Source organism: Pseudoflavonifractor phocaeensis, from assembly GCF_016901735.1.
In the GTDB taxonomy this organism is placed as follows: Bacteria; Bacillota; Clostridia; order Oscillospirales; family Oscillospiraceae; genus Pseudoflavonifractor_A.
In genome coordinates this window covers 1-43,230 of sequence record NZ_JACLZC010000021.1, presented here as the reverse complement: position 1 = coordinate 43,230, position 43,230 = coordinate 1, and the positions used below count along the sequence as shown (strand labels likewise).

Here is a 43,230-nt window from a genome sequence, read left to right as displayed (position 1 = left end):
CCCACCCATCCAGCGTCCTCTTTGACGACGGCCTCAATACCGAGCTCTCTTACAGCCCCGAGACCCTGTCCACCATCCTCACCGAGGCCGGCTGGACCCAGCTGGACGGCAAGTGGAACAAGGGCCACAGCAACCTGTCCCTGACGCTCATCGTCAGCCAGGAGAACTCCTATAAGCTGGCGGTGGCCGACGCCATCGCCGCCACCCTGAACGCCGCCGGCGTCACCGTGACGGTGGAGCGGCTGACCTGGGAGGCCTATACCGCCGCCCTGGCCGCCGGAGACTACGACCTCTATCTGGGCGAGGTGCGCCTCACCGCCGATTTTGACCTGACCGTCCTCATCGGACCGGCGGGAGCCCTCAATTACAGCCGCTGGACAGACGCCGAAACCGCCGGTCTCCTGGCGGCCTTCCGCGCCGCCCAGGGGGACGACCGGAAGGCCGCCGCCAACGCCCTCTACCTCCGTCTGGGCGAGGAAATGCCCTTTACCCCCCTGTGCTTCAAAAACTGGTCGATCCTCAGCCAGTGGGGACAGACGGCGGGGGCCACACCCACCCAACAGAATATCTTTTATCACTTCGCCGCCTGGTCGGCGGCCCAGTAAGCCATGTGTGTTTGATTTTTCCAGAGAGAAAGGGGTACCGGAAATGGGAACTGTATTTCGTACTTACGCGGAAAAGAAGCCGGGCTATGACGTGGAGGCCCGCCGTCTGCTGGCCGAGCTGCAAAATGAGCTGGGGCTCACCGGTCTGACGGGGGTACGGGTCCTCCACCGCTACGATGTGGAGGGCATCGACCAGGCCACCTACGGCGCGGTGCGCGCCACGGTGTTCAGCGAGCCCCAGGTGGACGCGGCGTACGACGAGACCTTCCCCCAGCCCGCGGAGGACTGCGCCATCCTGGCGGTGGAGGCTCTGCCCGGCCAGTATGACCAGCGGGCCGACTCCGCCGCCCAGTGCATCCAGATGCTCACCGGCGGCGAGCGTCCGGTGGTGCGGTGCGCCACCCTCTACCTGTTCGCCGGCCAGATGGACGACGCCGGCCTGGCCAAGGCCCGCAATTACCTCATCAACCCCGTGGAGAGCCGGGAGGCCTCCCTGGATAAGCCGGACACCCTCCTTCAGCAGTACCCCGAGCCCAACCCGGTGCCGGTGCTGGAGGGCTTCCGCACCCTGGATCAGGCGGGCCTTTCCGCTCTGCTGGAGCAGTACGGCCTGGCCATGGATCTGGCGGACCTTACCTTTCTCCAGGGCTACTTCCGGGACGAGGAGGGCCGGGACCCCACCCTCACCGAGGTGCGGGTGGTGGACACCTACTGGTCCGATCACTGCCGCCACACCACCTTCTCCACCCATCTGGACGGGGTGGACATCGCCGACGGGCCGGTGAAGGACGCCTATGCGCGCTATCTGGCCGCCCGGGTGGAGGTGTACGGCCAGGAGAAGGCGGCCAAACGCCCCCAGACTCTGATGGACATTGCCACCATCGGCACCAAGACCCTGAAAAAGCGGGGCCTCCTCCCCGAACTGGACGAGAGCGAGGAGATCAACGCCTGCTCCATCCACGTCCCCGCCAGGGTGAACGGCAAGGAGCAGGACTGGCTCCTGATGTTCAAAAACGAGACCCACAACCACCCCACCGAAATCGAGCCCTTCGGCGGCGCGGCCACCTGCATCGGCGGCTGCATCCGCGACCCCCTCTCCGGCCGGGTCTATGTCCACCAGGCCATGCGCCTCACCGGCGGCGGCGACCCCCGCACCCCCTTTGACCAGACCATCCCCGGCAAGCTGCCCCAGCGCAAGATTGCCCAGACCGCCGCGGCGGGCTACTCCTCCTACGGCAACCAGATCGGCCTGGCCACCGGCCATGTGGCCGAGGTCTACCACCCCGGCTACGTAGCCAAGCGCATGGAGTGCGGCGCGGTGGTGGGCGCGGCCCCCGCCGACCATGTCCGCCGCGAGGTCCCCGCCCCCGGCGACGTGGTCATCCTGCTGGGGGGACGCACCGGCCGGGACGGCATCGGCGGCGCCACCGGCTCCTCCAAGAGCCACAACATGAAGTCCCTGACCACCATGGCCTCCGAGGTCCAGAAGGGCAACGCCCCCGAGGAGCGCAAGATCCAGCGTCTCTTCCGCCGGGGCGACGTGACCCGCCTCATCAAGCGGTGCAACGACTTCGGCGCGGGCGGCGTCAGCGTTGCCATCGGCGAGCTGGCCGACGGCCTGTCCATCGACCTGGACGCGGTGCGCAAGAAATACGACGGCCTGGACGGCACCGAGCTCGCCATTTCCGAGAGCCAGGAGCGCATGGCCGTGGTGGTTTCCCCTCAGGACGCGGATACCTTCATCGCCGCCGCCCAGAGCGAGAACCTGGAGGCTTATCAGGTGGCGGTGGTCACCGAAAGCCCCCGGATGGTCATGACCTGGCGAGGGCAGAAGGTGGCCGACCTGTCCCGGGCCTTCCTCAACACCAACGGCGCGGTAAAACACGCCAACGTCTCCGTCCCCCAGAACGACCGCACCGCCCTGGGCAGCGCCGCCGCCCACAGCCTGCGGGAGATGGCGTCCAGCCTGAAATCCGCCTCCCGCCGGGGCCTGACCGAGCGGTTTGACGGCTCCATCGGCGCGGGCAGCGTGCTCATGCCCTTCGGCGGCAAATATCAGCGCACCCCCGCCCAGGCCATGTCCGCCCTCTTCCCCGTGGAGCCGGGCCAGGAGACTGACCAGGCCAGCCTGATGGCCTGGGGCTTTGACCCCGACCGGATGAGCGCCGACCCCTACACCGGCGCGAAGGAGAGCGTCATCACCTCGGTGGCCAAGATCGTGGCCGCCGGCGCGGACTACAAAAAAGCCTATCTCACCCTCCAGGAGTTCTTTGAAAAGCTGCGGGACGAGCCGGAGCGGTGGGGCAAGCCCTTCGCCGCCCTGCTGGGAGCGCTGGACGCCCAGCTGGCGCTGAACGCCGCCGCCATCGGCGGGAAAGACTCCATGTCCGGCTCCTTTATGGACCTGGACGTGCCCCCCACCCTCATCTCCTTCGCCATCGCCCCTGTAAAGGCGGACAAGGTCCTCTCCCCCGAGTTTAAGGAGGCCGGTCACGGGGTCTATCTCTTCGGCTCCGGCGATGTGGAGGCCTGCAAGTCCTCCTGGGAGCAGTTCCACGCCCTGTGTGAGGCCGGTAAGATCAAGGCGGCCTGGGCGGTGGAGAACGGCCTGGCCGAGGCGGTAATGAAGATGTCCTTCGGCAACGGCGTGGGCTTTGCGGCGGAAACCGACGCCCACACCTGGTATATCCCCATGCCCGGCGTCATCGTGGCTGAGCTCACCGAGGACTGCGATTGCGGCGTCCGCATCGGCCATACCACCGATGACGGCAAGATCACCCTGGGCGGCGAGTCGGCGGACGTGGCCGAGCTGCTGGCCCTCAACGAGGGCGTCCTGGCCGAGGTCTACCCCGCCCGCACCGCCGACGCCGGCCCGGTGGCCCCCATCTCCTGTCACCAGCGGGCCCCCATCGTGGCCAAGAACAGAATTGCCCGGCCCCGGGTGGTCATCCCCGTGTTCCCCGGCACCAACTGTGAGTACGACTCGGTGCGGGCCTGCCTGCGGGCCGGCATGGACGCCGAGACGGTGGTTATCCGCAATCTGACCGCCGACGATCTCCTGCAATCCACCGTGGATCTGGAGGGGGCCATCCGCAAGGCCCAGATCGTCTTCCTGCCCGGCGGCTTCTCCGGCGGCGACGAGCCGGAGGGCTCGGCCAAGTTCATCGCCTCCTTCCTGCGCAATGCCCGCCTCACCGACGCCATCCACGACCTGCTGAAAAACCGGGACGGCCTGATGCTGGGCATCTGCAACGGCTTCCAGGCGCTGGTCAAGCTGGGTCTGGTGCCTTACGGGGAGATCCGGCCCATGGACGACACCTGCGCCACCCTGACCTTCAACAACATCGGCCGCCACCAGAGCCGCTACGTCACCACCCGGGTGGCCTCGGTCCGCTCCCCCTGGATGCTCAAGAGCCAGGTGGGCGACCTCCACGCCATTCCCATCTCCCACGGCGAGGGCAAGTTCGTGGCCCCCGACGCTCTGCTGGATGCGCTGTGCGCCAACGGCCAGGTGGCCACCCAGTACGTGGACGGGAGCGGCGCGCCCTCCATGGACATCGACGTCAACCCCAACGGCTCTTTCCGGGCCATTGAGGGCATCTTCTCCCCCGACGGCCGGGTCTTTGGCAAGATGGGCCACTCCGAGCGCCGGGGCGACTATGTGGGCCTGAACATCCCGGGGGACAAGTACCAGCCCCTCTGGGAGAGCGGCGCGGCCTACTTCGCCTGAGGCCCCCCACGTTTACACATTATTCATAGAGTTTTCAAAATCTGTCCAATTATAAAGAAGAGCGCCGTGGTATGCTAAGAGCACAGACAGGAAGCGGACTGACAACTGCCGCGGATTGTTTCATATACAAGTGTTTTTTCATTCTTCCTCTCTTCTTTCCCTCACAAATGGTAAAGCGCCCGCCGAACCGGCGGGCGCTTTGCTGCGTATGGGGCAACGAAAAGGGGCGCTTACTTAACGGCCACGGCCTCCACCTCGAAGGCGCCGCCCTTGGGCAGGGCAGCCACGGCCACGCAGGAGCGGGCGGGGGCCTCGCCCTGGAAGTATTGGGCATAGATGGCGTTGATGGCGGCGAAGTCGTTGATATCGGTGAGGAACACGGTGGTCTTGGTCACGTCGGCGTAGTCCATGCCGGCGGTCTTGAGGATGGCGCCCAGGTTTTCCAGGGCCTGCTTGGCCTGGGCCTCCACGCCCTCGGCGAGAACGCCGGTGGCCGGGTCCAGACCCAGCTGACCGGAGATATACAGGGTGTTGCCCGCCAGCTTGGCATGGCAGTAGGGGCCCACGGCGGCGGGCGCGTTGGCGGCGGTGATGGTCTTGTTCATGATAAAAACTCCCTCCTGAAATGAGCTGTGGGCAAAGCGCCCCTTGCTATCTCCCATTATAATAAAAACCAAAAAATTTGCAAGGGAAAGCTGAAAAATTTTTGGGCCACAAAAATCCCTTGACGCCGGGAGAGCGGGGGGATATAATGCCACCAGGGAATGAAGCGCTCCCTTGTCTCCTCCGGAGACAGAACCGCCGTATCGGCTGATGGCTTCTGCAATTTGGTTGCAGGGGCATCAGCTTTTTTTGTTGCCCCGGAAAGGAACGAGGACATATGCTGACAAGTTTGGGACTGGTGCTGCTGCTGGGCATGGCGCTGGGGGCGCTGGCCAAAAAATTGGGGCTGCCCCCGCTGGTGGGGATGCTGATCGCCGGCATGATTTTGGGTCCCTACGCCCTGAACCTGCTCTCCCCGTCGCTGCTGGGGATCTCGGCCGATCTGCGGCAGCTGGCCCTCATCATCATCCTGACCCGGGCGGGTCTGTCGCTGGACGTGGCGGCCCTCAAGCGGGTGGGCCGTCCGGCGGTACTGATGTGCTTTGTGCCGGCCTGCTTTGAGATCACCGGTATGGTGCTGCTGGCCCCCCGGCTGCTGGGGGTGCCGGTGCTGGACGCGGCCATTATGGGCGCGGTGGTGGGGGCGGTGTCCCCGGCGGTCATCGTGCCCCGGATGATCCGCCTGTCCGAGGAGGGCTATGGGGTGGAAAAGGGCATCCCCCAGCTGATTTTGGCCGGCGCGTCGGTGGACGACGTGTTTGTCATCGTTCTCTTTACCGCCTTCACCGGCCTGGCCTCCGGGACAGGGACCGGGCTCTCCCCCGCCACCCTCCTCTCGGTGCCGGCCTCCATTGTGACGGGCGTCGCGGCGGGCCTCCTTCTGGGCTGGCTGCTGGCCCTTTTCTTCCGCAAGGTCCACATGCGGGACTCCATTAAAGTGGTGATCCTGCTGTCCCTGGCCTTTCTGCTGGTGGCGGCGGAGGACGCCCTGGAGGGCCTGTTCCCCTTCTCCGGCCTGCTGGCCGTCATGGCCGCCGACGTGGGACTTCAGCGGTGGCGGGGCGTGGTGGCCCAGCGCCTGAGCCTGAAATTCTCCAAGCTGTGGGTGGCCGCCGAGGTGTCCCTCTTTGTGCTGGTGGGCGCGGCGGTGGATCTGCGCTACGCCCTGTCCGCCGGCGTGCTGGCCATTGTGGCGGTGTTGGGCTGCCTGTGCTTCCGGGCGGTGGGCGTGCTGGTCTGCGTAGCCGGCTCCGGGTTCAACTGGAAAGAGAAGCTCTTTTGCGTGGTGGCCTATCTGCCCAAGGCCACGGTGCAGGCGGCCATCGGCGGCGTACCCCTGGCCATGGGCCTGGGCTGTGGACAGATCGTCCTCACCGTGGCGGTCATCGCCATTCTCATCACCGCCCCACTGGGCGCCCTGGCCATTGACCGGACCTATCCTGTTTTGGAAAAGTCGGAAAAGAAAGTCCTCTGAACATATCAAACTGGCCCCGGAACGATTTTGAACCGTTCCGGGGCCGTCGTCTTGTCGTTTTTTCGTTTTGGCTACTTGCCCACGCAGAACCGGGCGAAAATGCGGTCGGTCACGTCCTCCCGCACGGTACGGCCGGTGAGCTCCCCCAGGGCGGCCATGGCGGCCTCCACGTCCACCAGCACCGCGTCGGGGGTCATACCCGCCGCCAGGCTGCCCGACGCCGCCCTCAGCGCGCCGAGCGCCCGGCCCGCCGCCTCCGCCTGCCGGGCGTTGGTCAGCATCTGACCGGCCTCCTCCGCCGCGCCGCCGGGAAAGGCCTCGGCTACCGCCTCCTCCAGGGCCCGCAGTCCGTCGCCGGTCTTGCTGCTCACCGCCACCACCGGACAGGGACACTCCGTCCACGCCGGGCCGGGACCCAGATCGGTCTTGGTGCGCAGCAGGATCACCCGCTCCGCCCGGTCCAGCGCCAGGGCCAGCAGGTCCCGGTCCTCCGTGGTGGGCGGACAGGTCCCGTCCCACAGCACCAGGGCCAGGGCCGCCCCTTCCAGGGCTTTGCGGCTCCGCTCCACGCCGATGCGCTCCACCGCGTCGGCCGTCTCCCGGATGCCCGCCGTGTCGATGAGCCGGAGGAGCCGTCCGCCCACGGTGCATTTTTCCTCCACCGTGTCCCGGGTGGTGCCGGGAATGTCGGTGACGATGGCCCGTTCATAGCCCAGAAGGGCGTTGAGGAGGGAGGATTTGCCGGCGTTGGGCCGTCCCACAATGGCGCAGGGAATGCCCCCCACCAGGAACTTCCCCCGCCGGTAGGTGTCCAGCAGGGCGGACAGATCCGCCGCCCCCCTGTCCAGGGCGTCGGCCAGTTCCCGCTGGGTGAAGGGGTCCAGGTCCTCGTCGGGGTAGTCCAGCACGGCGTGGAAGTGGGCGCTCACGTCCACCAGGGCGTCATAGACCGCCGCCACCCGCCGGCTCAGGGCCCCGGAGAGCTGCCCGCCGGCACAGCGGACGGCCTGGGCGCTGTCGGCGTCGATGAGGTCGGCCACCGCCTCGGCCTGCAAGAGGTCCAGGCGGCCGTTGAGGAAGGCCCGGCGGGTAAACTCCCCCGGCTCCGCCGGGCGGACGCCCTGGGCATAGAGGGCCTCCAGGGCCAGGGCCAGCACTGCCGGGGAGCCGTGGCACTGGAGCTCGGCGGTATCCTCGCCGGTGTAGCTCCGCGGCCCCCGGGAGACGGTAGCCAAGATCTGGTCCACCGGCCGGCCCTCGCCGTCCAGCAGGGTCCCGTAGACCAGCTGCCGGTCCGCCGCCGTTTCCAGGGGTTTTCCGCTGGCCGCCCGAAAGACCGCCGCCGCCGCCGGAATGGCGTTCGGTCCCGAAAGTCGGACAATGCCCACCGCGCACCGGGCGCTGCCGGTGGCGATGGCCGCTATCGTATCCATATCCTTCCTCCTTTCGCCATATTTCGTGATTTTACCTGTACTTTTTTCCTTGACTTCCATTATGTCTACCGGCAGTGCATAAAGCCTCCACCGTCTTTCTCCACCAATGTGGACAACTCTGTGGAAAATGTGGAAAACTTCGTGCAACTTGTGGAAAGTACGGTGTCTCTCTTCCACCTATCCTGCATATTCCAATGGATATTGGATGTCAACGAACGAATGTTCTCTTACCGCGCGCCCCCGCCGAACTCCAGCAATTTCAGCTGTTTGTTCCGGTCCTCCGTCCAATGAATGGCCCATTGGGAGCCAAAGAGCAGCAGCTGATTGCCTTTATAATCTTCCACCAGCTTGGTGTCGGTGCCCAGGTTCAGGTCCTCCTCCTTCACCGGCTCCTCGATGCCGTCGGTCCGCTCGATCCACCGCAGGTATTCATAGGGCAGGCCCTCCATATAGAGGTCCACGTTGTACTCGTTTTTGAGCCGGTACTCCAGCACGTCGAATTGCAGGGTGCCCACCACCCCCACGATGACCTCCTCCATGCCGGAATAGGGGGTCTTGAAGATCTGGATGGCGCCCTCCTGGGCGATCTGCTCCATGCCCTTCAAAAACTGCTTGCGCTTCATGGTGTCCAGAGAGCGCACCCGGCGGAAGTGCTCGGGGGCAAAGGTGGGAATGGGGTCGAATTTGAATTTCTTCCCCGGGGCGCAGAGGGTGTCGCCGATGGAGAAGATGCCCGGGTCAAAGACGCCGATGATGTCGCCGGCGTAGGCCTCCTCGATGATCTCCCGCTCGGCGGCCATGAGCTGCTGGGGCCGGGAGAGGCGGAGCTTCTTGCCCCCCTGGACGTGATAGACCTCCTTGTCGGCGTCGAACCGGCCGGAGCAAACCCGCATAAAGGCGATGCGGTCCCGGTGGGCCTTGTTCATGTTGGCCTGGATCTTAAAGACAAAGGCAGAAAAATCCTCGTCCATGGAGTCGATGACCTCCTCCCCCGCCTTCCGGGGCAGGGGGGCGGTGGTCATTTTGAGAAAATGCTCCAAAAAGGGCTCCACGCCGAAGTTGGTCAGGGCGGAACCGAAGAATACGGGGGACAGCTTGCCGTGGCGCACCCGGTCCAGGTCGAACTCGGCGGAGGCGCCGTCCAGCAGCTCGATCTCGTCGGTGAGCTTCTGGTGGAGCACAGCGCCGATGAGGCCGTCCAGATTGGGGTCGCCCAGCGCCACCTCGGTGGCGGTGGCGGCCTTCGCGCCGCCGTTGGAGGTGAAATGGATGATCTTCTGGGACTCGCGGTCATAAACGCCCTTAAAATCTTTGCCGCAGCCGATGGGCCAGTTCACCGGATAGGTCTCGATGCCCAGTTCGGTCTCCAGCTCCTCCAGCAGCTCGAAGGAGTCCCGGGCTTCCCGGTCCATCTTGTTGATGAAGGTAAAAATGGGAATGTCCCGCATGGCGCAGACCTTAAAGAGCTTGCGGGTCTGGGCCTCCACGCCCTTGGCGGCGTCGATGACCATGACGGCGCTGTCGGCGGCCATGAGGGTGCGGTAGGTGTCCTCGGAAAAGTCCTGGTGGCCGGGGGTGTCCAGGATGTTGATGCAGTACCCCTCGTACTGGAACTGCATGACCGAGGAGGTCACCGAAATACCGCGCTGCTTTTCGATCTCCATCCAGTCGGAGGTGGCGGCGCGGGTGTTCTTTTTCCCCTTGACCTGGCCTGCCTGGGCGATGGCGCCTCCGTAGAGCAGGAACTTTTCGGTCAGGGTGGTTTTACCGGCGTCGGGATGGGAAATGATGGCAAAGGTGCGCCGGCGGTTGATTTCCGATTCATATTTGGACAAGAGCATAGCCTCCTTGTTGAGATAAAAGATAAGAGATAAAAGATAGAAAACGCAGGTGCGAAATTTGTTTAGGGGCGGCCTTTATGGCCGCCCGCTTTTACGGCGGGCTGAGGCGGCCCACCACCGCCGGAATGTCGGCAAAGGCATCCACATGGGGCACCGGGTGGTCGATACGGCCGAAGCCGTAGGCCGCGTGGAGAAAGGGCACGCCGGCGGCGGCGGCGGCGTCATAGTCCCCCTGGGTATCCCCCACATAGAGTGGCTTTTGCAGGCCGTTGCGGTGGGCCACCAGGGCGATATTCTCCGCCTTGGCCTTGCCGGTGCGGCCGGGGCACTCAAAGTCGGTAAAATACCGGCCCAGACCGTGGGCGGCAAAAAAGGACTGGATATACCCGTCCACGCAGTTGCTGACGATGAACAGCTTATGGGTCCGGGCCAGTTGGTCCAGGGTCTCCTCCACATGGGGGTACAAAATACCGCCCCGGCCCGCCAGACAGGCCAGCTGATGGCCCACGCAGACCCTGATCCCCTCCTGGAGCCGCTCCTCCCTCAGCTCGGGCAGCAGACGCCGGGCCAGCGGCTCGATGAGCAGTCCCATGCAGTCCTCCACCTGGGAGAGGGTCAGCGTGGGCGCAAGGCCCAGCTCCTGCCGTCCCAGATTCCAGCCCTCCTGAATCCGCGCCGTGGCGTTCCACAGCGTGCCGTCCAGATCAAACAAAATTCCGTCTGCCCCAATCATGGCCCATTTCGACTCCTTTTCCGCTCAATTACAGTTTTCTTATCATATCATACCCACGTTACGCCGCGCAAGCCGGGCCGGGAAAAAAGCACGCCCCCTCGCAGGAACGTGCTTCCCCTTTAGCTCTCGGTGTGCTCTCTGGCCTCGTCCAGGTAGCTGTACAGGGTATACTTGGAGATGCCGAAGTATTTGCAGATCTTGTCGCCGCTCTTGGTGATCAGAAAGGCGCCGGTCCGGTTGAGAAAATCAATGGCCTTTACCTTATCCTCCTTGTTCATCAGCGCCACCGGCTTGCCCACGGTGCGTACGCTCTGCTCGATGAGCTCGTCCAGCAGATCGGACACGTTGCGGGAGATGGGCTCCGCCTCCTGCTGGGGCTGCCCGGTGGAGGTGAACTGCCGCAGCTGGGTCTCCATGGCCAGCATGAGGGTGATGTCGTAGTTGATGCTGAAAATACCGATGGCCTCGCCGTCGTCATTGCGGACATAGAGGGTGCTGGATTTGAGGATTTTCCCGTCCTTGGTGCGGGTCAGATAGGCCAGCTGATCTTCCAGATGGGTACGGTTGTTTTGCAGAGCCTCCAGCACGATATGGGATGGACCATCCCCCACCTTTCGGCCGGTCACATGTCCGTTTTCAATGGCCACAATGGAGCTGTCCGGGTCATTGGACACCAAATCGTGGACCACCACCTCACAGTTCGGCCCAAACTGCCGGGCGATTCCCTTGGCCAGCTGTAAGAGGAATTCTATCGTGGAAGCATTTGGCATAAGGCTCTCCTTTCTTTCTCGTCCGTTTTTGCCTATTATTTTATCATATTGCGGAACAATTACAATGATTTTTGCCGGTTCTTAAAAATTTTCTGGTAGGCTAAAAAAGGGTTGATTTTTCTGAAAAAGTGTGTTAGACTTTGGATAAGAAATGAGCTTTGTCTGTGCAAACCGCACAAAAATTTGGATATGGCATCCTGGCTGCAACGGAGTGCTCTCGCGCACGGGCTGAATGAACATCACAATGTCCTTCGGCCGACCTGTTCCTGGCCGCCGAAGGGGAGGCGCGCTGTCGCGCTCCCCTTTTTTTGTTTTCAAGCCACTTGTTAACTTGTTAAAAGGAGGAACCCCCTATGCTGCTGGTTGGAAACGGAAAAGTCATCACCCGAGACCCCAAACACCCCTATTTTCCCGACGGCGCCGTGGCCATTGACGGCGAGATCGTCAAGGAAGTGGGCCCGCTGGCCGAGCTGAAGGCCAAGTATCCCGACGCGGAATTCGTGGACGCCAAGGGCGGCGTTATCATGCCCGGTCTCATCAACGTCCACACCCACATCTACTCCGGCCTGGCCCGGGGCCTGTCCATCAACGGCTTCAATCCCACCAACTTCTTCGAGGTGCTGGACGGCCAGTGGTGGTACATCGACCGCCACCTCACCCTGGACGGCACCCGCGCCTGCGCCTACGCCACCGTGCTGGACTGCATCCGGGACGGCGTCACCACCATCTTTGACCACCACGCCTCCTTCTGCGAGATCCCCGGCTCCCTCTTCGCCATCAAGGACGTGTGCCAGGAGCTGGGCATCCGCGCCAACCTCTGCTATGAGGTCTCCGAGCGGGACGGCATGGAAAAATGCCGCCAGTCCATCCAGGAAAACGCCGACTTTGCCAAGTGGGCCAAGGAGGCCGACGACGACATGATCAAGGCCATGTTCGGCGGCCACGCCCTCTTCACCATCTCAGACAAGACCTTTGAGGAGATGGTCAAGGCCAACGACGGCATGACCGGCTTCCACATCCACGTGGCCGAGGGTATGAACGACGTATATGACTCCCTGCGCAACTACGGCTGCCGCCCGGTGAACCGCCTGCTCTACAACGGCATTTTGGGCGAAAAGACCATGCTGGGCCACTGCATCCACGTCTCCCCCGCCGAGCTGGACATCATCAAGGAAACCAACACCATGGTGTGCCACAACCCCGAGTCCAACATGGGCAACGCCGTGGGCTGCTCTCCCGTGCTCCAGATGTGCGCCAAGGGCATCCTCATCGGCCTGGGCACCGACGCCTACACCCACGACATGCTGGAGAGCCTGAAGGTCCTGCTGCCCATGCAGCGCCACAACGTGGCCCAGCCCAACGTGGGCTGGTGCGAGGCCACCGGCATGCTCTTTGAGAACAACGCCAAGATCTGCGCCCGCTACTTCAAAAAGCCCCTGGGCATCCTGGCGGAGGGCGCCGCCGCCGACGTGATCGTCATGGACTATAAGCCCTTCACCCCCTTCTCCGACGCCAACATCGACGGCCACATGCTCTTCGGCATGATGGGCAAGAACTGCCGCACCACCATCATCAACGGCAAGGTGCTCTACAAGGACCGGGAGTTCGTGGGCATTGACGAGGACGCCATCAACGCCTGGTGTATGGAGCAGTCCAAAAAGCTCTGGGGCGAGCTCAACCACTGCACCTACTGATGTGATTTATTTTTGATGTTATTTTAGGTTGGAAATACGGAAAAAACAGGAGGTAAACACGATGAGCGACATTATGCGTCCCATTCCCTTCGGACAGCTGATGAACTGGGTCCTCACCGAGCAGGAGACTCAGGGCACGATCTTCGGCGTGTCCAAGCTGAAGCGCTACACCAGCGGTCAGGCCCGCCCCATCTTCGGTGAGAAGATCGAGTCTCCCTTCGGTCCCGCCGCCGGCCCCCACACCCAGCTGGCCCAGAACCTGATCGCCGCCTATGCCGGCGGTTCCCGGTTCTTTGAGGTCAAGACCGTCCAGATCATGGACGGCGAGGATCTGTCCAAGTGCGTCAACAAGCCCTGCATCACCGCCGCCGACGAGTGCTACAACTGCGAGTGGTCCACCGAGCTGTACGTGCCCCAGGCCTTCGCCGAATATGTGAAGGCGTGGTTTGCCTGCAAGCTGATGGCCAAGGAGTACGGCCTGGGCGATCCCGACGGCTTCGTGTTCAACATGAGCGTGGGCTATGACCTGGCGGGCATCCAGAGCGAGAAGATCGACAAATACCTCAACGAGATGCGGGACGCCTCCCAGACCGCCGTCTGGCAGGAGTGCATGGACTGGACCCTGGCCAACCTGGGCCGTTTCCGCAACGTGGACGAGGCCTACGTCAAAGCCATCACCCCCCAGGTAAGCAACTCGGTCACCATCTCCACCCTCCACGGCTGCCCCCCCGACGAGATCGAGCGCATCGCCAACCATCTCATCGTCAACAAGGGTTTTAATACCTTCATCAAGTGCAACCCCACCCTCCTGGGCTACGAGTTTGCCCGCAAGACCCTGGACGCCCTGGGCTTTGACTACATCCAGTTTGACGACCATCACTTCAAGGAGGACCTGCAGTTTGCCGACGCGGTGCCCATGTTCCGCCGCCTCATCGCCCTGTGCGCCGAGAAGGGCGTGGAGTTCGGCATCAAGCTGACCAACACCTTCCCCGTGGACGTGGCCGCCAACGAGCTCCCCAGCGAGGAGATGTACATGTCCGGCCGGTCCCTCTATCCCCTCACCCTCTCCCTGGCGGGCAAGCTGTCCCACGAGTTTGACGGCAAGCTGCGCATCTCCTACTCCGGCGGCGCCGACATTTTCAACATGAAGTCTCTGATCGGCTGCAACATCTGGCCCGTCACCATGGCCACCACCCTTCTCAAGTCCGGCGGCTATAACCGCCTCCACCAGATCGCCGAGGATCTGGCCCCCAGCACCGAGGCCTTCACCGGCGTGGACGTGGCCAAGCTGGACGCCCTGCTGGACCAGCTCTTTGCCGACACCCACTATCAAAAGCCCATGAAGCCCATTCCCAGCCGCAAGGTGGACAAGAAGGTCCCCCTCATCGACTGCTTCAACGCCCCCTGCCGGGAGGGCTGCCCCATCCACCAGGACATCCCCGCCTACCTCATGCGGGTCAAGGCCGGCAAGTACGACGAGGCGCTGGAGATCATCACCAAGCGCAACGCCCTGCCCTTCATTACCGGCACCATCTGCTCTCACCGCTGCCAGGATAAGTGCATGCGCAACGCCTATGAGGAGAGCGTGTACATCCGCTCCGCCAAGCTGAAGGCCGCCGAAGGCGGTTTCGCCGCGGTGCTGCCCACCCTGAAGCCCGGCGCACCGGTGGACGGCGTGAAGGTGGCCATTGTGGGCGGCGGCCCCGCCGGTCTGTCCGCCGCCTTCTTCCTGGGCCGTGCCGGCGCCGACGTCACCGTCTTTGAGCGCAAGAATACGCTGGGCGGCATCGTCCGCCATGTGATCCCCGCCTTCCGCATCAGCGACGAGGCCATCGAGAACGATGTGGCCCTGGCCAAGGCCGTGGGCGCCAAGTTCCAGCTGGGCACGGAGGTCAAGGACGTGCAGGGGCTCTTTGCCCAGGGCTACACCCATGTGATCCTGGCCACCGGCGCGTGGATGCCCGGCCGTGCCGGTCTCTCCTACGGCGACGAGATGGACGTCATCGACTTCCTGGAAGCCGCCAAGAAGGCCCCCGAGACCCTCCAGCTGGGCGCCGACGTGGTGGTCATCGGCGGCGGCAACACCGCCATGGACGCCGCCCGGGCCGCCAAGCGCATCCCCGGCGTGGAGAACGTCCGTCTGGTCTACCGCCGTACCAAGCGCTACATGCCCGCCGACCAGGAGGAGCTGGAATTCGCTCTGGCCGACGGCGTGGAGTTTATGGAGCTGCTGGCGCCCGTGGGCGTGAAGGACGGGGTCCTGACCTGCCACGCCATGGAGCTGGGCGCGCCCGACGCCTCCGGCCGCCGCTCTCCCGTGGACACCGGCCGGGTGGTGGAGGTGCCCGCCACCACCGTCATCGCCGCCGTGGGCGAGAAGGTGGATACCGGCCTCTACACCGCCAACGGTCTGGCTGTGGATAACCGGGGCAAGGCCGTGGTCAACGGCGAGACGCTGGAGTCCTCCGTCAAGAACGTCTACGTCATCGGCGACGGCCAGAAGGGTCCCGGCACCGTGGTGGAGGCCATTGCCGACGCCACCAAGGCCGCCAAGGCCATCGTGCCCTTCGACACCGAGAGCGAAGTGGAAAAGAACGTCAACCCCGACTATAACGCCCCCCTGGCCAAGCGCGGCGACCTGTGCACCGACTGCAAGAACTGCGACGACCTGCGCTGCCTGGGCTGCGCCACCGTCTGCGAGACCTGTACCGAGGTCTGCCCCAACCGGGCCAACGTGGCCATCCGGGTGCCCGGCATGCGGATGCGCCAGATCGTCCACGTGGACGGCATGTGCAACGAGTGCGGCAACTGCGCCACCTTCTGCCCCTACGACTCCCGCCCCTACAAGGACAAGTTCACCCTCTTCTGGAGCGAGGAGGACTTCAACAACAGTGAGAACGAGGGCTTCCTCCGTCTGGAGGGCGCCAAGACCCGGGTGCGTCTGGCCGGACAGGTCAAGGACTACGACGTGTCCGACGCCGCCTGCGGCCTCTATGAGCCCCTCCGCCAGCTGATCTCCACCGTGTACGCCGATTACGCCTACCTCCTGGGCTAATCGCTTCCGTATCCAACCAAAGGGAAACGCCCCGGACCGTTTTTCATACGGTCCGGGGCGTTCTCTCGTTACGGCTCTTTGGCGACGGGGGCAAACCGGGCCCGGGCCAGTTTGGCCAGGTCCTGCGGGTCCAGCTCCACCTGGGCGCCGATTTTGCCGGCGCTGACCAATATGGTCTCCTGCTCTTGGGCCGAGGCGTCGATGAAGGTGGGGAACTGTTTTTTCATCCCCAGGGGCGAGCAGCCCCCGTGGACATAGCCGGTGAGGGGGAGGAGCTCAGCCTGGCGGATCATCTCGATGGATTTCTCCCCCGCCGCCTTGGCCGCCGCCTTCAGGTCCAGCTCCATGGCCACCGGCACCACGAACACATAATTTTTTTTGCTGGCCCCTCTGGTCACCAGTGTCTTGAACACCCGGGATACGTCCTGCCCGGTGGCGGCCGCCACCGACACGCCGTCCACCGCCCCGTTGGGCGCTTCGTAGCGGTGGGGGGTATAGGCCGTCTTTTTCTGGTCCAGCAGACGCATGACGTTGGTCTTTTCCTCTTTGGCCATTGTGGTTTCCTCCCTTGCTTTTTGTCTCTTTTCGTAGTATCCTTTCGTTCGATGTTATACGATAGCACAAGCAAGGAGTGTTTTCAATGGATTTTTCCTCTCTCATCCCGGTCCTCAAGGAGACCACCTGCCGGCTTATGGACGCCCCCAGTCCCAGCGGCTTTACCCGCCGGGCGGTGGACCTGGCCGAATCCATGGCCCATACCCTGGGCTACGCCACCCGCCGCACCCGCAAGGGCAACCTGACCATCTGCGTCCCCGGCCGGGACCAGAGCCAGACCATGGGCCTCTGCGCCCATGTGGACACCCTGGGCCTGATGGTGCGGGCCATCACCGACAGGGGGGAGCTCCTCTTCACCACGGTGGGCGGGCCGGTGCTCCCCTCCCTGGACGGGGAGTACTGCACCGTCTTTACCCGGGACGGACGGCGCTACACCGGCACCGTCCTCTCCCTCTCGCCGGCGGCCCATGTCTTTGACGACGCCCGCACCCGCCCCAGAGACGCCCAGAATATGTACGTCCGCCTGGACGAAAAGGTCCGCTCCGCCGATGACGTGCGGGCCCTGGGCATTGACGTGGGGGACTACATCGCCTACGACCCCAAGACCGTCTTTACCGAGAGCGGCTTTTTGAAATCCCGCTTTATTGACGACAAGGGCAGCGCCGCCATTCTCCTCACCCTCCTCCACTGGCTCCGGGAGAGCGGCAAAGCCCCCCGCTGCAACGTGGAGATCACCTTTACCGTCTACGAGGAGGTGGGCCACGGGGGCGCCACCTTCTCGCCGGCACTCACCGAGCTGCTGGCGGTGGACATGGGCTGCGTGGGACTGGACCTGTCCTGCGACGAGTACACCGTGTCCATCTGCGCCGCCGACTCCGCCGGTCCCTATGACTACGACATGGTGACCCGCCTTTCCACCCTGGCCAAAGAAAACGGCATTCCCGCCGTGCTGGACGTGTACCCCCACTACTCCTCCGACGTGGCGGTGGCCTGGAAGTCCGGTCTGGATGTGCCCGCCGCCCTCATCGGCCCCGGCGTCCAGGCCTCCCACGGCATGGAGCGCACCCACCTGGACGCCATGCTGGCCACCCTGGCCCTGGTGGAGCGCTATCTGGACTGCCGGTAAAGGAGGGGCCTGCCATGGTTGACGGAAAACCTCTCGTGCTGGTCATCGACGGCCAGGGGGGCGGCGTGGGCCGGGCGCTGACCGCCCTGCTCCGGCAGCGGCTTCCCCAGGTCTACCTGCGGGCGGTGGGCTCCAACGCCCAGGCCACCGCCGCCATGCTCCGGGCCGGCGCTCACGACGGCGCCACCGGGGAAAACGCCGTGGTGGTCAACGCGCCTCTGGCCGCGTTCATCGTGGGTCCCATGGGCGTGGCGGTGCCCAACAGCCTGTTGGGGGAGATCACCCCGGCCATGGCGGCGGCGGTGGGGGCTTCGCCCGCCCAAAAAATTCTCATCCCCTCCGACCGCTGCCATCTGACCCTGGCGCTGGACCGTCCCCAGAGCCTGCAAGCCTCTCTGGAGCGGTGCGTGGCGCTGATGGAGGAAGCCTTGGAGGGCCGGTCCTGCCGCTGAGTCAGGGCCGGACGCTGCGGGAAATATTGAGCAGGGCCGCGCCGGCGGCCTCGTCGCAGCTGTGGCTGCACACCAGGTCCCCCAGGGACAGCATCCCCACCACCTTGCCGCCCTCCACCACCGGCAGACGGCGCACCTGGGCGGCCCCCATCACCTGGGCCGCCGCAGCGGTCTCCGCCCCCGGCGTCACCCAGGCACAGTTGCGGCTCATGATCTGCCCCACCGGCGTGCGGAAGGGGTCCCGCCCCGCCGCCACGCACCGCAGCACGATGTCCCGGTCGGTGACGATCCCCTGAAGCCGTCCGTCCGCGCCGCATACCGGCAGCGCCCCCACTTCCCGCCGGCCCAGCAGCCGGGCCGCCAAGGCGGCGCTCTCCCCCGGGGTCACGCTGACCACCTGCTGACACATCAACTCCCGTACCCGCATCAAATCTCCTCCTCTTCCGGGTATTTCCCCCAGTATGCCCGGAACCGCTCCGGGATAAACAGCCGCCCCCTTCTTTTTTCCACCGTTTTGTGCTACACTGTGGATAATCGAAAGGGGGCGGCTTTGTCATGGTGGAAGAACTGGCGCGGGTGGAACGGCTGGACCTGCCCGCCGGACGGCGGGTGGTGGTCATCAGCGACGTCCACGGCAATCTGGATTTTTTCAACGGCCTTTTGGCGCAGATTGGATTTTCCACCCACGATACCCTCATCCTCCTGGGCGACCTGCTGGAAAAAGGGGTGGACAGCCTCACCCTGCTGCGCCATGTGATGGACCTGTCCCAGCGGTATGACATCCGCATGGTGTGCGGCAACTGCGACAATCTGGCCTATCAGTTTGTGGGCGATCCCCCCCTGCTGCCCGAGGCGTTTTACATCCGTTATCTGGGCAAGTGGGGCAAAAAGTCCATTTTGCACCAGATGGCGGCGGAGGTAGGCCTCCCTCTCCGGGGACCGGCGGATTATCCGGCGCTGCAAGCCGCCATCCCCCGGTGTTTTCCCAAAGAGCTGGCCTTTCTGCGGAGCCTCCCCACCATGCTGGTCAGCGACCGGTATCTCTTCGTCCACGGCGGCGTCCCCCGGGAGGACCGGCTGGAGGACCTGCCCGCCTGGCCCTGCATGAAGGACGACGATTTTGTGGGCCAGTACCGCGCCTTCTCCCGCTGGGTGGTGGTGGGACACTGGCCGGTCACCCTCTACCGGCCCCACCATCAGTCCGCCCGGCCTCTGGTCCTCCCCCACCGGCATATTGTCAGCATCGACGGCGGCTGCAACCTCAAGTGCGACGGCCAGCTCAACGCCCTCCTCTTCCGCTGGGAGGAGGACCCGGCGGCCTATGAGAGCTACGACGGCTTCCCCCTGGCGGTGGCGGCCGACGGCCAGGCAGGGGACGACGACTGCATCAACATCCGCTGGAGCCAGAACCCGGTGGAGGTGCTGGAATATGGCCCCGAGTTCTGCCGCTGCCTCCATCCGGCCAGCGGGCGGACCCTGGATATTTTGACCGATTACCTCTACGAGGAGGGGGGCGTCACCCGGGCGGAGGACTGCACCGACCATAAAATCGCCCTCTCTCCCGGCGACGTGGTCAGCGTGGTGCGGCGCACCTCCCGGGGGGCGCTGGTCAAGCGGGACGGTCTCAGCGGCTGGTATACCGGCCGGCTCCTCCCCGCTCCGGCGGACGCAACGCCTTATTTTTCTCCGCTGCTCTGAAAAAACGGACGTTTTCCCTACTTTTGCGGGAAAACGTCCGTCTTTTTATTTTTTCTCCTTGCGGCGGGCGGCGGCCCGGCGGCGCAGCTCCTCCAGAGCGGCGGCGTAGCGGGTGGAAGTCATCCGGGGAAAGGCCCGCAGCAGACGGCCCTGGCCGAATTTCCGGTCGGTCAGCAGCCGCTCCCGGGCAGTCCGCAGCTGGGCCAGGTCAGACCGCATGGAGGCGGCCCGCTCGGAGAGGTCCTCCTTGAAGTCGGCCGTCCGTCCCGCAAGCTCCTCCTTGAAATCGGCGGTGCGGATGGCCAGATCGTCCCGCAGGTCGGCCAGCCTGTCGCTGGAGGAGATCATCCGCTGGGAGAGCCCCTCCCCCAGCTCGTCGGAGGCGGCGCGCATCCGCTGGGCCAGTTCTTCCAGCTGGCGCAGCCGCCGGTTGAGGCCCACCATGGCCGCCACCGTGGCCGACAGATCGGTGATAAAGAGCAGCATGCAGATTATCAGCACCGCCACGCCCACGCCGTGGGGCATCAATCCCACCAGATGGGCCACCAGCGGATGGAGGACCCGCAGCACGAATACGCAGGCAATCCCCCAGACCAGAGAGAATTCCAGGCAGATGTAACCGTTGAGGTTAAAGGGGCGCTCCAGGTAATTCCACCACCGCTGATGAAAGAGCCGCTCCAGCAGAAAGCCGGTGAGCCACTCCAGCGCGCTGGTGAGCAGCACCGAACAGACAAAGAGCAGCGGCAGATTGTCCCGCACCGGCCGGAGCGTCAGGGCCACGATGACCACCCCAAAGCCGTAGATGGGGCAGATGGGACCGTTGAGAAAGCCCCGGTTGACAAAGGTTCGGGTGCGCACGGCGGCAAAGCACACCTCGCCGCACCAGCCCAAAAAGGCGTACACGAAGAAATAGCACAGCACAGAATAGAGCATAAAAACCTCCCGCAAAAAATTTTTGCCTGGCGCGGAACTTTTAGCCCCGGCCGCCGTCTAACCTTCCGCACAAGAAAATGACGCTGCCACCGGCAGCAAAAGGAGTAACGTTTATGAAAAAGCTTGGCGCTATCGCCCTGACCGCCGCCCTGGCCGGCAGCCTGACCCTCACCGCCCTGGCCCAGGAGCCCGTTCTGATCGCTCCCAACCCCAACGCCGGCACCGATACCGGCTACGCCCAGACCATCGTCCTCAACGGCAAGGCCCTGGACCTCACCGGCATCCCCGGCGGCACCCTCAACCTGCCCATGCGCCTGGTGGCCGAGGCTGACCACGGCTCCGCCTACTGGGCCCAGGAGGAAAACGAGGGCTGGTTCTACTTTGGCGAAAACCAGATCGTGGTCCATTTCACCGATAACAGCGTGTCGGTCAACGGCGAGACTGTGGCCGATCTGCAGGCCGTGGTGACCGACGGCGTCACCTTCCTGCCCGGCGACGTATTCACCCACCTGGAGGGCTACACCGTGGAGACCGCCGACGGTCAGGTCACCATCACTACTCCCAACAGCGATCCCATGATTCAGCTGGGCTATCAGGTGATGGAGTCCGCCGGTATGGCGGTGGGCATGAAAGCGGACGATACCTTTATGTCCAACTACGGAATCGACACCCAACAGTTTGATGCTTATGTAGCCTTCTTCCCCATGATTACCAGCCCTGACACCGTCATCCTGGCCAAGCTGGCCCAGGACGCCGACGTGGACGCCGTCAAGGAGCAGCTGGAGGGCTACCGTCAGACCCAGGAGGACACCTTCTCCTGGTATCTGTCCCAGAACCTGCCCAAGGTGGAGGACGCCCGGGTGGTGGTGGAGGGCGATTACCTCCTCTTCCTCATCGGTGAGGACGCCGACGCCGGCGTGGCCGCCTTTACCGCCGGGATTGCCGCTCTGGACGCCGAATAAGCGCGCCGCCGGTACATCATAACGTAAAAAATACCCGCTCTTCCCCGTACGCCGTGGGAAGGGCGGGTATCTTGTCATTTGGGGAGAAACCCGGCGGCCTGCACCGCGGCCAGCTCCGCCGCGCTTTCGGCGATGTAGTCGGGCAGGGGCTCGTTCTTGATGAAGAAGGTGAAGGTCCCCGCCGCTACCGCCTCCCCCTTGTCGTCGGTCAGATAGACCCGGTAAACCATGATGGTCCGTCCCACCCGCTGAGGATTGGCCACACAGCGGACCACGGCAGTATCGCGGGCAGGGTGCAGATAATCCATCCGGCAGTCCAGGGTCACTCCCACCCGGCCCCGGGTGGCGGCGGCGCAGCCGGCCACCGTATCCGCCAGGGTACACAGACACCCGCCGTGGACCAGGCCCATGGGGTTGAGCAGCTCTTCCCGAATGGGGAGCTCCCCCTCGGCATAGTCCTGGGCAATTTTGGTGATGCGTACCCCGATATACTCAGCAAAGCGGTTATGCTTGGTACGGGCCGCTACATTTGCCACATTGCTTTCCACATTACTGCAAGAATCCATCCAAAATCTTCTCCTCTGCTTCCTGTTCGGTGAGGCCCAGGGTCATCAGCTTGAGGAGCTGGTCGCCGGCGATGCGTCCGATGGCAGCCTCATGGATGAGCTGGGCGTCCACATGGTTTGCCGCGATGGCGGGGATGGAAGAGATCTTGGCCTCCCCCATGATGATGGAGTCACACTGCACGTGTCCGAAGCTCTTGGCGTTGCCCGTCATCTTGGGGTAAAAGACCTGCTGGGACTGGTCCTGGGCCACGGAACGGGAAATGACCCGGCCGGTGGCCCCTTCCCCGTCCAGAATGATCTCCATGTCGGATTCGGCGGTCTGTCTGCCGTGGGTGAGAAGCTTCTCGGTAATGATCGCCTCGGCGTTTTTGCCCACCACGATGCGGGTGTCCCGCTTGGTGGAGTCCACGCCCCGGATCTGGGTGGTCTCCATCTGGATGGAGGCCCCCTCCTCCAGGTAGACCACCGTCTTGGGATTGAAAATCCGGCTGCCGGTGCCCTCGCCCTCGCCGTAGTGGCGCTCGAAGTAGCGCACCCGGGAATTTTTGCCGATATAGAAGGTGTGGAGGCCGTCGTGCTGGGCGGTCTCACAGCCGGTGTTGTGGATGCCGCAGCCGGCCACGATGTCGATGTCGCAGTCCTCGCCGATGAAGAAATCGTTATACACCAGCTCGGTGAAGCCGGTGTCATGGATGATGACGGGGATGTGGACCGACTCCTTCTTGGTGCCCGGCTTGACCCGGATGTCGATGCCGGACTTGCCGTCGGTCTTGGTGGTGATGTCGATATTGGCGGTGGAAGCCCGGGAGTCCAGCTGTCCGTTGCGCCGGATGTTATAGGCCCCCTGGGGGGTGCGTTCCAGGTCGGCGATCTCCCGGAGCAGCTTCCAATCGGTCTTGTCCATCATGCTTTGTTTGCCTCCTCGCTGAGATAGGTGCATCCGGCCGAGGTCTTGGCCAGGATGAGGGGGAAGATCTCCTCCTTGGGTCCGTGCTGGGCCACCTGGCCGTCCTCGATCATGATGATCTCATCCGCCAGGTTGATGATGCGCTCCTGGTGGGAGATGATGATGAGGGTGGCCTCCCGCCGGGCGTGGATGGCCTGGAAGGTCTCGGTAAGCTTGGCAAAGGACCACAGGTCGATGCCGGCTTCCGGCTCGTCGAAGATCATGAGGCCCGACTTCCGGGCCAGGATGGTGGCGATTTCAATGCGCTTGACCTCGCCGCCGGAGAGGGAGGTGTCCACCTCCCGGTCGATATAATCATGGGCGCACAGGCCCACCTTGGTCAGATATTGGCAGGCGTCCTCGGTGGACAGGTCGTCCCGGCCGGCGGCCAGGCACAGCAGATCCCGCACCCGCAGGCCCTTGAACCGGGGGGGCTGCTGAAAGCCGTAGCTGATGCCCAGGCGGGCCCGCTCGGTGATGCTCATGGAGGTAATATCGACGCCATTCCACAGAATTTCGCCGCCGTTGGGCCGGATCAGGCCCATGATGGCCTTGGCCAGGGTGGTTTTTCCGCCGCCGTTGGGGCCGGTGATGACCACCAGCTTGTTTTCTCCAATGGTGAGGGAGACGTCGTTGAGGATGCCCAGCTCCGCGCCCGCGTCGTCGGACACCTGGTAGGTGAGGTGTTTGATCTCCAGCATAAGCTGACTTCTCCTTTTGTATCCCGTATCATATCCTGCGCGGCGGTGCCGCGTCCAAACATATGTGATCTGCCAGGGCTTTCCTGTCAGTATGTGATATTATAGCACTTCTTATACCACAGTACAAGTATCTCCTATCAAAATACTATGATTTCTTTCTGGGCCGCCGGGCGGGGTGGGGCATAGAATGGGGGTGAAGTACCGATGGATGAAGGAGGAACTGCTATGGAGCATACCTATCTGACGCCGGGCCAGGGGCTGGATGAGGCCGCCTTTGCCCGGGTATGGCGGCGGGTGATGCCGCGGGACCGGGCAGACTGCCCCTTTGTGGTGGAGCAGCCGGCGGCGGACACGGCGAACGACGAGCTGCCCGCCGGCGCGCCCGCTCTGACGCCCGCCGGCGGCGGACATATCCACCTGGACGGGATGGGCGAGGACGCAATTCCCTGTCTGGGGCCCGCTTCCCTGTCCTACGCGCCGCTGCTCCAGCGGTTCGTGGAGGGGAGCACGGCCCAGTGGCGGCTCTATCAAAGTCTCTCCCGGCGGTCGGGTCCGGTATACGCCCGGACGCTGGGGGGGCTGGCCGCCGCCGAGCTGACCCACGCCAAACGCCTGGCCGCCGCCTGTTTTCTCATCACCGGCGTGCGCTACTGGCCGGCGGACGCTCCCGGACGCAGCCTGCCCGCCGGCGCGCTGCCCGCCCTGCTGCGGGGGGCCTTTCAGGGGGAGCAGCGGAGCGCCTCCGCCTTTCTGGCCGCCGCCGCCGAGACCGCCGACCCGGCTCTTCGGGCCCTCTTCCTGGAGCTGGCCGAGGAGGAGGCGGGCCACGCCGCCCAGATCCGCCGGCTGCTGGAGCAGCTCTGACGCCGCCGGAAGGGACAGAAACCGCCGTTTTGGGCAAAAACCCCGGACCGAAACCGATCCGGGGTTGCTTTTTACCTATGGCTTACTGGGCCAGATTCTTGTCCAGCTGATCCCGGATGGCCTCCAGGAAGGTGTGGCTGTCCACCGCCTTGGCGGGGTGCTTGCCCTCCCACAGACCGGCCAGGTCGCCGGTCATGGTGCCGCTCTCGATGGTGGTGATGCAGGCCGCCTCCAGCTGGTCGGCGAAGTTGACCAGCTCGGGCAGGCTGTCCAGCTCGCCCCGCTTGCGGAGGGCGCCGGTCCAGGCAAAAATGGTGGCCATGGGGTTGGTGGAGGTCTTTTCGCCCTTGAGGTACTTGTAGTAGTGGCGGGTGACGGTGCCGTGGGCGGCCTCATACTCGTACTTGCCGTCGGGGGAGACCAGCACGGAGGTCATCATGGCCAGGGAGCCGAAGGCGGTGGAGACCATGTCGCTCATCACGTCGCCGTCGTAGTTTTTGCAGGCCCAGATATAGCCGCCCTCGGAGCGGATGACCCGGGCCACGGCGTCGTCGATGAGGGTGTAGAAGTATTCGATGCCCAGCTCGTCGAACTTGGCCTTGTACTCGGCGTCAAAGACCTCCTGGAACACGTCCTTAAAGGTGTGGTCGTACTTCTTGGAGATGGTGTCCTTGGTGGCAAACCACAGGTCCTGCCTGGTGTCCACCGCGTACTGGAAGCAGGCCCGGGCAAAGGACCGGATGGAAGTGTCCTTGTTGTACTGCCCCTGGAGGACGCCGGGGCACTCGAAGTCATAGACCGTCTGGCGGAAGGTCTCCGCGCCGCTCTCGTCGGTAAAGACCAGCTCGGCCTTGCCCTTGGCGGGCACCCGGTATTCGGTGGCCTTGTACACGTCGCCGTAGGCGTGACGGGCGATGGTGATGGGCTTTTTCCAGTTCTTCACCACGGGGGAAATGCCCTTGACCATGATGGGGGCGCGGAACACGGTGCCGTCCAGAATGGCCCGGATGGTGCCGTTGGGTGACTTCCACATCTGATGGAGCTTGTACTCCTCCACCCGCTGGGCGTTGGGGGTGATGGTGGCGCACTTGACGGCCACGCCGTACTTCTTGGTGGCCTCGGCGGAGTCCACGGTGACCTGGTCGCCCGTCTTGTCCCGCTCGGGCAGGCCCAGGTCGTAATACTCGGTTTTCAGGTCGATATAGGGGGTGAGGAGGACATCCTTGATGTCCTGCCACAAAATACGGGTCATCTCGTCGCCGTCCATCTCCACCAGGGGAGTGGTCATCTGAATCTTAGCCATGCTTGTTTCGGCACCTCCGTATGGGCGGAATGGTTCCGCCTGCAATATCTTTTTTAGTATACCGATTTTTCCCCAAAATTGCAATGCCGCGCCCCACAAATCCGCCCTGCTTGACAGCGGGCGCTTTTTGTGATATAGTTCATTACACAAGTAATGAACCAATGAACATTGGGAAGGAGGTGGCGGTATGCACACCCCTCTGGGAGAAGGGCCCCTGATCTATCAGCAGATCGCCGCCATGGTGGAACACGACATTCTGCGGGGCGTCTATCAGGAGGAGGAGCAGGTGCCCTCCACCAACGAGCTCTCCCGGCTCTACCGCATCAACCCGGCCACGGCGGGCAAGGGGTTAAACCTGCTGGCCGCCGAAGGGATCCTCTACAAGCGCCGTGGCTTGGGGATGTTCGTCGCGCCGGGAGCGGCGGCGCGCATTCGGGAAAAACGGAAGGCCGCCTTTTGGGACGGCTACCTCCGGCCCATGGTGCGGGAGGGCCGGTCGCTGGGTCTGGACGAGGAAACGCTGCTGGCCATGGTGAAGGCCGCCATGGAGGAAGGAGAAGAGTCATGACACAGGGTATTTTGCAGGCCGACGGCCTGTGCAAGTCCTACGGCAGGAAAACGGTACTGGAAAACCTGTCCCTTACCCTCCGGCCGGGGAAGATCTACGGCCTGGTGGGGCGCAACGGCGCGGGCAAGACCACCCTGCTGGGCTGCCTGTCGGGACAGAACCCCTTTCAGAAGGGCAGCGTCACCTATGACGGCGCGCCGGTGTGGGAAAACCAGGACGCATTGGACCACATCTGCTTTTCCCGGGAGCTGCCCGTCACCCTCATGGGGAGCCGCAACAATCTGAAAATGCAGAATTATCTGGACGCCGCCGCCCTCTTCTATCCCAACTGGGACCCAGACTATGCCGCCCGGCTGCTGGACCTCTTCCACCTGGAGAAAAAGAGCAAAGTCTATGCCCTCTCCCAGGGCCAGCGGTCCATGGTGACCATTCTCATTGCCCTGGCCAGCCGGGCTCCCCTCACCATCCTGGACGAACCGGCTGCGGGGCTGGACGTGGTGGCCCGGGAGCAGTTTTACCGCCTGCTGCTGGACGATTTCGCCCAGACGGGGCGCACCTTTGTGATCTCCACCCACATCATCGAGGAGGCTGCGTCGGTGTTTGAGGAGGTCTTGTTCCTGGATGCGGGCAAAATCGTGGTGTCGGGGCCGGTAGACGAACTGCTGGCGCAGTTTTATGCCGTCTCCGGTTTGGCGGAAGAAGTGGACCGGGCCTGTCAGGGGGTAACCGTCCTCTCGGCCCGCACCATCGGCCGGCGGAAGGAGGCGGTCATCCGGGGGACCCCCGCGCCGGAGGCCGACGTGGACCGCTCTCCCCTGGGGCTCCAGCAGGTGTTTGTGGCGCTGTGCGGCCACGGCGCGGAACAGATTTGAGGTGAAGGCCATGCTGCGCACCATACGCTTTTTATGGCGGAATTGCTCTCCGGTGTTTCTCCTGTTCGCCGGCTATCTGGCCGTTATGATGGTCTATGCCGCCCTGGGCGGCGGGACGCGGGAGGACTATGATCTCCTTTGGTCCTACTACAAAATGTCCCCCATGGTGGCTTTCCTGCTCTTTTTCTCCTTCGAAACAGCGGCGGGGGGCAGCTGGCTCAATCTGGCCCTGTCCACCTGCTGCACCCGGAGGCGCTTTTTCTGGGCAAACCAGCTCTTTCTTCTCCTGGCCGCGCTGGTCCTCACCGCCATCCTGGGCCTTTGCGTGATGCTCCCCGGATGGATGGGATGGGATTGGGTGGTCCCCTTCCTCTCCCTTTCGGAGCTGCCCCTCTTTTTCCTGTCCACGGCGGCGGTGGGCGAGCTGGCCCACCTGCTGGGATTACTCTATCCGCACCACCCCAAGCTGGGAATCCTGTGTACCACGCTGGGTATTCTCCTGTGGCTCTTTGCCACGGTCTGGAACGCGCTCTCCACGCTGGGCGTGTTCGCTTCCCCTTTCCCGCTCCTCTCCGTTTTGATTCTGGGCGGACTTTCTCTGGCCGGGCTTTTGGGCAGCGCCCGCATTACAGGCGCCGCCGCTGTGAGGTGATGGATATGAAACCTTTTGCCCTTTTACGGTACAGCCGGGACGATTTTTTCCTCTACATCCTGGCCCCTACCGGCTGCTTCCTCCTTTCCCTGCTGGCCAATCTGGCTGCGGTGGGCGTCATCGGCGCACGGACCACCTTTGTCTTTCTCCCCATTCTGCTGGCGGTGGTGTGCACTCTGCTGGGTCTCGTCGCCGGCATCATCGGAGTGTGCCACGGCTTTCCCCTGGCGGTCTCCTTCAGCGTATCCCGCAAAAAGGCGCTGCTGGGGGTCTGGGCATATCTGGGGGCGGTCTTTGCCCTTTTGTCCCTTCTCTCCCTGCTCTTTACCGCCGCGGACCATTGGCTTGTGTATGACTGGATGCCCACGGTCTTTTCCGGTCTGCGGGTGCTGGGCGACCCCCTCTATGAGGTCAACGGCCTGGTACTTGTGGCCTCCGCCGCCGGCGGCGTATTGGCCGGCTTTCTGTTGGGCGCCCTTTGCCTGCGCTTCGGCAACCGGAGCGGCTGGCTGATCTTCGGCATTTATTTTGCGGCGTTTTTAGGACGGGCGGTCATCCCCTGGGGGGCGCTGCTCTCGGTCTGGCCCTGCTGCGTACTGGCGGCGGCGGTGCTGCTGGCGGTGGCGGTGGTCTCGCTGCTGCGGCTGACGCTGCCGTCCTGAATTTCCTCCATCCAGTGGAGAAAGGCCGCCCCCATTACCAGGGTCTCGGCCAGCACCGACCGTGGGGAGGCGTCGGCGCTTTGTACCGTGACGGTGAGGAAATACCCCGCCGTCACCAGCTCCAGGGCGGCGGCCCTGCGGCGTACCCGGGCCGCTTCCTCCGCCGGTCCTGCCGTCCCCTCCACAAGGGCCTGACGCTCCAGAAAAAGGGCGATCAAGGAGAAAAACAGCCCCGCGATGAGGAGCAGCAAAAAGAAGATGGATTCGTCCAGCTGCCGGAGCGCCTCCTCCTGTTCCACCGTCCTCTCCCCTCTCTCTTTTATTCTATCCCTGCGCCGCCGGTGCGGTGCATGAAAAACGGGCGGCCGAACGGCCGCCCGTTGGCGTTTTTATAGAGGTTTTTTACTTCACGCTCTGACCGGCGGCCTTCTTGGCCTTGATCTCCTTGAGCGCGTCCTTGTAGGACAGGTTGACCCGGCCCTTCTCGTCGATATCAGTCACCTTGACCCAGATCATATCGCCGATGTTGACCACGTCCTCCACCTTCTCCACCCGGCGGTCGGCCAGCTTGGAGATGTGGACCATGCCGTCCTTACCGGGGGCCAGCTCCACGAAGGCGCCGAACTGGAGGATGCGCACCACCTTACCGTAGTACAGCTGACCCACCTCGGGCACAAAGACGATGGTCTCAATGATCTTCTTGGCGGCGTTGCAGCTCTCGGCATTCTCGCCGGCAATGTAGATGGTGCCGTCGTCCTCGATGTCAATCTTGGCGCCGGTGTCGGCACAGATCTTCTGGATGACCTTGCCGCCGGAGCCGATGACCTCGCGGATCTTGTCCACGTCGATCTTCATCTTCACCATCTTGGGGGCGGTGGGAGCCACCTCGGGACGAGGCTCGGAAATGCAGGGCAGCATGATCTCGTCCAGGATGGCAAAGCGGGCGTCCTTGGTGATGGCCAGGGCTTCCTTGATAATCTCATGGGTAAGGCCGTCGTTCTTCAGGTCCATCTGGATGGCGGTGATGCCCTTCTTGGTGCCGGCCACCTTGAAGTCCATCTCGCCGTGGAAGTCCTCCACGCCCTGGATGTCGATGAAGGTGGTAAAGCCGCCGTTGTCGTCCTGGATGAGGCCGCAGGAGATGCCGGCCACGGGGGCCTTGATGGGCACGCCGGCGTCCATCAGGGCCAGCGTGGAGCCGCAGATGGAGCCCTGAGAGGTGGAGCCGTTGGAGGAGAGGACCTCGGACACCACGCGGATGGCGTAGGGGAACTCCTCGGCGGAGGGGAGCACCGGCTCCAGGGCCCGCTCGGCCAGAGCGCCGTGGCCGTACTCGCGGCGGTTGGTGGAGCGGGGGGCCTTGGCCTCGCCCACGGAGTAGGGCGGGAAGTTGTAGTGGTGCATATACCGCTTCTCGGTCTCCTCCCAGATGGTGTCCAGCTTCTGGCAGGCGGAGAGGGTGTTCAGGGTGCAGACGGAGAGCACCTGGGTCTGGCCGCGGGTGAAGAGGCCGGAGCCGTGGACCCGGGGCAGCACGCCCACCTCGGCGGACAGAGGCCGGATCTCGTTCTTGGCGCGGCCGTCCACACGGTGGCCCTCCAGCAGCCAGGCCTTGACGATCTTCTTCTGGAATTTGTAGGTGATCTCCTCCAGGTACTTGTCCATATCGGGGTACTCTTCCAGGAAGAGCTCGTGCCACCGGTCGATGAGGGCGTTCCACCGCTCCTCCCGGACGTTCTTGTCGTCGGTGTCCATGGCGGCCTTGGCCTGGTCCATGGTGGCCTCCACGATCTTGTCGAAGAGCTCCTGGTCGAAGTCGGCGTGGTCGTACTCCATCTTGGGCTTGCCGATCTCGGCGGTGATGTTGTTGATGAAGGCCACCTGCTTGCGGATCTCCTCGTGGGCCTTGACGATACCCTCATACATAATCTCGTCGGGGATCTCCTTGGCGCCGGCCTCGATCATGACCACCTTACCCTCGGTGGCCACCACGGTGACGTCCATCTGGGAGTCCTTGCGCTGCTCCTGGGTGGGGTTAAAGACGATCTGGCCGTCCACATAGCCCACCTCCAGGCAGCCGATGGGGCCCGCCCAGGGGATCTCGGAATAGGAGAGGCAGACGGAGGTGCCGATCATGGCGGCCACCTCGGGGGAGCAGTCGTAATCCACGCTCATGACGGTGCAGGTGACGCACACGTCGTTGCGGAAGTCGCCGGGGAAGAGGGGCCGGATGGGCCGGTCGATGAGGCGGGAGGCCAGCACGGCGGGCAGAGAGGGACGGCCCTCCCGGCGCATGAAGGAGCCGGGGATGCGGCCCACGGCGTAGAGCTTTTCCTCAAAGTCCACGCTCAGGGGGAAGAAGTCCACGCCGTCCCGGGGACGGGGGGAGACGGTGACGGCCACCATAACGGTGGTCTCGCCGTACTTGACCATACAGGCGGCGTTGGCCAGCTCGGCCACCTTGCCCACTTCAATGGTGAGGGGACGGCCGGCCAGGTCCATGGACCAGGTCTTATAGTTGGGGAAGGTTCTGTGCTTGATGACGGTAGACATGAATAAAATCCTCCTTTTCACCGGCACGCGCCTCACCCGCGGGCTCTTTAGCACTTGAATGCAGGCCCGATACCCATTCAGGTCCACATTCAACTGCTAAAAGGCGCTCGGGCGCTGACACGCGCCGTTTTTTCTGTCTGGAACAAAGGGTGGTGCGGAATGAACCCACACCACCCCAAATTGTACCAAAAAATTACTTGCGGATGCCCAGCTTGGCGATGATCGCACGATAGCGCTCGATATCCTTGGCGGCCAGATAGTCCAGCATCTTGCGGCGCTTACCGACCATCTTCAGCAGGCCGCGGCGGCTGTGGTTGTCGTGGATATGCACCTTCAGGTGCTCGGTGAGCTCCTGGATGCGGGCGGTAAGAATGGCGATCTGCACCTCGGGGGAGCCGGTGTCGGTCTCGTGGGTGCGGTTGGCCTCGATCACGGCCGTCTTTTCGTCCTTACGGATCATGGGAAAATTCCACCTTTCATTTGATTGTGCCCGGTGACCGCGTGGAGGGCGGGTGGACTTCCCCGCATCTCCGCGGGCAAATCTCCCTGGACCCAGTCACGGGCAGGCGCACGAACGTGCTGATTAAGCATACCACAGTTTCCCCGGCCTGTAAAGGAAAAATTGCACGATTTTCCCCTCTTTCCCCTGTGGACTCCGCCGGAAATTCCTGTGGCGGTCGGGCGAAAAAGGTGCTACAATGAGGTATCCGGGGATTGGGCCGGCCGGGCCGTCCCCGCGCTTTACTATCGTCAGGCAGGGAGGGGCAGTTTATGCCGCAATTGAAGCATGGGACCCGGCGCGCCGAGGCGCATAACGTGGGCCGGATCTCTTTTTTTTCCGCCGTGCTGGTGTTCGTGCTGGTCTTGGTGCTGGTGGGCCTGTCCATGTCCAGCATCGGCCGCATCAACGCCAATTTGGACCAGATCGCCAACTACCCCTTTCAGGCCGTGGAGCGGACCGGCTCCCTCCGGGTCCTCAGCGAGCAGGCCAGCCTTATCATGACCCGTTTTCCCTTCATCAATACCCCCGACGTGTTGGAGGATGTCCGCCGGCAGGTGGACGAGATTTATGACCAGATGGACCCCCTGCTGGAGGAGATCGCCGACGCCTATCTGGGTCCCGCCGCCGATCTGGACGCCCTGCGGGCGCAGCTGGACCTGGTCCACGCCGCTCAGAACGAGATGATGGACTATGCCGCCGACGACGACCGCTCCGCCCAGGAGATCGACGACTACCAATCCGTCCACCTGGACCCCCTCCAGGCCCAGCTGGACGCCTGTATGGACACCATCCTCAGCGCCTCCCACGATTCCTTCCTCAATCTCTGGGCCGGCAGCACCACCACCTACCGCTTCTTTGTGACCGCGGCCATCTTCCTCACCGTGGTGGTGGCCGTCTCCCTGGTGTGCTACAATCTGCTCATCAGCCGCCTCAACCGGACGGTCCGGCAGAAAAACGACCTTTTCGATCTCCTCTGCCGGACGGTGGATCAGGTCTTTGTCATCTCCTGTCCCTCCGATCCCACCCAGGACTATATTTCCCAAAACTGCCGCGCCGCATTCTGCCTGGACGACCGGGAGACCGGCGGCGACATCGACCGCATCCTGGACCAGATCCGGCAGGGCATCCGGCCCCAGGACCTGCCCGCCTTCCTGGACCCGCCGGAGTCGGAGGGGCGCAACTACTATAACAGCGCCTTCCGCTATGAAAACAGCCGCACCAACGGGGAGCGCCACTTCTCCTTCCAGATCTACCGTGCCTCGCTGGAGGGGGCCGACTACCGCTTCACCGTCCTCACCGACGAGACCCAGGCCCTGGAGGTGCAGCGCCAGCTCCGGGAGGCGGTGGAGGAGGCCCGCAAGGCCAGCCAGGCCAAGGGCGAATTTCTCTCCCGCATGAGCCACGAGATCCGCACCCCCATGAACGGCATCATCGGCATGACCACCGTGGCCCTTCAGCACGTGGGGGAACCGGAAAAAATCGCCGACTGTCTCAACAAGATCAGCCTCTCCTCCAAGCATCTCCTGGTCCTCATCAACGACGTGCTGGACATGAGCAAAATCGAAAGCGGCAAGCTGGAGCTGCGCCACGAGCCCTTCGACTTCAACGCCTTTGTGGAGTCGGTGAGCAACGTCATCGCGCCCCAGGCCGCCGACCGGGGCGTGGACTTTCAGGTGGTGCTCCGCGGTATGCCCGACGAAGCTTTTGCCGGCGATTTGCTCCGCCTCAACCAGGTGACCATGAACCTTTTGTCCAACGCCCTCAAGTTTACCCCCAAGGGGGGCAGCGTCACCCTGCGCATTACCGCCCTCTCCCACACGGAGGAGACCATGTGGCTCCGCTTCGAGGTCATCGACACCGGCGCCGGCATTGCCGAGGAGAATTTTGAAAAGATCTTTGGGGTTTTCGAGCAGGAAAACGACTCCATCACCGCCCGCTACGGCGGCACCGGCCTGGGTCTGTCCATCTCCCGGCGGTTCGTGGAGATGATGGGGGGACACATCAGCCTCTCCTCCCGTCTGGGGCATGGCTCCACCTTTACCGTGGAGCTTCCCCTGGCCCGGGTGTCGGGGGCGGTGGAGACCGTCCTGCCCGCCTCCCTCAAAGGGGTGCGCGCCCTGGTGGTGGACGACGACCAGGACAGCTGCGAGTACGCCTGCCTGCTGCTGGAGCGGCTGGGCTGCCGGCCCGACCACGTCCGTACCGCCGTCCAGGCCCTGGACACCGCCCGGACCGCCGTGGAAGTGGGGGAGCCCTTCCGGCTCTACCTGGTGGACTGGAAAATGCCCCAGATGGACGGCCTGGATCTGGTCAAAAAGCTGCGGACCCAGCCCTGGGGCAAGGACGCCACCATCCTCATGGTCAGCGGCTATGACACCGGCGACCTCTCCGCCCCCGCCAAAAGCGCCGGCGCCGACGCCGTGGCCGCAAAGCCCCTCTTCCCCAACACCCTCTCCCAGCTGCTCTGCCGCCTGATGGGCTCTCCCCTGCCGGCCGAGGAGACCAAGCCCGCCGACCTGCGGGGCCGCCGGGTGCTGCTGGTGGAGGATAACCCCCTCAACATGGAAATTGCCCTGGAACTGCTGGCCCCCTCCGGCGCGGCGCTGGAGCAGGCGGAAAACGGCCAGGAGGCCGTGGACAAGTTTACCGCCTCCTCCATAGGCTGGTATGATGCCATCCTCATGGACGTGCAGATGCCGGTAATGGACGGCTATCAGGCCACGGGCCGCATCCGCGCCCTGGACCGCCCCGACGCCGCCGGCGTGGTCATCCTGGCCATGACGGCCAACGCCTTTTCGGAGGACGTCCAAAAAAGCCTGGCCGCCGGCATGGACGGCCACATCAGCAAGCCCATCGACATGAATGAGGTCATCGCCAAGCTCTCCCGCCTGCTGGACCAGCGGGAGGAGGCCCGCCATTCTTCTTAAGCATCCGCTTTGTACTTTTTATATTTGGAGGTAATCCCCATGACACTTTCTCAGCTCTCTTCCCAGCTTCGCTTTGACCAGGCCGGCGCGCTGGCCCGCTTCGGCGGCAGCGAGGCCCTGCTGCTCCGCTTCCTCCGCCGGCTCCCCGAGGACAAGACCTTTGCCGCTCTCTCCGACGCGGTGGCCGCCGGCGATCTGACCGGCGTGGAGCGCGGCGCCCATACCCTCAAGGGCGTGGCCGCCAATCTGGGCCTGGACGCCCTGCGGGACGCCAGCAGCGACCTGGTCTCCGCCGTGCGCGGCGGCCAGACCGACCAGATCGCCCCCCTTTTCGCCCTGCTCAGCGACGCCTATCAGGCCGCCTGCCGGGACATCTCCCAGCTTTGAGCCGGAGGCACACCCATGAGTAAACGTAACTCCCTCCTGGTGGTGGACGACATGGAGATCAACCGGGTGGTGCTGGGTCAGGCCTTCTGCGACCAGTATACCATCCTGGAGGCGGAAAACGGCCTGGAGGCCATGGACATCATCCGCACCCACGGCGATACCCTGGCCGCCGTGCTGCTGGACGTCATTATGCCGGTGATGGACGGCTTTGAGGTGGTGGAGCAGATGTACGCCGCCGGCCTTCTGGCCCGTATCCCCGTCTTTCTCATCACCGCCGACTGCTCCGAGGCCAACATGCGCCGGGGCTATGACCTGGGCGTCATGGATATCATCAGCAAGCCCATTATCCCCTATTTTATCCGCCGCCGGGTGAGCAGCGTGGTGGAGCTCTTCCAGGCCCGGGAACGGCTGAGCCGCACCGTGGAGGTGCAGGAGCAGGCCCTGGCCGAAAAGGCCATCGAGATTCAGCAGCTCAACAGCTCCATCATCGAGACCCTCTCCACTGCCATCGAGTTCCGCGACTGCGAGTCGGGCGAGCATGTCCAGCGCATCCACGATCTGACCGCCATCTTGCTGCGGGACCTGCGGGTGCGGGGCTTTGCCGGCTGCGCCTCCCTCACCGACGAGGAAATCGACCAGATCGCCACCGCCGCCATTATGCACGACGTGGGCAAGATCGCCATTCCCGACCAGATTCTCAACAAGCCCGGCCGCCTCACCCCCGAGGAATTCGCCATTATGAAAACCCATACCATCAAGGGCTGTGAGCTGCTGGACCGCATCCCCAAAAGCCGGGACAACCCCATCTATCAGTATGCTTACGACATCTGCCGCCACCATCACGAGCGCTGGGACGGCCGGGGCTATCCCGACGGCCTCAAGGGAGACGAGATCTCCATCTGGTCCCAGGTGGTCTCTCTGGCCGACGTCTACGACGCCCTTACCAGCCAGCGGGTCTATAAACCCCCCTTCCCCCCGGAAGAGGCGGTGCGCATGATCCTGGCCGGCGAATGCGGCGCTTTCAACCCCGAGCTGCTGGAGAGCTTCCGCCAGCAGGCCGAGTATATCCGCCAGATGTACCGGAGCTGCCCCCACAAGCAGGCCGCCCCGGCATTATCCTGAGCCCCACCCAGGGACGCTAGGAGGGAATCCCATGTCCAATCGGGACAGCATCCATCGTATCCTCAACCATCTGGGCAAGACCGCCATCTATGTCATCCGACAGGATACCCATGAGATCCTTTTTTATAACCAGCGGGTGGAGGAGGTCACCCCCGACATCCGCCAGGGCATGATTTGCCACGAGCTCTGGTCCCAATACTGCCACAACTGCCCGCTGCGCGATCTGGGGGACAAGGAGACCAACACCACGGTGGGCTATAACGGTCTCTTCGGCTCCCTGGTGGACATCTCCGCCACTCCCCTGCCCTGGGGTGAGGAGAACATCCCCGCCTATCTCATCTCCGTCACGCCCCATACCCCCACCGTTCAGGAGGAGGAGGTGGCGCTGGGCCGGCGGCGTCTGGCTCAGGTGGCCGCTCAGCTCTACCCGGTGGTCTATTCGGTCAATCTGACTCAGGAAACCTATACCACCCTGGTGGGCGACGGCTCCACCGCCGTCATGCCGCCGCACAGCGGCCCCTTCTCCAACCTGGCGGTGGACTCGGCCCGCTACGTCCACCCCGACCACCGGGCGGCCTTCCTGCGGCTCTTCTCCCGGGAACACCTGATGGAGCTCCACAACCGGGGCGAACAGCAGATCAGCCTGGAGTACCGCTATCTCTACCAGGACGGACAGTACCGCTGGGCCGAGTCCCGTGTCATTTTCCTGGACACGCCCCCCGGCGCCGATCTGATGGAGCTCACCCTCTCCCGTACCATTGAGGAGCGCAAGCTCACCGAGGAGCGGCTCCTGCGGGAGCGGGAGGCCGCCTACAACAGTCTGCCCGGCGGGGTAGTCAACTGCGTGGCCGACGAAGGCTTTACCATTTTGGAGATGAGCCGCAATTTCCGGGAGATGATGGGTCTTTCCGAAGAAATGCAGCGGAAGGAAGGACTCCAGTTTTTTGCCGGGCACATGGGCGGCGACTGCGCCAAGCGCTGCCTGGAGGCCGCCGACCGGGAGGAGCCCATCTCCTTTGACGCCCCCGTCCCCCACCAGCCGGGCCGCTGGGTCCACGTGGAGGGCAAGCCCACCGACACCTGGAAGGGACTGCCGGTCTATACCCTGGTGGTGCTGGACATCACCGCCCGCAAAGAGGCCCAGGCCAAGGCGGAGGCCGAACAGCTCAAATACCGGGTGGCGGTGGAGAGCGCCGCCGACGTGGTCTTTGAATACTATCCCGATCAGGATTGCTATATCGCCCAGGACAGCAGCGCAATGGGGGGACGCACCGCCCACATCAGCGGCTATCTCTCCTCCCTGCCCCGGCGGGTCCACCCGGAGGATCTGGAGCTGGTGCGTCAGATCCTCTCCGGACAGGTGCGCAACGCCCAGGTCCGCCTCCGCCTCACCGAACAGGAGCGCGGTTACCGCTGGTATCTCTTCCAGGGCGACGCCATCCGGGAGGGGGAGACGGTGCGCAAGGTCATCGGCACCCTCCGCGACATCACCGCCGCCAAGGAGCGGGAGGCCCAGGCTCTGGGCCGGGAACAGATCATGACCGCCACGGTCATGGCCCTCTTTGGCGAGCTCATCGTGCTGGACGCGGATAAAGGCACCTATCTCAGCTACAAATGCGCCATGCCCGCCCATGCTTTGGGCAACGGCGCCGACTTTACCCGCTTTCACCTGGACTACGGCGCGGCTCTTATCCATCCCGACGACCAGGAGCTCTTTTTCTCCACCTTCTCCCTGGACGCCCTCCGCCGGGATCTGTCCCAGGGCAGGGACCGCTGGTCCGTGGAGGTCCGGCGGAAGGACGGGCAGGGCAGCTACCGCTGGTGTGAACTCATCGGCATTACCCTCCACCTTCAGTCCCAGGCCGGCCGGCAGATTTTGCTCACCTTCCGGGACGTCCACGCCCTCCACACCGCCCGGCAGGAAAGCCGCCTGGCCAATCAGCGCCTGCTCCAGGCGGTCAACCGCTTCTATTCCGCCATCTACGAGGGCGACCTGGACCGGGATACCCTCCTGATCTGGAAGGAAGCCGACGGCATCCTCTCGCCGATACAGGCGGGGATCACCATGAGCGGACATCTGGAGACGGTATACCGCAGCTATATCCACCCCGACTTTCAGGAGGAATTCCGCCGGAATTTCTTTCCCGACGCCCTGCGGGACGCCATCCGCCGCGGAGAACGGGAACGGTATATGGAGGCCTTCAACCTCTGTCCCGACGGCTCCTACCGCTGGTTCTCGGTCTACGCACAGCTTCTTCCCGGCGCGGACAGCGGCGGACGGGTCATGTTCTACCTCAAGGACATCGACGAGACTCACCGGGAACAGGAGCGGCAGCGCCAGGCCCTGCGGGACGCCCTGACCATGGCCGAGCGGGCCAACGCGGCCAAGAGCGACTTCCTCTCCCGGATGAGCCACGACATCCGCACCCCCATGAACGCCATCATCGGCATGACCACCATCGCCCAGGCCAATCTGGACCGGCCGGACAAAATTGCCGACTGCCTGGGCAAGATCGGTCTTTCGGCCAAGTTCCTTCTGTCCCTCATCAACGACGTGCTGGACATGAGCAAGATCGAGAGCGGCAAGCTGAGTCTCAATCTTGCCCCCTTCTCCTTCCATGAGTTTATCCAGAATATCGTGCCCATCATTTACGGGCAGGCCACCGACAAAAAGCAGGACTTTCACGTCCTGGTGGACGAACACCTGGAGGACAGCTACCGGGGCGATTCCCTCCGGCTCCATCAGGTGGTCATGAACCTACTGTCCAACGCCGTCAAATACACCCCCGAAGGGGGCGAGATCCGCTTTACCGTCTCCCTGCTGCGCCGGGAGAGCGACCGGGATTTCCTCCGGGTGGAGGTGTCCGACAGCGGCATCGGTATGTCGGAGGACTTTCAGCGCCGCCTCTTCCAGCCCTTTGAGCAGGAGCACCAGGACGGCGGCCGGGTCTTTGAGGGCACCGGTCTGGGTCTGTCCATCGCCCACAACCTGGTGCAGATGATGGGCGGCGCCCTCACCGTCACCAGCCGGCTGGGGCAGGGCTCCACCTTTACGGCGGACCTCCCGCTGGAACGGCTGGCCCCCCACGAGGTCCCCGCCTGGGACTGTCCCCAGGCCCAGGATATGCACGTGCTCATTGTAGACGATCTTCAGGACGTGTGCGAGCAGACCGCCGCCATCCTCACCGCGCTGGGGGTCCACGCCCGATGGTTCACCTCCGGGGCCGACGCTCTGGCCGCCGTGGGGCAGCCCGACGCCCCCGCCTTTGATGTGGCCATTGTGGACTGGAAAATGCCCGGCATGGACGGCCTGGAGACCGTCCGCCGCCTCCGCGCCGCCATGGGCGAGGAGCTGATGGTGGTCATCATGTCGGCCTACGACTGGAGCGACATCGAGACGGAGGCCAGGGCGGCCGGCGTGGACCTGTTCCTCACCAAGCCGTTTTTTGAAAGCTCTCTGCGCACCGTCCTCTCCCAGGCCCGGCGCAAGGAGCTCTCCGCCCCCTGCGCTCCTCCTGCCTCCGGCGAGGCGGACGCCTCCTTCCACGGAGAGCGGGTGCTGTTGGTGGAGGACAGCGCCATCAACCGGGAAATTGCCCAGGTGCTTTTGGAAATGGCCAACCTGACGGTGGACTGCGCCGAAAACGGCCAGGAGGCGGTGGAGCGCTTCTCCGCCTCCACGCCCGGGACCTATGGGGCGATTTTAATGGATATCCGTATGCCCGTTATGGACGGTCTGGAGGCCACCCGGCGCATCCGGGGCACATCCCACCCTCAGGCCAAAACCATCCCCATTCTGGCCATGACAGCCAACGCCTTCCAGAGCGAGCAGCAGGAGGCCAAGCTGGCGGGGATGGACGGATACCTCACCAAGCCCATCGAAAACGACAAACTCTATCAGATGCTGCGCCGCGCTCTGGACGGGGTCCTCACCCAGCGGGAGGGTTTTACCGTCTGACCGGCGCGGTCAGGAGGTTTTATGTCCCAATCTTCCCTGACCATGCAGGTCATCGGACACATCCGCAGCGATTTCTCCACCAAGTTCGGCATTCCCCGCCAGAGCGGCCTGGTGGACGCTCTGCGGGCCCGGGTGGTCTTTACGCCCCCCTACCGTAACCCGGACGCCCTCCGGGGTCTGGAGGACTTCTCCCACCTGTGGCTCATCTGGCAGTTCTCCCAGGCCGTGCGGGACACCTGGTCCCCCACCGTCCGTCCGCCCCGTCTGGGAGGCAACGAGCGCATGGGGGTCTTTGCCACCCGCTCCCCCTTCCGGCCCAATCCCATCGGCCTGTCCTGCGTGCGCCTGGTGGAGATCCGGCGGGAGCCGGAGCTGGGGCCGGTGATCGTGGTGGCGGGAGCCGACCTGATGGACGGCACCCCCATCCTGGATATCAAGCCCTACGTCCCCTATGCCGACGCCCACCCGGAGGCTGCCTGCGGCTTTGCCCCCGACGGCGGCAAGGTTTTAACGGTAGCCTGTCCCCCGGAGCTGCTGGCCGCCGTCCCGCCGGAGAAGCGGGAAGCCCTGCTGGGCGTGCTGGCCCGGGACCCGCGCCCCTCCTACCAGCACGACCCGGACCGGATCTACGGCATGGCCTTTGCCGGTCTGGAGGTCCGCTTTTCGGTGGATGGAGACACCCTGACGGTCCGTTCCCTCTCTCCCGCGATCTGCACCTGACGCCAAACAATACGGGCGGCCCTTCCTCTTCGGAGGAAGGGCCGCCCTTTGTCTGAATCGCGGAGGCTCGTTTTAGTGGGTAAGGGACTGCATATAGGCGTCCATGGCCTCGGCCACCGCCTTGGAGTGGGCCACCGCCTCCACCACGGTGCGGGCGCCGGCCACCACGTCGCCCGAGGCGAAGATGCCCGGCCGGCTGGTGACGCCCCGCTCGTCGGCCTCAATGAGGCCCTTGTCGTTGGTGTGGATGCCGTGGGTGCTGCTGACGATCCGGTTGAGGGGACCCTGACTGATGGAGATGATGACGCTGTCCGCCGGGTAGAGCGTCTCGCTGCCCGGCACCGTCTCGATGGCGCCGTCCTCCCCCACTCTGGTGTCAGCAAAAAGGACGCCCGCGTCCACGATCTCCACCGGGGCCTTGTTGTAGACAAACTCCACCCCTTCCAGCAGGGCGTACTGGTACTCATGCTGGGAGGCGGCCACCTTGTCGTCCCGGGAGAAGCACTGCAGATGGCGCACGCCCTTGCGCAGGGCGGTGCGGGCCACGTCCATGGCGGCGTTGCCCGCGCCGATGACGATCACCCGCTCTCCCAGATGGTAGCTGTCGGGGTTGTTGAGGTAGTTGATGCCGAAATGGACATGGCCCAGGGTCTCCCCCTTGATGTGGAGGGTGTTGGGCTGCCAGACGCCGGTGCCGATGAAAATGGCCCGATAGCCGTCCCGGAAGAGGTCGTCGATGCCGATGGCCCCGCCGATGGTGGTGTTGGGCCGCACCTTGATGCCCTTGAGGATCAGGTGGTGATACTCGAAGTCGTCCAATACGCTTTTTGGCAGGCGGAATTCGGGAATACCGTAGCGGAGCACCCCGCCGATCTTGTCCTTTCCCTCAAAAATGGTGACCTGATAGCCTTTGCGGGCCAGGATCACCGCGATGGTCAGGCCCGCCGGGCCCGCGCCGATGATGGCCACCCGCATTCCGTTGGAGGGCGCGGGACCCTTGACCATCTTGCTGGAGTAGGTGCTGGAAATATACTGCTCGATGGTAGAAAAGTGGACGGGCGCGCCCTTGCGGCCCAGAACACAGTGGCCCTCACACTGGTTTTCGTGGTTGCACACCAGGCTGCACACAGTGGTAAGGGGATTGTTTTCAAAGAGCTTCCAACCGGCCTCGTCCAGCTTGCCGTTGAGCATCAGCTGAATCACCTGGGGGATGGGCGTGTGGATGGGACAACCCTTCTGACACTGGGGGACCTTGCAGTTGAGGCAGCGGTGGGCCTCGTCCAATACATGCTGCGCCATATGGAAAACCTCCGTCTTTTGTCATTAAAATAATTATAACAGCGGTTTTTACCCATTGTCATGGAAATAATTGCGCAAAATATTGCAATTATAGCGGAATCCATCCAACCTTATAAAAAAGGAACGCCCCGCCGGTGGTTTTCCACAGGCGGGGCGTTGTTCGTCTGGCTTTTATTCCGCGCTTTCTGGCTTGATGTCGCTGCAATCGCCATATTCCTTCTTTGCCTGACGGTAGAGCTTCTTGCCTTCTTCCGCGGCACGGCTGATATTTTCCTTGGTAGACACCGACTTGGCCGCCTGGCGAAGGGCCGCCTCCGACAGATCTGGGGCCACGCCCTTTTCCTTGGCCGCCTTGAACACATTGAGCATCATACGCATGAAGAGATAACCGGCGGCATAGACCATGCAGAAGTTGATGATCGCGCACAGTACCGTGTCGGCCAGATGAATGCCGGGAATCAGCGAGAAAACGATACTGGCGGAGATCAGAACGCCCAGATAGGCGGCAGTCTCCGCAACGATGACCGAGGCCACACTTTTGAGCACATTTTTCTTGAGGGAAATGCCAAAAATCTTGCACACGTCCACATACATGGCGATGACAAAGCCCACGCCCACGCCGGTGGCGATTAACGCGCCGGCATCGGGCAGCAGGGCGGAAGCCGTAGCGGACGCGGCGGCGGCCAGAGCGTGGCGCATGATGGACTGACACGCCTTTTCGGTGGCATCCTCGAAACTCGTACCCAGATAGCGCTGCAATTCACGCGCGGCGATTGTAATGTAATGTCCGTTCATAGTAGACCCTCCTTTTTGCCGGTCTTTCGATAAGGTACAATAAGTTTCGCAAAAATAAAAAGACATGGTTTGCAGATCTCTGGTAGAATGAAGTTGCGACACCACCATTCGAAAGGAGACAGCAAACCATGTCCGAGAAGATTGTACAGCTAAACGAGGAAGTAATCAA

The 43,230-nt window shown here is 63.7% G+C and carries 35 protein-coding genes and 1 riboswitch; of the genes, 19 read left to right on the top strand and 16 right to left on the bottom strand.

Annotated features, from left to right (window positions below):
- Both H7U37_RS06455 and H7U37_RS06450 read left to right on the top strand, forming a co-directional pair.
- A partial coding sequence (locus H7U37_RS06455) for an ABC transporter substrate-binding protein (RefSeq protein WP_243414260.1) occupies nucleotides 1-605 on the top strand: 605 nt, incomplete at its 5' end.
- A 43-nt stretch (nucleotides 606-648) separates the two neighbouring features.
- Nucleotides 649-4,335, top strand: coding sequence for a phosphoribosylformylglycinamidine synthase (locus tag H7U37_RS06450; protein ID WP_204874540.1), 3,687 nt, complete (start codon nucleotides 649-651; stop codon nucleotides 4,333-4,335).
- Nucleotides 4,336-4,565: 230 nt separating this feature from the next.
- On the opposite strand, the gene H7U37_RS06445 is transcribed toward H7U37_RS06450, so the two are convergent.
- Complete coding sequence (locus tag H7U37_RS06445) at nucleotides 4,566-4,940, bottom strand: RidA family protein (RefSeq protein WP_204874538.1); 375 nt, start codon at nucleotides 4,938-4,940, stop codon at nucleotides 4,566-4,568.
- Nucleotides 4,941-5,086: 146 nt separating this feature from the next.
- A riboswitch (Fluoride riboswitch) is annotated at nucleotides 5,087-5,165 on the top strand.
- Nucleotides 5,166-5,215: 50 nt separating this feature from the next.
- Here H7U37_RS06445 and H7U37_RS06440 point away from each other — a divergent pair.
- On the top strand, nucleotides 5,216-6,412 hold the full coding sequence (locus tag H7U37_RS06440) for a cation:proton antiporter domain-containing protein (protein ID WP_204874536.1): 1,197 nt from the start codon (nucleotides 5,216-5,218) through the stop codon (nucleotides 6,410-6,412).
- Nucleotides 6,413-6,483: 71 nt separating this feature from the next.
- Here H7U37_RS06440 and mnmE read toward each other — a convergent pair whose 3' ends face one another.
- The 4 genes from mnmE to H7U37_RS06420 all read right to left on the bottom strand — a co-directional run bounded on the left by mnmE (nucleotide 6,484) and on the right by H7U37_RS06420 (nucleotide 11,189).
- Entirely contained in the window at nucleotides 6,484-7,845 is a 1,362-nt protein-coding gene (gene mnmE / locus H7U37_RS06435; RefSeq protein ID WP_204874534.1) for a tRNA uridine-5-carboxymethylaminomethyl(34) synthesis GTPase MnmE, read from the bottom strand.
- 227 nt (nucleotides 7,846-8,072) lie between these two features.
- Nucleotides 8,073-9,680, bottom strand: coding sequence for a peptide chain release factor 3 (locus H7U37_RS06430; protein WP_204874533.1), 1,608 nt, complete (start codon nucleotides 9,678-9,680; stop codon nucleotides 8,073-8,075).
- A 97-nt stretch (nucleotides 9,681-9,777) separates the two neighbouring features.
- A complete protein-coding gene (locus H7U37_RS06425; RefSeq protein WP_204874531.1) occupies nucleotides 9,778-10,419 on the bottom strand; it encodes an HAD family hydrolase in 642 nt (213 codons plus the stop codon).
- 119 nt (nucleotides 10,420-10,538) lie between these two features.
- Nucleotides 10,539-11,189 (bottom strand): helix-turn-helix transcriptional regulator, encoded by a 651-nt coding sequence (locus H7U37_RS06420; RefSeq protein ID WP_204874529.1) that lies wholly within the window; start codon nucleotides 11,187-11,189, stop codon nucleotides 10,539-10,541.
- A 353-nt stretch (nucleotides 11,190-11,542) separates the two neighbouring features.
- On the opposite strand from H7U37_RS06420, the gene ssnA reads away from it, so the two are divergent.
- Together ssnA and ygfK are read left to right on the top strand one after the other, a co-directional pair.
- On the top strand, nucleotides 11,543-12,883 hold the full coding sequence (gene ssnA, locus H7U37_RS06415) for a putative aminohydrolase SsnA (RefSeq protein WP_204874527.1): 1,341 nt from the start codon (nucleotides 11,543-11,545) through the stop codon (nucleotides 12,881-12,883).
- A gap of 61 nt (nucleotides 12,884-12,944) precedes the next feature.
- Nucleotides 12,945-15,938, top strand: a complete 2,994-nt coding sequence (gene ygfK / locus H7U37_RS06410; protein WP_204874525.1) for a putative selenate reductase subunit YgfK — start codon at nucleotides 12,945-12,947, stop codon at nucleotides 15,936-15,938.
- Between the two features lie 68 nt (nucleotides 15,939-16,006).
- On the opposite strand, the gene ybaK is transcribed toward ygfK, so the two are convergent.
- Entirely contained in the window at nucleotides 16,007-16,492 is a 486-nt protein-coding gene (gene ybaK / locus H7U37_RS06405; RefSeq protein ID WP_204874522.1) for a Cys-tRNA(Pro) deacylase, read from the bottom strand.
- An 86-nt stretch (nucleotides 16,493-16,578) separates the two neighbouring features.
- Between ybaK and H7U37_RS06400 the strand changes: the two genes are divergently transcribed.
- Nucleotides 16,579-17,619, top strand: a complete 1,041-nt coding sequence (locus H7U37_RS06400) for a M42 family metallopeptidase (RefSeq protein ID WP_204874520.1) — start codon at nucleotides 16,579-16,581, stop codon at nucleotides 17,617-17,619.
- A 14-nt stretch (nucleotides 17,620-17,633) separates the two neighbouring features.
- Nucleotides 17,634-18,071 carry a DUF3842 family protein gene (locus tag H7U37_RS06395; RefSeq protein ID WP_204874518.1) on the top strand — a complete coding sequence of 146 codons (438 nt, stop codon included), beginning with the start codon at nucleotides 17,634-17,636 and terminating at the stop codon, nucleotides 18,069-18,071.
- 1 nt (nucleotide 18,072) lies between these two features.
- Here the strand turns inward: H7U37_RS06395 and H7U37_RS06390 are convergent, their stop codons facing one another.
- Entirely contained in the window at nucleotides 18,073-18,498 is a 426-nt protein-coding gene (locus H7U37_RS06390) for a CBS domain-containing protein (protein WP_204874516.1), read from the bottom strand.
- Between the two features lie 128 nt (nucleotides 18,499-18,626).
- On the opposite strand from H7U37_RS06390, the gene H7U37_RS06385 reads away from it, so the two are divergent.
- Nucleotides 18,627-19,769 (top strand): metallophosphoesterase, encoded by a 1,143-nt coding sequence (locus H7U37_RS06385; RefSeq protein WP_207751951.1) that lies wholly within the window; start codon nucleotides 18,627-18,629, stop codon nucleotides 19,767-19,769.
- A gap of 45 nt (nucleotides 19,770-19,814) precedes the next feature.
- On the opposite strand, the gene H7U37_RS06380 is transcribed toward H7U37_RS06385, so the two are convergent.
- Nucleotides 19,815-20,702: a putative ABC transporter permease gene (locus H7U37_RS06380; RefSeq protein WP_204874514.1), complete on the bottom strand. Its 888-nt coding sequence runs from the start codon at nucleotides 20,700-20,702 to the stop codon at nucleotides 19,815-19,817.
- A gap of 113 nt (nucleotides 20,703-20,815) precedes the next feature.
- Here H7U37_RS06380 and H7U37_RS06375 point away from each other — a divergent pair, with 113 nt between their 5' ends.
- The gene (locus H7U37_RS06375; protein ID WP_204874512.1) at nucleotides 20,816-21,664 is read left to right on the top strand and encodes a DUF4358 domain-containing protein; all 849 of its coding nucleotides are present in this window, start codon (nucleotides 20,816-20,818) and stop codon (nucleotides 21,662-21,664) included.
- 74 nt (nucleotides 21,665-21,738) lie between these two features.
- Here H7U37_RS06375 and H7U37_RS06370 read toward each other — a convergent pair whose 3' ends face one another.
- The 3 genes from H7U37_RS06370 to H7U37_RS06360 are packed head-to-tail and all read right to left on the bottom strand — an operon-like array spanning nucleotide 21,739 to nucleotide 23,877.
- Nucleotides 21,739-22,230 (bottom strand): PaaI family thioesterase, encoded by a 492-nt coding sequence (locus tag H7U37_RS06370; protein WP_204874510.1) that lies wholly within the window; start codon nucleotides 22,228-22,230, stop codon nucleotides 21,739-21,741.
- Nucleotides 22,214-23,134 (bottom strand): SufB/SufD family protein, encoded by a 921-nt coding sequence (locus H7U37_RS06365; protein WP_204874542.1) that lies wholly within the window; start codon nucleotides 23,132-23,134, stop codon nucleotides 22,214-22,216. Before H7U37_RS06365 ends, H7U37_RS06370 begins: the two co-directional genes overlap by 17 nt.
- Entirely contained in the window at nucleotides 23,134-23,877 is a 744-nt protein-coding gene (locus H7U37_RS06360) for an ABC transporter ATP-binding protein (protein WP_204874507.1), read from the bottom strand. The genes H7U37_RS06365 and H7U37_RS06360 overlap by 1 nt, the downstream gene beginning before the upstream one ends.
- 225 nt (nucleotides 23,878-24,102) lie before the next feature.
- On the opposite strand from H7U37_RS06360, the gene H7U37_RS06355 reads away from it, so the two are divergent.
- Complete coding sequence (locus tag H7U37_RS06355; protein ID WP_204874506.1) at nucleotides 24,103-24,741, top strand: ferritin family protein; 639 nt, start codon at nucleotides 24,103-24,105, stop codon at nucleotides 24,739-24,741.
- A gap of 82 nt (nucleotides 24,742-24,823) precedes the next feature.
- Here the strand turns inward: H7U37_RS06355 and H7U37_RS06350 are convergent, their stop codons facing one another.
- Nucleotides 24,824-26,044 carry an NADP-dependent isocitrate dehydrogenase gene (locus tag H7U37_RS06350; protein WP_204874505.1) on the bottom strand — a complete coding sequence of 407 codons (1,221 nt, stop codon included), beginning with the start codon at nucleotides 26,042-26,044 and terminating at the stop codon, nucleotides 24,824-24,826.
- 187 nt (nucleotides 26,045-26,231) lie between these two features.
- On the opposite strand from H7U37_RS06350, the gene H7U37_RS06345 reads away from it, so the two are divergent.
- Genes H7U37_RS06345 through H7U37_RS06330 form a run of 4 tightly spaced genes read left to right on the top strand, consistent with a single transcriptional unit; the run spans nucleotide 26,232 to nucleotide 28,798 of the window.
- Nucleotides 26,232-26,612: a GntR family transcriptional regulator gene (locus tag H7U37_RS06345; protein WP_204874504.1), complete on the top strand. Its 381-nt coding sequence runs from the start codon at nucleotides 26,232-26,234 to the stop codon at nucleotides 26,610-26,612.
- Nucleotides 26,609-27,484, top strand: coding sequence for an ABC transporter ATP-binding protein (locus H7U37_RS06340; RefSeq protein WP_204874503.1), 876 nt, complete (start codon nucleotides 26,609-26,611; stop codon nucleotides 27,482-27,484). Before H7U37_RS06345 ends, H7U37_RS06340 begins: the two co-directional genes overlap by 4 nt.
- A 10-nt stretch (nucleotides 27,485-27,494) precedes the next feature.
- Nucleotides 27,495-28,136, top strand: a complete 642-nt coding sequence (locus H7U37_RS06335; RefSeq protein ID WP_204874502.1) for a hypothetical protein — start codon at nucleotides 27,495-27,497, stop codon at nucleotides 28,134-28,136.
- 5 nt (nucleotides 28,137-28,141) lie between these two features.
- Nucleotides 28,142-28,798: a hypothetical protein gene (locus H7U37_RS06330; protein WP_204874501.1), complete on the top strand. Its 657-nt coding sequence runs from the start codon at nucleotides 28,142-28,144 to the stop codon at nucleotides 28,796-28,798.
- 402 nt (nucleotides 28,799-29,200) lie between these two features.
- Here H7U37_RS06330 and H7U37_RS06325 read toward each other — a convergent pair whose 3' ends face one another.
- Nucleotides 29,201-31,351 carry a polyribonucleotide nucleotidyltransferase gene (locus H7U37_RS06325; RefSeq protein WP_204874500.1) on the bottom strand — a complete coding sequence of 717 codons (2,151 nt, stop codon included), beginning with the start codon at nucleotides 31,349-31,351 and terminating at the stop codon, nucleotides 29,201-29,203.
- Between the two features lie 193 nt (nucleotides 31,352-31,544).
- Nucleotides 31,545-31,811 (bottom strand): 30S ribosomal protein S15, encoded by a 267-nt coding sequence (gene rpsO / locus H7U37_RS06320; protein WP_087263108.1) that lies wholly within the window; start codon nucleotides 31,809-31,811, stop codon nucleotides 31,545-31,547.
- Between the two features lie 311 nt (nucleotides 31,812-32,122).
- Between rpsO and H7U37_RS06315 the strand changes: the two genes are divergently transcribed.
- From H7U37_RS06315 to tsaA, 5 genes are read left to right on the top strand one after another with little or no spacing between them, the layout of a single operon-like run.
- Nucleotides 32,123-34,780, top strand: a complete 2,658-nt coding sequence (locus tag H7U37_RS06315; protein ID WP_204874499.1) for a hybrid sensor histidine kinase/response regulator — start codon at nucleotides 32,123-32,125, stop codon at nucleotides 34,778-34,780.
- A gap of 39 nt (nucleotides 34,781-34,819) precedes the next feature.
- On the top strand, nucleotides 34,820-35,167 hold the full coding sequence (locus tag H7U37_RS06310; protein ID WP_204874498.1) for an Hpt domain-containing protein: 348 nt from the start codon (nucleotides 34,820-34,822) through the stop codon (nucleotides 35,165-35,167).
- A 15-nt stretch (nucleotides 35,168-35,182) separates the two neighbouring features.
- Nucleotides 35,183-36,289 (top strand): HD-GYP domain-containing protein, encoded by a 1,107-nt coding sequence (locus H7U37_RS06305; protein ID WP_204874496.1) that lies wholly within the window; start codon nucleotides 35,183-35,185, stop codon nucleotides 36,287-36,289.
- A gap of 31 nt (nucleotides 36,290-36,320) precedes the next feature.
- Complete coding sequence (locus tag H7U37_RS06300) at nucleotides 36,321-40,247, top strand: response regulator (protein WP_204874495.1); 3,927 nt, start codon at nucleotides 36,321-36,323, stop codon at nucleotides 40,245-40,247.
- 21 nt (nucleotides 40,248-40,268) lie between these two features.
- On the top strand, nucleotides 40,269-40,967 hold the full coding sequence (gene tsaA / locus H7U37_RS06295) for a tRNA (N6-threonylcarbamoyladenosine(37)-N6)-methyltransferase TrmO (RefSeq protein ID WP_204874494.1): 699 nt from the start codon (nucleotides 40,269-40,271) through the stop codon (nucleotides 40,965-40,967).
- A gap of 72 nt (nucleotides 40,968-41,039) precedes the next feature.
- Here the strand turns inward: tsaA and H7U37_RS06290 are convergent, their stop codons facing one another.
- Both H7U37_RS06290 and H7U37_RS06285 read right to left on the bottom strand, forming a co-directional pair.
- Nucleotides 41,040-42,266, bottom strand: a complete 1,227-nt coding sequence (locus tag H7U37_RS06290) for an NAD(P)-dependent oxidoreductase (protein WP_204874493.1) — start codon at nucleotides 42,264-42,266, stop codon at nucleotides 41,040-41,042.
- 171 nt (nucleotides 42,267-42,437) lie between these two features.
- Nucleotides 42,438-43,061 carry a hypothetical protein gene (locus tag H7U37_RS06285; RefSeq protein WP_204874492.1) on the bottom strand — a complete coding sequence of 208 codons (624 nt, stop codon included), beginning with the start codon at nucleotides 43,059-43,061 and terminating at the stop codon, nucleotides 42,438-42,440.
- Between the last annotated feature and the right edge of the window lie 169 nt (nucleotides 43,062-43,230).

Coding starts and splice junctions, on each gene's coding strand:
- H7U37_RS06450 (WP_204874540.1), top strand. CDS start 649: ATGGGAACTGTATTTCGTACTTACGCGGAAAAGAAGCCGGGCTATGAC.
- H7U37_RS06445 (WP_204874538.1), bottom strand. CDS start 4,940: ATGAACAAGACCATCACCGCCGCCAACGCGCCCGCCGCCGTGGGCCCC.
- H7U37_RS06440 (WP_204874536.1), top strand. CDS start 5,216: ATGCTGACAAGTTTGGGACTGGTGCTGCTGCTGGGCATGGCGCTGGGG.
- mnmE (WP_204874534.1), bottom strand. CDS start 7,845: ATGGATACGATAGCGGCCATCGCCACCGGCAGCGCCCGGTGCGCGGTG.
- H7U37_RS06425 (WP_204874531.1), bottom strand. CDS start 10,419: ATGATTGGGGCAGACGGAATTTTGTTTGATCTGGACGGCACGCTGTGG.
- H7U37_RS06420 (WP_204874529.1), bottom strand. CDS start 11,189: ATGCCAAATGCTTCCACGATAGAATTCCTCTTACAGCTGGCCAAGGGA.
- ssnA (WP_204874527.1), top strand. CDS start 11,543: ATGCTGCTGGTTGGAAACGGAAAAGTCATCACCCGAGACCCCAAACAC.
- ygfK (WP_204874525.1), top strand. CDS start 12,945: ATGAGCGACATTATGCGTCCCATTCCCTTCGGACAGCTGATGAACTGG.
- ybaK (WP_204874522.1), bottom strand. CDS start 16,492: ATGGCCAAAGAGGAAAAGACCAACGTCATGCGTCTGCTGGACCAGAAA.
- H7U37_RS06400 (WP_204874520.1), top strand. CDS start 16,579: ATGGATTTTTCCTCTCTCATCCCGGTCCTCAAGGAGACCACCTGCCGG.
- H7U37_RS06395 (WP_204874518.1), top strand. CDS start 17,634: ATGGTTGACGGAAAACCTCTCGTGCTGGTCATCGACGGCCAGGGGGGC.
- H7U37_RS06390 (WP_204874516.1), bottom strand. CDS start 18,498: ATGCGGGTACGGGAGTTGATGTGTCAGCAGGTGGTCAGCGTGACCCCG.
- H7U37_RS06385 (WP_207751951.1), top strand. CDS start 18,627: ATGGTGGAAGAACTGGCGCGGGTGGAACGGCTGGACCTGCCCGCCGGA.
- H7U37_RS06380 (WP_204874514.1), bottom strand. CDS start 20,702: ATGCTCTATTCTGTGCTGTGCTATTTCTTCGTGTACGCCTTTTTGGGC.
- H7U37_RS06375 (WP_204874512.1), top strand. CDS start 20,816: ATGAAAAAGCTTGGCGCTATCGCCCTGACCGCCGCCCTGGCCGGCAGC.
- H7U37_RS06370 (WP_204874510.1), bottom strand. CDS start 22,230: ATGGATTCTTGCAGTAATGTGGAAAGCAATGTGGCAAATGTAGCGGCC.
- H7U37_RS06365 (WP_204874542.1), bottom strand. CDS start 23,134: ATGGACAAGACCGATTGGAAGCTGCTCCGGGAGATCGCCGACCTGGAA.
- H7U37_RS06360 (WP_204874507.1), bottom strand. CDS start 23,877: ATGCTGGAGATCAAACACCTCACCTACCAGGTGTCCGACGACGCGGGC.
- H7U37_RS06355 (WP_204874506.1), top strand. CDS start 24,103: ATGGAGCATACCTATCTGACGCCGGGCCAGGGGCTGGATGAGGCCGCC.
- H7U37_RS06350 (WP_204874505.1), bottom strand. CDS start 26,044: ATGGCTAAGATTCAGATGACCACTCCCCTGGTGGAGATGGACGGCGAC.
- H7U37_RS06345 (WP_204874504.1), top strand. CDS start 26,232: ATGCACACCCCTCTGGGAGAAGGGCCCCTGATCTATCAGCAGATCGCC.
- H7U37_RS06340 (WP_204874503.1), top strand. CDS start 26,609: ATGACACAGGGTATTTTGCAGGCCGACGGCCTGTGCAAGTCCTACGGC.
- H7U37_RS06335 (WP_204874502.1), top strand. CDS start 27,495: ATGCTGCGCACCATACGCTTTTTATGGCGGAATTGCTCTCCGGTGTTT.
- H7U37_RS06330 (WP_204874501.1), top strand. CDS start 28,142: ATGAAACCTTTTGCCCTTTTACGGTACAGCCGGGACGATTTTTTCCTC.
- H7U37_RS06325 (WP_204874500.1), bottom strand. CDS start 31,351: ATGTCTACCGTCATCAAGCACAGAACCTTCCCCAACTATAAGACCTGG.
- rpsO (WP_087263108.1), bottom strand. CDS start 31,811: ATGATCCGTAAGGACGAAAAGACGGCCGTGATCGAGGCCAACCGCACC.
- H7U37_RS06315 (WP_204874499.1), top strand. CDS start 32,123: ATGCCGCAATTGAAGCATGGGACCCGGCGCGCCGAGGCGCATAACGTG.
- H7U37_RS06310 (WP_204874498.1), top strand. CDS start 34,820: ATGACACTTTCTCAGCTCTCTTCCCAGCTTCGCTTTGACCAGGCCGGC.
- H7U37_RS06305 (WP_204874496.1), top strand. CDS start 35,183: ATGAGTAAACGTAACTCCCTCCTGGTGGTGGACGACATGGAGATCAAC.
- H7U37_RS06300 (WP_204874495.1), top strand. CDS start 36,321: ATGTCCAATCGGGACAGCATCCATCGTATCCTCAACCATCTGGGCAAG.
- tsaA (WP_204874494.1), top strand. CDS start 40,269: ATGTCCCAATCTTCCCTGACCATGCAGGTCATCGGACACATCCGCAGC.
- H7U37_RS06290 (WP_204874493.1), bottom strand. CDS start 42,266: ATGGCGCAGCATGTATTGGACGAGGCCCACCGCTGCCTCAACTGCAAG.
- H7U37_RS06285 (WP_204874492.1), bottom strand. CDS start 43,061: ATGAACGGACATTACATTACAATCGCCGCGCGTGAATTGCAGCGCTAT.